Annotated in this window: 47 protein-coding genes (1 of these 47 running past the window's edge); 22 read left to right on the top strand and 25 right to left on the bottom strand. The window is 38.3% G+C overall.

Annotation, left to right across the window (positions count from 1 at the left end; translation table 11 throughout):
• From B5D46_RS01565 to B5D46_RS12450, 5 genes are all read right to left on the bottom strand, one after another.
• Positions 1-484, bottom strand: the 5' portion of a protein-coding gene (locus B5D46_RS01565) for an AbiH family protein (protein WP_159442991.1). 1052 nt of this gene lie to the left of the window's left edge; the window shows 484 of its 1536 coding nt (coding positions 1-484); its start codon is at positions 482-484; the stop codon falls past the left edge of the window.
• Positions 485-552: 68 nt separating this feature from the next.
• Positions 553-3741: a type I restriction endonuclease subunit R gene (locus tag B5D46_RS01560; protein WP_078927930.1), complete on the bottom strand. Its 3189-nt coding sequence runs from the start codon at positions 3739-3741 to the stop codon at positions 553-555.
• Between the two features lie 25 nt (positions 3742-3766).
• Complete coding sequence (locus B5D46_RS01555; protein ID WP_078927929.1) at positions 3767-5029, bottom strand: restriction endonuclease subunit S; 1263 nt, start codon at positions 5027-5029, stop codon at positions 3767-3769.
• Positions 5029-6630, bottom strand: a complete 1602-nt coding sequence (locus B5D46_RS01550) for a type I restriction-modification system subunit M (protein ID WP_078927928.1) — start codon at positions 6628-6630, stop codon at positions 5029-5031. Before B5D46_RS01550 ends, B5D46_RS01555 begins: the two co-directional genes overlap by 1 nt.
• A gap of 90 nt (positions 6631-6720) precedes the next feature.
• Positions 6721-6828 (bottom strand): helix-turn-helix domain-containing protein, encoded by a 108-nt coding sequence (locus tag B5D46_RS12450; protein ID WP_412556286.1) that lies wholly within the window; start codon positions 6826-6828, stop codon positions 6721-6723.
• Between the two features lie 485 nt (positions 6829-7313).
• On the opposite strand from B5D46_RS12450, the gene recC reads away from it, so the two are divergent.
• The 3 genes from recC to recD are packed head-to-tail and all read left to right on the top strand — an operon-like array spanning position 7314 to position 17406.
• Complete coding sequence (recC, locus tag B5D46_RS01540; protein ID WP_078927927.1) at positions 7314-11264, top strand: exodeoxyribonuclease V subunit gamma; 3951 nt, start codon at positions 7314-7316, stop codon at positions 11262-11264.
• 20 nt (positions 11265-11284) lie between these two features.
• The gene (locus tag B5D46_RS01535) at positions 11285-15301 is read left to right on the top strand and encodes a UvrD-helicase domain-containing protein (RefSeq protein ID WP_159442990.1); all 4017 of its coding nucleotides are present in this window, start codon (positions 11285-11287) and stop codon (positions 15299-15301) included.
• A gap of 23 nt (positions 15302-15324) precedes the next feature.
• On the top strand, positions 15325-17406 hold the full coding sequence (gene recD, locus B5D46_RS01530; RefSeq protein ID WP_078927925.1) for an exodeoxyribonuclease V subunit alpha: 2082 nt from the start codon (positions 15325-15327) through the stop codon (positions 17404-17406).
• 67 nt (positions 17407-17473) lie between these two features.
• Here recD and B5D46_RS12080 read toward each other — a convergent pair whose 3' ends face one another.
• The 6 genes from B5D46_RS12080 to B5D46_RS01505 form a co-directional block, all read right to left on the bottom strand.
• On the bottom strand, positions 17474-17614 hold the full coding sequence (locus tag B5D46_RS12080) for a helix-turn-helix transcriptional regulator (protein ID WP_159442989.1): 141 nt from the start codon (positions 17612-17614) through the stop codon (positions 17474-17476).
• Between the two features lie 331 nt (positions 17615-17945).
• On the bottom strand, positions 17946-18215 hold the full coding sequence (locus B5D46_RS01525) for a hypothetical protein (RefSeq protein WP_078927924.1): 270 nt from the start codon (positions 18213-18215) through the stop codon (positions 17946-17948).
• Between the two features lie 281 nt (positions 18216-18496).
• A complete protein-coding gene (locus B5D46_RS01520) occupies positions 18497-19294 on the bottom strand; it encodes an SDR family NAD(P)-dependent oxidoreductase (RefSeq protein ID WP_078927923.1) in 798 nt (265 codons plus the stop codon).
• Positions 19295-19544: 250 nt separating this feature from the next.
• Positions 19545-20834 carry an ATP-binding protein gene (locus tag B5D46_RS01515; protein WP_078927922.1) on the bottom strand — a complete coding sequence of 430 codons (1290 nt, stop codon included), beginning with the start codon at positions 20832-20834 and terminating at the stop codon, positions 19545-19547.
• Positions 20835-21200: 366 nt separating this feature from the next.
• A complete protein-coding gene (folP, locus tag B5D46_RS01510; RefSeq protein WP_078927921.1) occupies positions 21201-22034 on the bottom strand; it encodes a dihydropteroate synthase in 834 nt (277 codons plus the stop codon).
• 22 nt (positions 22035-22056) lie between these two features.
• Positions 22057-22713, bottom strand: a complete 657-nt coding sequence (locus B5D46_RS01505; protein WP_078927920.1) for a DnaT-like ssDNA-binding domain-containing protein — start codon at positions 22711-22713, stop codon at positions 22057-22059.
• Positions 22714-23368: 655 nt separating this feature from the next.
• Here B5D46_RS01505 and B5D46_RS01500 point away from each other — a divergent pair.
• The 7 genes from B5D46_RS01500 (at position 23369) to B5D46_RS01470 (ending at position 31109) form a co-directional block, all read left to right on the top strand.
• Positions 23369-24661 (top strand): ATP-binding protein, encoded by a 1293-nt coding sequence (locus tag B5D46_RS01500; RefSeq protein ID WP_078927919.1) that lies wholly within the window; start codon positions 23369-23371, stop codon positions 24659-24661.
• A 168-nt stretch (positions 24662-24829) separates the two neighbouring features.
• Positions 24830-26779, top strand: a complete 1950-nt coding sequence (locus tag B5D46_RS01495) for a TaqI-like C-terminal specificity domain-containing protein (protein ID WP_078927918.1) — start codon at positions 24830-24832, stop codon at positions 26777-26779.
• A gap of 77 nt (positions 26780-26856) precedes the next feature.
• The gene (locus B5D46_RS01490; RefSeq protein WP_031492838.1) at positions 26857-27177 is read left to right on the top strand and encodes a YbaB/EbfC family nucleoid-associated protein; all 321 of its coding nucleotides are present in this window, start codon (positions 26857-26859) and stop codon (positions 27175-27177) included.
• Between the two features lies 1 nt (position 27178).
• On the top strand, positions 27179-27784 hold the full coding sequence (gene recR, locus B5D46_RS01485; protein WP_078927917.1) for a recombination mediator RecR: 606 nt from the start codon (positions 27179-27181) through the stop codon (positions 27782-27784).
• A gap of 92 nt (positions 27785-27876) precedes the next feature.
• Positions 27877-29778: a molecular chaperone HtpG gene (htpG, locus tag B5D46_RS01480; protein ID WP_078927916.1), complete on the top strand. Its 1902-nt coding sequence runs from the start codon at positions 27877-27879 to the stop codon at positions 29776-29778.
• Positions 29779-29892: 114 nt separating this feature from the next.
• The gene (gene adk, locus B5D46_RS01475) at positions 29893-30540 is read left to right on the top strand and encodes an adenylate kinase (protein WP_031492841.1); all 648 of its coding nucleotides are present in this window, start codon (positions 29893-29895) and stop codon (positions 30538-30540) included.
• A 5-nt stretch (positions 30541-30545) separates the two neighbouring features.
• Positions 30546-31109: a hypothetical protein gene (locus B5D46_RS01470; protein WP_078927915.1), complete on the top strand. Its 564-nt coding sequence runs from the start codon at positions 30546-30548 to the stop codon at positions 31107-31109.
• A 131-nt stretch (positions 31110-31240) separates the two neighbouring features.
• On the opposite strand, the gene B5D46_RS01465 is transcribed toward B5D46_RS01470, so the two are convergent.
• Entirely contained in the window at positions 31241-33211 is a 1971-nt protein-coding gene (locus tag B5D46_RS01465; protein ID WP_159442988.1) for an LTA synthase family protein, read from the bottom strand.
• Between the two features lie 211 nt (positions 33212-33422).
• On the opposite strand from B5D46_RS01465, the gene B5D46_RS01460 reads away from it, so the two are divergent.
• A complete protein-coding gene (locus B5D46_RS01460) occupies positions 33423-34622 on the top strand; it encodes a uracil-xanthine permease family protein (protein ID WP_078927913.1) in 1200 nt (399 codons plus the stop codon).
• Between the two features lie 67 nt (positions 34623-34689).
• On the opposite strand, the gene rbr is transcribed toward B5D46_RS01460, so the two are convergent.
• From rbr to B5D46_RS01400, 12 genes are all read right to left on the bottom strand, one after another.
• Positions 34690-35343, bottom strand: a complete 654-nt coding sequence (rbr, locus tag B5D46_RS01455; RefSeq protein ID WP_078927912.1) for a rubrerythrin — start codon at positions 35341-35343, stop codon at positions 34690-34692.
• A gap of 100 nt (positions 35344-35443) precedes the next feature.
• The gene (locus B5D46_RS01450) at positions 35444-35839 is read right to left on the bottom strand and encodes a Fur family transcriptional regulator (RefSeq protein WP_078927911.1); all 396 of its coding nucleotides are present in this window, start codon (positions 35837-35839) and stop codon (positions 35444-35446) included.
• 212 nt (positions 35840-36051) lie between these two features.
• Entirely contained in the window at positions 36052-37251 is a 1200-nt protein-coding gene (locus tag B5D46_RS01445) for an MFS transporter (RefSeq protein WP_078927910.1), read from the bottom strand.
• Between the two features lie 11 nt (positions 37252-37262).
• Positions 37263-38495 carry an MFS transporter gene (locus B5D46_RS01440; RefSeq protein WP_078927909.1) on the bottom strand — a complete coding sequence of 411 codons (1233 nt, stop codon included), beginning with the start codon at positions 38493-38495 and terminating at the stop codon, positions 37263-37265.
• Positions 38496-38519: 24 nt separating this feature from the next.
• The gene (panF, locus tag B5D46_RS01435; protein WP_078927908.1) at positions 38520-40004 is read right to left on the bottom strand and encodes a sodium/pantothenate symporter; all 1485 of its coding nucleotides are present in this window, start codon (positions 40002-40004) and stop codon (positions 38520-38522) included.
• Entirely contained in the window at positions 40005-40262 is a 258-nt protein-coding gene (locus B5D46_RS01430) for a YhdT family protein (protein ID WP_143675578.1), read from the bottom strand.
• A 142-nt stretch (positions 40263-40404) separates the two neighbouring features.
• Positions 40405-41313, bottom strand: coding sequence for a UTP--glucose-1-phosphate uridylyltransferase GalU (galU, locus tag B5D46_RS01425; protein WP_078927906.1), 909 nt, complete (start codon positions 41311-41313; stop codon positions 40405-40407).
• A gap of 18 nt (positions 41314-41331) precedes the next feature.
• Positions 41332-41913 (bottom strand): septation protein IspZ, encoded by a 582-nt coding sequence (locus B5D46_RS01420; protein ID WP_031492852.1) that lies wholly within the window; start codon positions 41911-41913, stop codon positions 41332-41334.
• Positions 41914-41946: 33 nt separating this feature from the next.
• The gene (locus tag B5D46_RS01415; protein WP_078927905.1) at positions 41947-42768 is read right to left on the bottom strand and encodes a hypothetical protein; all 822 of its coding nucleotides are present in this window, start codon (positions 42766-42768) and stop codon (positions 41947-41949) included.
• A gap of 132 nt (positions 42769-42900) precedes the next feature.
• Positions 42901-43896: an alpha-L-glutamate ligase-like protein gene (locus tag B5D46_RS01410; RefSeq protein WP_031492854.1), complete on the bottom strand. Its 996-nt coding sequence runs from the start codon at positions 43894-43896 to the stop codon at positions 42901-42903.
• Complete coding sequence (locus B5D46_RS01405; RefSeq protein ID WP_078927904.1) at positions 43896-45572, bottom strand: inactive transglutaminase family protein; 1677 nt, start codon at positions 45570-45572, stop codon at positions 43896-43898. Before B5D46_RS01405 ends, B5D46_RS01410 begins: the two co-directional genes overlap by 1 nt.
• Before the next feature lie 24 nt (positions 45573-45596).
• Complete coding sequence (locus B5D46_RS01400) at positions 45597-46694, bottom strand: ATP-dependent zinc protease family protein (RefSeq protein WP_078927903.1); 1098 nt, start codon at positions 46692-46694, stop codon at positions 45597-45599.
• Between the two features lie 299 nt (positions 46695-46993).
• Here B5D46_RS01400 and nrdD point away from each other — a divergent pair, with 299 nt between their 5' ends.
• Both nrdD and B5D46_RS01390 read left to right on the top strand, forming a co-directional pair.
• Positions 46994-47173, top strand: coding sequence for an anaerobic ribonucleoside-triphosphate reductase (nrdD, locus tag B5D46_RS01395; RefSeq protein WP_078927902.1), 180 nt, complete (start codon positions 46994-46996; stop codon positions 47171-47173).
• Between the two features lie 101 nt (positions 47174-47274).
• Positions 47275-48078: a hypothetical protein gene (locus B5D46_RS01390; RefSeq protein WP_078927901.1), complete on the top strand. Its 804-nt coding sequence runs from the start codon at positions 47275-47277 to the stop codon at positions 48076-48078.
• A 56-nt stretch (positions 48079-48134) separates the two neighbouring features.
• Here B5D46_RS01390 and B5D46_RS01385 read toward each other — a convergent pair whose 3' ends face one another.
• On the bottom strand, positions 48135-49391 hold the full coding sequence (locus B5D46_RS01385; RefSeq protein ID WP_078927900.1) for a cation:proton antiporter: 1257 nt from the start codon (positions 49389-49391) through the stop codon (positions 48135-48137).
• A gap of 455 nt (positions 49392-49846) precedes the next feature.
• On the opposite strand from B5D46_RS01385, the gene accD reads away from it, so the two are divergent.
• The 9 genes from accD (at position 49847) to pgsA (ending at position 57439) form a co-directional block, all read left to right on the top strand.
• The gene (gene accD / locus B5D46_RS01380; protein WP_078927899.1) at positions 49847-50818 is read left to right on the top strand and encodes an acetyl-CoA carboxylase, carboxyltransferase subunit beta; all 972 of its coding nucleotides are present in this window, start codon (positions 49847-49849) and stop codon (positions 50816-50818) included.
• A 42-nt stretch (positions 50819-50860) separates the two neighbouring features.
• Positions 50861-52171, top strand: a complete 1311-nt coding sequence (locus B5D46_RS01375; RefSeq protein ID WP_078927898.1) for a bifunctional folylpolyglutamate synthase/dihydrofolate synthase — start codon at positions 50861-50863, stop codon at positions 52169-52171.
• 1 nt (position 52172) lies between these two features.
• Positions 52173-52973: an SPOR domain-containing protein gene (locus B5D46_RS01370; protein ID WP_078927897.1), complete on the top strand. Its 801-nt coding sequence runs from the start codon at positions 52173-52175 to the stop codon at positions 52971-52973.
• A gap of 53 nt (positions 52974-53026) precedes the next feature.
• Positions 53027-53818 (top strand): Nif3-like dinuclear metal center hexameric protein, encoded by a 792-nt coding sequence (locus tag B5D46_RS01365; protein ID WP_078927896.1) that lies wholly within the window; start codon positions 53027-53029, stop codon positions 53816-53818.
• Positions 53799-54464 carry a GTP cyclohydrolase I FolE gene (gene folE / locus B5D46_RS01360; protein ID WP_078927895.1) on the top strand — a complete coding sequence of 222 codons (666 nt, stop codon included), beginning with the start codon at positions 53799-53801 and terminating at the stop codon, positions 54462-54464. Before B5D46_RS01365 ends, folE begins: the two co-directional genes overlap by 20 nt.
• 12 nt (positions 54465-54476) lie before the next feature.
• Positions 54477-55529 carry a glycosyltransferase family 2 protein gene (locus tag B5D46_RS01355; protein WP_078927894.1) on the top strand — a complete coding sequence of 351 codons (1053 nt, stop codon included), beginning with the start codon at positions 54477-54479 and terminating at the stop codon, positions 55527-55529.
• A 126-nt stretch (positions 55530-55655) separates the two neighbouring features.
• The gene (locus tag B5D46_RS01350; RefSeq protein WP_031492866.1) at positions 55656-56027 is read left to right on the top strand and encodes a GtrA family protein; all 372 of its coding nucleotides are present in this window, start codon (positions 55656-55658) and stop codon (positions 56025-56027) included.
• 14 nt (positions 56028-56041) lie between these two features.
• Positions 56042-56827, top strand: coding sequence for a tRNA pseudouridine(38-40) synthase TruA (gene truA, locus B5D46_RS01345; RefSeq protein WP_078927893.1), 786 nt, complete (start codon positions 56042-56044; stop codon positions 56825-56827).
• Between the two features lie 33 nt (positions 56828-56860).
• Positions 56861-57439, top strand: a complete 579-nt coding sequence (gene pgsA / locus B5D46_RS01340) for a CDP-diacylglycerol--glycerol-3-phosphate 3-phosphatidyltransferase (RefSeq protein ID WP_078927892.1) — start codon at positions 56861-56863, stop codon at positions 57437-57439.
• Positions 57440-57671: the final 232 nt, after the last annotated feature.

The raw sequence follows: 57671 nt of genomic DNA, 5'->3' as shown, positions 1-57671 counted from the left end.
CTATTATGTAATCATACAAACGTGGAATGATTCCCTTTTTAAGCAAGACCTCTCCTAAATGTGAGCTTGCAAACTTATGACATAATTTCCAAATGGTATGATTTGATTGATACTGTTTCTTAAGAGCATATTCAATTACATTGTTTTCAGAGGAGATATATTCTCTGAAGATTCCCTTATTGAAGTTCTCTATCAAATTCTCATATTGATAAAAAACGCAACCATAAATAATGTAAAGGATGAAATCTCTAAAACTTGATTTAAGGCCGGCCTCCAAATCAAAACCGTTTCCTATTAATAATATGTTTTTGGGATATATTGAAGAGAATAGAGCATAAGGATAGTTCTTTTTATTTTGATTTTGTATGCGGTCATTAAAGTCCGCTTGTTTTTTGGTTTCTTGTGTATAGTCAAGCATACCTTTGTTATTTGTTTTTACTTTTGTTTTTTCTTCGTTTATTACTTCTTTTGTCTGTTCTGGCATATATATCCTGTTTAAAGATGTCGATTGTAAAAATATATCAGGGAAATAATCCATTGTAACAGATGTAATTAACTCTCAAATTTCGAGCCAATACCCATATATTTTTCAAAGAATATTTTTATTTTTTCTATAATATTTTTCTTCTTTTCTTCTCTATTTTCTTTGCCAAAACGACTTATCGGAGGCATTATCATTTCAATATCTGTTCCAATCGTTTTAACTTCTCCCTCTCTAAATGAGAGTTCAATGAAATTACGAGTTTCCTGTGGCTTTAACCTTTCTTCTTCTATAAGTTTTAATAGATCGTCTTCTCTTTGTTTTTTGACATAATCATTCCATTCTGTCATGACATCATCAACTTCATTAACACTGTTAATGAAAGCTTCAATAAGCTCTTTTTTGCTTCGAAGTTCCGGACTCGAATCAACGGCTTTCTGTATTGAAACAAGAATCTCTTTATTTTCACAGTGTTCGTCATGATATTTTTTTACCAACATTAGAATGTAATCAATGTTAATTTCAATTTGTTTTATAAGCTCTATTTCAAAAACAATATTGTCTTCAATATTGGCTTTATCTGTTCGATTTTTCCATTCGTCACGAAGGTCCTGATATCTTCCAAGATAATCTTGAAGATCTATTTCAGAGATTAGTCCTTTATCTTTAAAGTCATCAAAAGAGGCTAATAAATTACGCATTCTCAGGATTGCTCCAAAAAGAACGATAAAATCCTTTTGATTCATTTCTCCGACAATCCTTGGCTCTGACAGAGGAAACTTCGTTGTTAGGTTATTTATGAGCTCTGTATAACCAGTAACCTTTTTCCCGTCATCATTTGTATATCCATAATAGTAATCATTAAAACTGCGCATAAGAATAATGCCACCTGCATTTTTATCTCCAAACAACGAAATGGCATCATCAACCCTTTTTTGTAGGTTCCTGAAACACACAATATTTCCAAAAGTCTTTACGCTGTTTAAAATGCGGTTGGTTCGACTAAAGGCCTGAATTAGACCATGTAATTTAAGGTTTTTATCTACCCAGAGAGTATTGAGTGTTGTTGCATCAAATCCTGTTAAAAACATATTAACAACGATCAGAAGGTCTAACTCTTTGTTTTTCATGCGAAGAGAAACATCTTTATAATAATTTTCGAACTTATCTGAAGATGTATCGTAGTTAGTTTTAAACATCTCGTTATAGTCTTGAATTGCTGATTCAAGAAAATCTCTTGATGATTTATCTAGATTGGAAGTATCTGCAGAATCTTCTTCTCCTAGGATTCCTTCTATTTCGTCCTCACTCTCATTTGCTGCATAACTGTAAATAAGAGCAACCTTTAAAGACTTTGCAGGATTATTCTTTATAACTTTCTTAAATTCTTCGTAATAAAGTTTTGCCATTGGAACAGAAGAAACAGCGAAAATAGAGTTAAAACCACTTATACGCTGTTTTTCTTTTATTTCTTCAATTGTGTTCCTTTTGGATGAAGCAACTTCTTTGATATTTTTTAGGACATTAAAAGAGTACGTTTTATCTCCTCGATAAGTTTTCTGGTCAAAGTGATCCAAAATATAATTTGTTATCAAAGAGATTCTTTGAGGGGACTCAAATGCTTTCTTTCTGTCAATGTCGGCAACTTTTTCATCTTCTATATCAGGATCGACATCCATTGTTTTTATGTAATCAACCCTAAAAGGAAGAACGTTCTTATCATTGATCGCATCAACTATTGTGTATGTGTGAAGTTGATCGCCAAAGGTTTGTTCTGTGGTAAAGAACTTATGTGCATTTTCATTTGACTTTATGTTCTTACTATCAATTCTGACACTTGCATTTTGAGCAAAAATAGGTGTTCCTGTAAATCCGAAAATGTAATATTGATTGAAATGATTTTTTATTGCCTGATGCATATCGCCAAATTGACTGCGATGGCATTCATCAAAGATAATGACAATTTGCTTGTTATAGATAGGATGATCTTTATATTTTTTTATAAAATTAGATAATTTTTGTATTGTTGTAATAATAATTTTAACATCAGAATCATCCTTATAATTTCCCGGAGTGGTATCTGTGTCCAGTTGCTTTTCTAAGATCCTTGTTGACGTATTGCTATTGGCAGCCCCTTTCTCGAATTTGTCATATTCCTTCATCGTTTGGTAATCAAGATCTTTTCTATCCACGACAAAAAGGACTTTATCGATAAAAGAAAGCTGAGAAGCTAATCTTGCTGTTTTAAAAGAAGTTAAGGTTTTTCCAGAACCGGTTGTGTGCCAAATATAACCGCCACCTGCAATATCTCCAAATTTTTTATAATTATGGGCAATTTCTATTCTATTTAGGATTCGTTCTGTTGCCGTGATCTGATAAGGACGCATTACCATTAACATATCTTCTGAGGTAAAGATGCAATACCTTGTTAGAATATTTAATAGGGTATGTTTAGCGAAGAATGTTTTTGCAAAATCCACTAGATCTGGAATTATTCGATTATTTGCATCAGCCCAAAATGATGTAAATTCAAAGCTATTGCTTGTCTTTTTCTTAAGCGTTTTTTGAGAATTGGATTTATGTTCTTGAATTGCATTAATTCGTGTGCTATTTGAGTAATACTTGGTATGAGTTCCATTAGAGATTATGAATAATTGTACATATTCATATAGACCTGATGAAGCCCAAAAAGAGTCTCTTTGATAACGCTCTATTTGGTTGAATGCTTCTCGGATGGCAACCCCTCTTCTTTTCAGTTCAACGTGAACTAAAGGCAAACCATTTACCAATATTGTCACATCATATCTATTATCTTGTGACGCGCCGTCTTCTTTTCCTACAGTATATTGGTTGATAACCTGTAATCTGTTATTGTGGATATTTTTCTTGTCAATAAGAATTATATTTTTGGTTGTTGAGTCTTCTCTAGTTAGTAATTGAATATAGTCATCTTGGATTTTACGAGATTTTTCTTTTATTTCTTCATTTTGATTGGCAATTGATGTTATAAAGAAATGCTCCCATTCTGAATCTGTAAATTTACATTTATTAAGTGATTCTAGTTGCTCTCTTAGATTCTTTATTAAATCTTTTTCCTCATGAATTGAAAGATATGTATATCCTTGCTCACATAGAAGCCTTATGAACTCAGATTCTAATTTAGACTCTGACTCAAACGATTCTGATCTTTTTTTTTCAGGTTTAAATTCAGTTATTACTGTGTTTTTATTTGTTTCTGCAACCACGTTGAAATATGTCATACCTTTCCTCAATATTCTCATTCATTTAGAAGTCGAGAACCCTGTTCCTGTAATATTCAAATTGCATTCTTCTTGCATTGATTTCTTCAGAAATTCTTTCAAGTAGGCTCTTTGAAAGAACTTCTAATTTATCTAGAACAGAAACAATTTCATCTTGTTTTTTTAATGATGGAATGGGTATTAGTGATTTTCCTATACCTTCAGCTGATATTGAACATATCTTTCCACTGGAAATATACCTTTTGATTTGTTCATGATACATATGAGTTCTGAGATAATACGATATATATCTCGAATTTTGGTTATGAGTAAGTGTATAACATGCATCATGGACAGCAACATCTTCATTTCCCTCCCAGGATACGCCAACGCCAATATCTTGGTTGTTCTCTCCAGCACCAACAATAATGACATCCCCCTTATGCGCATATCTCATATTATTTCTTAAATCTTCTCGAATGTGAGACTTTACTGCTTTTGCATGGATTCCATAGTAAGTGTAAAGCTCTCCATAGTGGATGCAAGGAACACCACATTCAACAGCATCCGCATGAACAAATCTTTTGCCTCTCTTTAAATTTCCTATATCGTCTAACTTAACTAAATTATCTGTTTGTTCATCAAAATATCGATTCAAATAGTATAAATATTGTTTTCGTCTGGCGTTAAGTTCTTCTGTAAGCTCACTTATAAGATCTTTTGTAATTTTCTCAAATTTATCTAGTTTCCCAACTAGTTCATGTTGAACATCTATACAAGGGAGGGGAATAACTAATTCTTTAAAATTTGTTTTATTAAACTTTGAGTGACCAGTTTTAGTTGTTATTTTTGATAACTGCTTTTGAAACTTGTTAGTTTGAAATAAATGGAATAGAAAGCGATTGTCTACAGTTTCACTTCGTACGAATATAGAATTTGGACCGAGTACATTGTATTTGGAAGGAAAAATTCCAGGAGAAACATAGTAGATTTCACCACAATTACCTACATTTGGAAGAATTAATCCTTCTTTATTTAAGTTTACTCGCCATAAATAGTCATACGCATGTTTATCAACATATATAAACTTATTACTTTTTGAAAAGTTGTTTTTTATGTCGGTTGTTCTAATAAGCTGAGCAAAACCTTTTGTTTCGTCACTTATATATTTGACATTTTTAGCGATATCAGCAAAAGATCCTGCAGCTGTATAATCTGTTACTATTTCACATATTTCTTTAATCTTTTTTAATTGAATCAATTTTTTTGAAGAATCTTTTGCTAAAGGAACCTTACTGTTTTTCATCATTATCTTTCTCCAGCTACTTCTTTTATTATTTTTGAAATTTCAGTGCGTAGTTCCTGCTCATGGTTAACAATCTTTTCAATTTCTTCGTTTAATTTAAAAATATCTATCTGTTCTCTAGTATCTTCCGGCTCGACATAAGTATTTACAGAAAGGTTATATTTCTGGTTTTTAACTTCTTCGTAGTCGACTAATTTTGAGATATTGTTAATTGTTTCTCTATTCGTAAAAATGCTAACAATTCTTTCAATATGCTCTGGAAGTAATTTATTATTGTTAGTTATTTTTACACATTGTTTGGAAGCATCAATAAATAACAACTTATTATCTTTTTTCCCTTTTTTCATTACCATAATGCAAGTAGCAATAGTAGTACCAAAGAATAAGTTGTCTGGTAGCTGGATTATGCAATCAATAAAATTATTATCTACAAGATATTTTCTGATTTTCTGTTCAGCTCCGCCTCTGTACATTACTCCAGGGAAGCAAACAATAGCAGCAGTACCATTCGTCGCTAACCATGAGAGAGAATGCATAATAAAAGCAAGGTCAGCTTTCCCTTTTGGAGCAAGAACTCCCGCCGGAGAGTAACGAGGGTCATTAATTAAAAGAGGATTACTATCACCAGCCCATTTGATAGAGTATGGAGGATTGGAAACAATCAATTCGAACGGCTCATCATCCCAATGTTGAGGATTAGTTAAAGTATCTTCACATGCAATGTCAAATTTATCAAAACCTATATCATGTAAGAACATATTGATTCGGCATAGATTGTATGTAGTTATATTAATTTCCTGTCCAAAAAATCCACTTTGTACAGCACTCTTACCTAGAATCTTTTCGACCTTTAACAACAAAGAGCCAGAACCACAGGCCGGGTCATATACTTTATTGATTTTTGTTTTTCCAACTGTTCCAAGTTTAGTAAGTAAAACTGAAACATCAGCTGGAGTATAGAACTCTCCTCCAGATTTACCTGCATTTGAAGCATACATTGTCATTAGATATTCGTAAGCATCACCAAAAGCGTCAATTTCATGGGACCTTACATCTCCTAAATTCATGGATGCAATTCCGTTCAGTAGTTTTAGGAGTCTTTCATTTCTTTTAATAACAGTACTTCCTAATTTATTGCTATTTACATCAAAATCGTCAAACAGACCAGAGAAACTTTTTTCAGAAAGATAACCCTTTGCAGAATCTTGTATATTAAAAAAAACTGTTTTAAGTTTTTCGTTCAAATAAATGACGTTTCCTTCTTTATCTTTCCAGTCATCACCTTTATTTGCATTTGATCTAACATTGCAGAATAACTCACTTGGCAAAATGAAATATCCTTTTTCTTCAACAAGACCTCTTCTAGCTGATTCGGCTTCATCGTCAGAGATTCTTGTATAGTCAAAATCTTTGTTTCCTGCTTCATGTTCTCCTCGATTTATATATGACGTTAAATTCTCGGAGATATATCGATAAAACATTGTTCCAAGCACATAATTTTTGAAATCCCATCCATCTACAGCGCCTCTAAGCTCATCTGCAATTGCCCATATAGCACGATGAAGCTCTTCTCTTTCTTGTTCTTTTTTTGTGTCAATTGCCATAAATAGCGCTCCTAACATAATATGTATGGTTTTAATCTTAAATATAATTTTTCAATAAATTCAAAGAGAATTCCTATGAAAAGTTTTTTACTAGCCTTTTGCTCTTTTTAATTTTCTATAGACTGTCATTCTGGATACTCCAAGATCTTTTGCAATCCTAGTCATAGGTACACCTGCATCGTATTTATCATGACAGATTATCTTTTTCTCATCTGTCGTAACAACAGGCCTTCCTGATTTATATGTTCCTCTGGCTTTAGCAACTGCTATTCATTCTGAAACTCTAGATCTGATAAGAGCAGCTTCAAACTAATCTCCTGTAGCATATTTTGGACGGTCTAATCGTTATCATCGTTAGAGAATTCTAAATGCTAATGAACAATGTGAATTGTACAACTTTTATCCGTTATTTCTTCTTTCTGGTCAATAAGCACTCTTAAATTATGTGTCAGATGACCATTAGATTGCTTATAAATTATGATCAATTTCAAGACAGTAGGTAATAATATTTTTTTTGTAAACCTAGCATATGGGATTTATATACTAATTAACAAATAGTATTCAGTATTGAGCCAAAACTCACCTTATCATATTGTTTTTAATTGTTATAATTAAAGTATTCGCTGGTTGTTTTCTTTTTAACAACCAGATAAATCCAAAACAAATAATAAGGAATTTATTCCATGTCTGTTTACTCACATTCATTCACTGTAAAAAACTCAAACTACATTGAAGCTCTCGGATACATGTGTACCGAGCAGATGAAGATCCCACTCAAGGATCCGTTTGCCAAAGAGCATGTGATTGTGATGAATACTGGAATGAAATCCTATCTGCAGCAGTTTATCGCCAGACAGAACGGTATATGTTCCAACGTCAGCTTTGATCAGCTCTGGACTTTTATCTGGAACATCTACAAAAAGATTACCCCGAATCTTGGTGATGTCCATTATTTTGATCATGATTATATTATCTGGACGTTGTATCAGATGCTTCATGAGGAGCACTGTGCCGATTCAGTAGAGGCCCTGTCGTTAGTCAGAAATTACATTGAAGATGATACCGACGGTACCAGAACTTATGAGCTCTGTGTTGCTATTGCTGATACCTTTGACCAGTACCTTATGTACCGAAATGACTGGATTTTAATGTGGGATGCCATAGCTCAGTATAAGGGTGATCAGAAACTTCTGATAGAGGAGTGGCAGAAGGCGGTAACTCATCCAAAAGGTTCATCAGCCAACAAAACCAAAAAAGATAATCTTCTGGCAAATGTTTTAAGTGACAATACCTGGCAGCCAGTTCTCTGGATTATGCTTTTTAACCGTCTTACCTTAAATTCAAAGGTAGATGACCATTCAAGATATGACAGATCAATGGTTATTGAAGAGCTGTGTGCAAAGCTGAACTCCATGGATGATGAAGCTGCTTTGGAGGCAAATCTTCCTCAGAGAGTATTTTTATTTGGAGTGTCGTCTCTTCAGCCTCAGGTAATACGTTTTCTGCGCGCTCTTGCCAAGCATGTAGATGTCAATGTGATGCTTTTAAATCCATGCCGTGAATACTGGGGCGATATTGACAGTCAGTGGAACCAGCTTTTCAGAAGTTTTAAAGATTCATTAAATGCATTAAAGCAGAAGCTGAAAGCCAGAGATGTATCTGGGGCAATGAAGCCTGATTCCAAACTTGAAGATTTTACCGGTATGAGTCTTAAAGAAGCTGACGCCGTGTATCAGGGCAAGGAGCTTTCAACCACTGAGGATAGCTATGATGAACAGGGAGAGCTCGTAGAAGGAAACTCTCTGCTTTTAGCTTTAGGCAAGCAGGGTAAGGATAATCTTTCCTTAATGCTCGATTCCAATCCAGGCGAGGACAGACTCTATATCAAGACCAATGAGCTTCTGCGTAATGCCTATAACAGCGTTCCATTCAATCAGGAAATAAAGAGACTTTATGATAATGCCTCTGAGCCAATGGAGCCTAATTTTGACAATCTGTTTATCGATCCGATAGCAGCTGGTGGTGACAGCCTGCTTCACCGTATTCAGTCACAGATGCTGAATCTTGAGCAGCCATCAGAGCGTATTGTAATCTCTCCTGATGATCATTCCTTTGAAATTCACTCCTGCTATACGGAGCAGCGAGAAGTTGAGGTTTTACGTGATGCTATTCTAGCCAGATTTAAAGAGAGTATCGGCGAGGATGGGCAGCCTGCACTAAAGCCTCGTGACTGTCTTGTGATGATGCCTAAGATTGAAAAATACGCTCCATATATTGAAGCTGTTTTCGGAAGTGTTGATCCTTCAGATAAAAACTACATCCCTTATGCCTTATCAGACAGAAGCTCACGTGACAGCAGTCAGATTGCGGATGCTGTTTTAAAGCTTCTGGATATCGGTGTTAAAAGAATCACCTTAAGTCTTATCATCGACCTTTTAACTGTTCCATCCATTGCAGCACGATACAGCTTCACTGCTGATGACGTTGAATCCATCAACATGTGGTGTCAGGAGGCCAATATTCACTGGGGACTTGATGCCGAGGATTCTCTTAAGGATTCAGGGGTATCGTCCTTGCCATGGACCTTTGAACAGGGCTTATTCCGCATGGTTCAGGGCTATCTTCTTGGAGATACTGATGAGGACTTGCCTGTCTATACAGAAATTGAAGGCTTTGACGCTCAGGTTTTAGGCAGATTCTTTAAGTTTATTGAGAATATCAAGCACCTGAGAGATGAGTTTATTCTGCCTGAGGAGCGAGACCCATCTGTAAAAGGAAATGGGGAGATAAGCAGAAATCTTAAAGAGTGGAGTGAGACTCTTGAGACTGAAATCTTTGAGCGTTTCTTCTATGACGGAGACGATCCTCTGGCTCTTGAGTCTGATACCTATAGAGAATGCAGTGAAATCAAGAGACTCTGTGACGATGTAAGTGATGTTGTTGAAAGATTAAGACTGGATAATCAGAGTGATGATCATGAAGCAAAAGACCTTAAGATAGCTCTTCCTGTTTTCAGAAGCATGCTTAAGGATAAGCTTTCAAAGTCAAATGAGGCCAACACCTTCAAGGGCAGTAAGGTTATTTTCTGCTCCATGATCCCAATGCGAGCCATTCCGTTTAAGCATATCTTTATCCTTGGAATGGATGATATCAGTTTCCCAAGACAGGATAAGATCCCTGCTTTTAATCTTGTTGGTGTTAAAGGTCTATTCAGACGAGGTGACCGTTCTCGAAGCATTGATGATCGCTACTGTTTTATGGAGGCGATTTTATCTGCAAGAGAATCTCTCTATATCTCCTACATAGGTAAAAGTCCTATTGATAACAAGGAGAGAAATCGTTCAACTGTACTTGAGGATCTTTTTGACTATATCTGTGACGTTTTCACTGTAAAAGGTGTTGGTGACAGTCTGGACGAGGATAGGAGCGAGGAAAAGGTTGAAAAGGAGATTACAGAGGCACTAAAGAGCAGACTGATAAGACAGGAGACCTTAACCTCATTTAATCCTGATAACTATACCGATGAGTTGGGCAGTGATCTTGTAATCAGGCATATTCCTTCCTTTGACTCTCACAGCTATGTTCCTGAATTCTATGATTCAGATTTGAATGCGGTTAAAACACGAGAATACCTCGGAAACAGGGGGGTAGATTACTTTGGTGTTTCAATTGAGGATAAGCTTACCCTTGATATATGTGCATTGAAAAAGTGGTTCGTAAAGCCTTGCGAATCATTCTTAAAGAGTAATCTTGAGGTAAGACTTCCTGCTACTGATTCTTCTGAGCTCTCTGACGATGAGAATTTTTCTATGGGGGATTTTCAAAGGAATAATCTTCTACAGGAACTAGATGGATTCTCTTTTGATTCTGCAGAGAAATATCTTGAAACACAGTCTGAGAAGGGAAGACTTCCTTATGGAGTTTTATCTGATGGCATTAAGATAGGACTTATGGCTCAGCATAAAGGACTTTCAGCTGCATTAGATAATTCCTTAGGTCAGAGAAATATAAGCGAGCATAAGTATCAGAGAACCTTTGAGGTGTCTCTCTCTGAGTTTTCAGAGGTATTAAATGAGCCTTCCTTTATGAACAGAAAATTCACAGTAGAGTTTTCTGGAACAGTTTCATTCCCTAATATTCTGATTGATTATTATTCTAAAGATAATATTGGATCAAAACGTGTTATTGAGGCAGTTTTAAAGTCATTTGCCCTTCACTATGCATCTCTTCCTTCCCTTGTAAGTATCATCAGTAAGGAAGGCAAAATCGTAAACTACGACGTGAAGCTTTTAGGTGATAATGATTTTATCGACAGCGTCTTCAAAAATCTTCTCGCGATTGTGCTGATTGCTATGCTAAGACCTCTTCCTGTTACTTCGGATATGCTGACTGTTGTGGGAGATCATAAATCTCAGGACAAATTCTTTAAATACACACCTGAAGCAAAATACTTATTTGGGGATTTTGAGCTTCTCTCAGATATTCTTAAGAATTTTATATATCTTGGCCGTTCCGAGGATGCGATTGCTTCTGTTAATGGACCAATAGAGCTTTATGACATTCTGAGATCCTGTTCTGATAGAGAAGATAAATCCTCAGATAAGAAAACAAATAAAAGAGATACAGCTAAATAAGGTTAATGGTGGAGATAAAAATGAATAACAATGAATTAAAAATCGGAACCTTTAATCTTGGACATTCCTCTCTGATTGAGGCAAGTGCCGGCACCGGTAAGACCTACACCATAACCTATCTTGTACTGCGTCTGCTTCTAGGTTCAAAAGGCTCTGATGAAAAAGGAGCTGAAGTTAAAGAAGATTACGGCTATCACTCAGGTCCTCTTGAGCTTAAGAATATTCTGGTTGTAACCTTCACCAATGCTGCAACCTCTGATCTTAGAGCGAGAATCCGTGAAAAGATTGTTGCCGCCAGGATCGCCTTTGAAAAGGTTGCCAAAAAGGGAATGGAGATTCTTGATACCCTTGAAATTGAAGATCAGCTAAAAGCTCTGATTCATGAAATGATTGATATTCGAGAGGCTGAAGCCAGAACCTGTGCCTTGCTTCTTTTAAATGCTGAGCGTTCCATTGATGATGCTCCAATCTGTACTATTCACTCATTCTGTACCAGTGCTCTTCACAAGGTCTATACCTTTGAGGCAGGGGAGCCTTTTGATGTTGAGCTGTGTCAGGATATCTCTGATCAGACTGAAGAGGCAAGAAATACGGTATGGCGTGAGCTTTTCTATAAGGGAGATTCAAACTCAGAAAAGCTTGCAGCGATTCTATCCGTAGATTCAGATAAAGAGCTTTTTGATACCCTAAAAAAGTATCAGGACAAACTTGGTAGAGTCAGAAATACTGACAGCAAAGAGGGCTTTTTCGGTTATAACCTGTTAAATAATAAGGTTAAAGCCAGTTCTGATATAAGAAAAACCTTATCTAAGGTAATTGAATTCATAGACAGTTATCTTGATGAGTTTTCACTCTTAGCTGACAGATGCAGGTCAATATTTGATGAATATAAAGGGAAAGTTATTACAGATGATAATCAGCCTGGAGAACTGTTTACTAAAACTAGAGGCGTTACTCCAAAATTTACGAAAAATTCACTTTCAGCTTATATGCTCTTAAGAGACATCTGTAATACTCATGATGATATGGAACGCAGACTTACCTTTATAAGAGGAAATTTTGTTATTGAGAAAGGTTTTACCTCCATATATAAGATAACACGTTCAATGTATGATATTTTTAAATATCCTGAAAAGATAATTGAGATCGAAGAGCTCTTTATGCAGCTATCAGCTCTTCATAACAAGGTTATTTCTTTTAAGGATGAGATCCTCTTTGATATTGCGATTATGGTTGAGCAGAAGCTCGATGAGATTTTAGAGCGAGATCATTTAATCGGCCTTGATGGCATCATAAGACGACTTGATTATGTCTTAAATTACAAGGAAGGCTCAAAGGATATTCTGCCAGGACTTATTCGAGCAGCTTATCCCGTGGCTATGATTGATGAGTTTCAGGATACCGATCCGGTACAGTTTTCAATCTTCTCAAAGCTTTATTTAAATAAGTCTGCAAAAAAAACAGGAGCCTGCTGTTATCTGATCGGTGATCCTAAACAGTCAATCTATGGTTTCAGAAGGGCAGATATTCACTCCTACCTTAAAGCCCGCGCTCTGATTGAAAGTCTGTATGGAAGTGATTCTATATATACTCTTTCTACCAATTTCCGTTCACAGGAACAGATTGTTGAAGGTGTGAATAATGTTTTCTCATTAAGAGAGGAGCCTTTCTTCTTTGATAAGAACTCAAAAGACAATATTGAATTTTCTGAAGTAAAGGCAAAAGTAAAGTCTCTTGGAAATTCTGGTAAGTGCAGCTTCAGATTCTGTAATGTCGAAAGTCCTGTCGATAATTTTTCTGCAGCAAGTAATTATGTAGAGTTTCTCTCAGAAGCTGAGATTATGAATGCTTTCCCTGGCTCTAAATCGGTTGGCAAGACTAATTCAAGAGAGTTTATTTCCAAAAAGCTTGCCCGTGCGGTTCAGCACTGTCTTTCTCATGGAGTATTAGACAGTGTAAGTGGGGATAAGATTGTCTCACGTGCTGTTAAGCCTTCAGATATTGCTATTCTTGTAAGTATGGGAGAAGAAGCTAAGCTTCTGCAGTCAGCCCTAAAAGAGCTGAATATTTCTTCCGTTTATTACTCCGATAAGTCTAGGGTTTTTGATGAGTCAAGCTCAGATAATTCATTTGCTGAATACGAGCTTCTTCTTTACCTGATTGATGCCATGGATGATTACGCAAATCGAGGCAAGGTAAAAACTCTTCTTTTAAGTCAGTTATGTTCTGCATCAGAGAATGAGAATCTTGAAGCTTTAGGTGATGCTATTGAGCTTGAGGTTTCACTCCTAAAAGAATGTCGTCTAATCTGGGAGAAAAATGGTTTCTTTCCAGCTTTCTCAAAATGGGCGTCAGATGAAAGACATCAGTGTCTTAAGGATAATCTGAGGTTCACAGGTGGTGAACGCATGGTTACTAATCTGTGGCATTTAGCTGAACTTTTACAGTCTGCAAGAGCTCATGAACAGGGCATTCAGGCACAGAAACGCTGGTATTTTGAGTTAAGAACAAATACTTCACTGAATACAGATGCAGATATGTTTAAAAAGCGTCTTGAATCAGAAGCCTCTCAGGTTGCAATTTATACAATATTCAAGTCTAAAGGTCTGGAGTTTCCTTTAGTATTTATGCCTTATTTGTGGAGTGATATGAGGGCGATAAATAAAGTAGAACCGTACTATTATGATGATGCTAAAGGAAAGCTCTATTTTGACATTCAAGGCTTAAAGTCCACCTTAGAGCAGAAGGCACTAAGTGATCTGCAGGAGGATGCCCGTCTTTTATATGTTGCTCTAACCCGTGCCTGTGCTGCTAACTTTATCTACATTCCTCAGTGGAATATGGATAATCCTAATGCTCTTGTCAGTGAGTTTATCGATCCTGATAATTCTTCAGCAAGTGCATACTCAATGGCAGAGCTTGTTATTAAAGGTGAAGCATTATCCTCAGATGAAAAGACACCAGATATTGATAGTTCCTGTTTGAAAGGCAGTCCATTCAAGCTTGTTGATGAAGACTTTTATGCTGAGGTTTTAAAGTCAGATCCTGTTCTAAAGGATTCTATTCATAAATCCAGGATATCCGGTCCATCGGAGTTTTCAGAGTCCTTTAAGGGAATTCGTCAGGATTACAGAATCTCATCCTACAGTGGAATCGTTGCCAGAAGCGAGGATGGCGGCGTAGTTCATAAAAACGATGAACTTGTAATTCCAAAGGATTGCTTTACCCGCTTTAACTTCCCAAGAAATGCCATAGCAGGTACCTATCTGCACAGCATTATGGAGTATTGTGATTTTTCTAACTGTACTGAAGAGTCTGTCATCTCATCTGCTGTAGAAAGGGCTTCTCATACAAATGAGGCCGGCATTTTAAAGCGCTGGTATATAAATCATATGAGCCCTGATAAAGATGAGCTTTTAGAGCAGAAACATAAGGCGTTAAACGGCTGGCTCGCTGATATTGTGGGGGCCCAAATGCCTTGTGCGGATTCAAAGACAGTAAGACTTTGTGATCTTAAGAAAGGCGACTGGCTAAGTGAGCTTGGATTCCTGTTTCCGTCTGATAGATTCTCATCTGATAAACTCGAAGAGCTGAGAAAAGAGAATGCAGAGGCATTTGCCAGAGAAAAAGGCATATCTCTTGATAACATAAACTTTTCTCTTGCACAAAGTGAGCTTTCAGGCTTTGTTAAAGGCTTTATAGACCTTGCCATCAAAGTAGGAGATGGGGCTGATTCCAAGTTCTACATTATCGATTATAAGAGTAACTTTATGGGAATCTCCTATGAGGATTACGATGAAAAGTCGGTTTCTCTGAATATGCTTGAGCACTGCTATGATGTTCAGTACCTGTTTTATTCTCTTGCAATGCATCGTTTCCTTCAGAACAGAATAGAGAATTATGACTATGACAGACACTTTGGCGGCATTATCTACCTTTATCTTAGAGGTATGCAGAGGGGCAGCTCAAACTCAATTGTATATACCAGACCAAAGTATGAGCTTATAGAAAAGCTAAGTCGTATCTTCAGTGAATAACAGACAGCAAAAGTGAGATAAAAATGAGTAAATATGAAAAATTATCTGATGTATTGGAAGTGTATTCAGAGCTTAGAAATCCTCTTTTAGATGCTGTAATAAAAACTCTGTCGGTTATGCATGGAAAGAATTTACCTTTTGCTCTTGAGCTGATGCTATCTGAACTCTTTTATAAGCAGAATGCTGGCGATACCTGTATTAGGGCTGAAGCTGAAAGTATAAACAGATTCTATGAGGATTTATTTAATCAGCATCGGACGCTTTCAGAGGATGGCTATTATGATACAGAGCCATTTTCTCCTCTTATAAGTAAAACGGATATTGAATTATCTTTTGATGACTGCTTTGATCTTATTGGATCTGATGAATCATCCAATAAACCACTGATTCTTGATTTAGACAGACTTTATATTCGTCGTAATCTTTGTTACGAAAAACAGATTGCTGATTTCATAAAAAAAGCCTCAGGAGATTGCTCTGAACAGAAACTTGGTGAAGATGATATAAATTCAATCAAGTCTCTTTTAGATGTGCTTTTTGAAAGAGCGGATGATGATAAAAGCAGGAATCAGGAATTTGATATGCAGAAGATTGCTGCTGCCATGGCTGCTGTTTCACATTTCTGTATTATCACCGGTGGTCCTGGAACAGGTAAAACTACAACCGTAGCTAAGCTGTTGCTGCTTTTACAGAAGCTAAATCCATCAAAGAACAATATTCTTTTGTGTGCGCCAACAGGCAAGGCTGCAGGCCGCATGACAGAGTCAATTAAAAAACAGTTTTCGAATAATGAACCTTCACCTAAGATTGGCTCCGTCGCATATAGTTTTCCGAAGGTGTTTGCTGATGAAAATGAACGAGAGGATATCAAAAACAGAATCTGTAAAACTGCTGTAACCGTGGATAAGCTTTTAGGCTCAATACCTCATAAGGCTCACAAGATTCGTAATGCAGACAACAAGATTGACTGCGATATTCTGATTGTGGATGAAGTCTCAATGGTTGATGCTGCCAACTTTGCAAAACTGTGTGCTGCTATCCGTGAGGATACCAAAGTCATAATGCTAGGCGATAAGGATCAGCTGGCATCTGTTGAGGCTGGTTCTGTTCTAAACGATCTGTGTGTTGATTTATCAGACTCTACCCGTGTATTTGATGATGAGAAGCTGTCAGTCATCTCCTCTCTAACCGGCTACAGTGTAGACAGGCTAAAAACTACTGATATTTCAAATAATACAGTGCAGCTCAATTTCAGTTATCGTTTCTCTGACTATAAGGGAATCGGTGATATTGCAGGCGCTGTTAATGAAGTGTACAGAGAATCCTATACTAATCTTATCGAGGATAGACTTAATAAGCCATTTTTGGATTATAAAGATCAGGTTGAGCTTAAAGAGATAAAGTCTTCTAAATCATGGAGAGAGAATAATTCAAATCTTGTGTCTTTATGTTCTGCTATAGTGAGTGATTATGGTGAATTCTGGAAAAGTCTTGATGCTTCACATTATGAAGGCGACAGATTTACAGGTATCACAGAAGAGCTGGCTAAGAAGATTTTTAAAGAGCTTGATAAATACCGAATTCTCTGTTCAAACCGAGGTGGTTTGTATGGTATTCAAAGTATAAATGAGCAGATTGAAAAAAAGGCCAGAAATGAGCTTAACACTTTGAATGCTAAAGCTTCTTCTATTGATTCTGAATGGTTTATTGGCAAGGTTATTCTTGTAACAAAGAATAATTACGCCTTGAGAATCTCAAATGGTGATGTTGGTTTTGTAGCTGCTGAAAGGAAAAAAGACGGTAGCGCAGGTCCTCTTAAGGTCTGGTTTGGCGATGAAAACTCAGTTTTTAACGTAAGTCCTGTATTTCTTACTGATTATGAAAGTGGTTATGCCATGACTATTCATAAGTCTCAGGGAAGCGAGTATGACAAAGTCTGTATGATCCTTTCGACTGATTTAAATCCGGTAATGACCAAAGAGCTTGTTTATACCGGCATTACCCGTGCTAAAAAACATGTGTGTATTTATTCTGACAGACAGGTTTTTCTTGATTCCTGCAAGAGAAGAGTTACTCGTGAGAGTGGATTGAGTGATAGACTATAACTGTCTGAATTATAAGCTTTTATAGCTTCGATTTCTTGTTCTATTCACCGGTAATCCCGCCGGTGAGTTAAATTTTGAGTAAAGCTTTCTTTTCGTCATAAGCCTTCTGAAGGCTAAGCCAGTACTCTTCGGTTCCGCCTGAAAGTTTTGCTATTTTCTCTGCTGTTTCTAATGTTACGTTGTCTTCTCCCTGTAGAAGCAAATTCATTTTCTGTGGAGTTGTTCCTAATCTTAAGGCATACTCTTTTCTGATAATCCTCTTTCCTCAAGCATTTCTTTTAGATAGTAGCCTGGGTGAAAAGCGGTAATGCCATCTGATTCAATGAAAGTACTCATAATATGCCTCATTTGTTTTGCTTTAATCATAAAGACTTTCGTTTTAAGCTAGCAGTTTTTCCTAATATTATATGGCTGCCTATTGTTTGTATTGCAATATATTTGAGGAAAATTTAAATAAAATCAGAGAAATAGCGAGAAAAAAAAGCCCTGATACATCGATCAGGGCCTTTTCCATGCTCAAACAATAATTCGATTAACTATTACCAGCGGTTGTATTTAGATGCCATTACGCCAGATGCTTTTTCATTTTCAGCAATCTGATTCTGAATGATTTCAATACGCTGTTTTTCTTCCTGTGAAGCCATGAAATTAAGTGTCTTTAAGGCGATATTCAAGGTCTGGTTTTCAGCTTTTTTGCAAATCTCTACAAGCTGTGCCAGTGGTGTTTTTAGCAGATCATTGGCATTTGCAGATAAACGTTCAATCTCTTTTCTACTGTAGATAGCAATATCGTTCTCTAGAACTGTCATGATTATCTCCCTAAAATGATACACATAAACTACGTAAAATAAGGTATACGTGGATTATATTCTTATCAGCTTTGTGAATTTTAAAAGAAAGATAAAGAGTCACTTATAGTGCATTGATGTAGTTTTATTGTGCAAGATATTACCTTTTGGTGGATTTGATTTTTCTTCTTATTTATTAAATAGTTTTGCTTAAAAATAGGATTTTTAATTTAGAATCTAAAAAATGGATATGAAAGGTTATTCTTAAAAATCTGATAGTTAATATGCTGTGAGCATTGCACTCACAGCATGCTGTTTGTCTCTAATTTTTTTTGATTCAGATCAAGATTTCTGACTACACTTAATCCACCGTAGGTCTGACAGACAGGCATTATCTCCATATCGTTAACATTCATGTGAGGAGGGGTACTTAAAAGCCAAAGGACAGTATTTGCAATATCCTCAGGACTGATTGAAACTGTATCCTGATATACTGCTGCAGCTTTTTTATCATCACCATGGAATCTAACATTTGAAAACTCTGTATTACCGCAAAGACCTGGTTTTATTACAGTTGCTTTAACAGCTGTACCGCTGAGATCTGTACGTAGGTTTCTGGTGAACTGTTCTACGAAGGCCTTTGTTGCGCCATAGACATTACCGCCACGATATGGCCAGCATCCAGCAGTTGAGCCTAGGTTAATGATATAACCATGGTTTCTTTTAACCATTGATGGAAGAATGGCATTGGTCATATTCAGTATACCGTTGATGTTGGTATCAACCATGGTTTTCCATTCGTTAAGTTTACAGTTGTAGGCAGGATCTGTTCCTAAAGCTAAACCTGCATTGTTGATAAGAACATCGATATTCTTAAGATCATCAGGCAGGTCATTTAGGAGAGTAGATACTGATTTCTCATCAGTAACATCCAGTTCAATCGGATAGATATTGGAATTTGAGGCGGTTAACTCTTCTAATTTGCTTCTGCGTCTGGCTCCGGCTATTACCTTATAACCGTTCTGGGCCAAAAGTTTTGCGATTGCTGCTCCAAATCCGGCAGAAGCGCCGGTAACAAAAACAGTTTTGTACTGATTCATGCAAACTCCTTCTGTTTTACTTTTTCATTTAATTCGTTTTTAATTAGGCGAATATTCATCAGATTTAGTATTATTCACTGTATACGAAGCCTGTTAATAGCTTTTAATAAGATGATATTCCTTATATGGAAAGCTGACAATAGCAGTAGAGCTTCTTTTGAAATAGGAATAGTAAAAATTTCATAATAATCAAAAGAAGGTCTTTTCAACAATAACAGATACAAGCGGAACTTTTAAAAGTTGAAGTTAATTAAATATTACATACAGCATAAAGAGGAATATTAACCATCCATTCCTGTTCTTTATATTTCAAAAGAGATAATCTGATAGACAACTCTGGATGATATTTATCAAAGAATGCTTTAAGACTTTGAGATCTGGTATTAGTTTCTGCTTTCACTTCAATAGGCACTGCATTCATACCTTTTTGAATGAGAAAATCCTGTTCAAAGGTTGCAGATTCTGTTCCATAGAAATAAGGAGTATATTCTGTATCACTTATAATCTGCTGAAGAACATACTGTTCCGTAAAAGCTCCTTTAAATTCAATAAATAAACTATTTCCTTCAATAATAGCATGCAAATCAAGCTCACTCATTGCACCTAATAAACCTATATCTAAAAAAAACAGTTTAAAAAAAGATAGTTCTTTGTAAGCTGAAAGCGGAATGTGTGGAGCATTTACTTTATGAACACGATAAACTAGACCACTATCTGTCAGCCACTGTATCGCCTTTTCAAAATCAGAGCTGCGTGCTCCTTTTTTTATCTGTCCAAAGAAAAATTTTTTGTTTTCTTTTGCCAGTTGCATGGGAATAGAGTCCCACACCATATTAATTCGAGGTAATTCACCCGCAGAAATATGCTTTCCAAAATCTCCTTTATATTGAAGAACAATTTCTTTCTGAACTTCTCTAGCAGCATAGTAATCACTATTATTTAGAAAAGACTTAACTGCCTCTGGCATTCCTCCAACATACATATAGTTCTTTAGGTGGTATATATATTTATCTGAAAAAGAATCTATTAATCCGTAATCTTTTGATTTAAGAGCATCTGCCAATTCAGTTTCGCCGACTGCATACAAAAACTCTCTAAAATTAAGAGGATAGAGATTTAGAGTTGAAACTTTTCCAACAGGATAAGAGATGCCTTCATGTAAAGCTACACCAAGTAGCGATCCAGCGACGATGATATGATATTCAGGTGCATCTTCATTAAAATACTTTAATGATTCAAATGCTTTTGGGGCATTTTGGATCTCATCAAAAATAATAAGGGTATCATCTGCGGAAACAGTAAATCCTACTTCAATATTAATGGCAGAAATGATTCTTTTAATATCGTAGTCTTGCTCAAATACTTGTTTCATTCGAACGTTATTATAAAAAGAAATATATGCAACTTTATTGTAATAATTCTTGCCAAATTCCCTCATAAGCCAGGTTTTTCCCACCTGACGAGCCCCCATTATGACAAGAGGTTTTCTATTTTTTTTATATTTCCACTCAACAAGTTTTTCCATTGCAAATCGTTGCATTTACATGTACCTCAGAAACTTTATTTTATGACCTCTCTTAATAGTATACTACATTTTTTAAGACCTAAATTTGACTGAATACTACATTTTTTAAGACCTAAATTTGACTGAATACTACATTTTTTAAGACATAAATTTGAGTGAATACCACATTTTTTAAGACCTAATTTTGAGTGAATGCTACATTTTTTAAGACCTGATTTTGACTGAATACCACATTTTTTAAGACCTGATTATGACTAGTTGGAGAAATAGAGATAAGGGGGTATCACTAAAGACTATGGGACTTTTGTTTTCAGAGTATCAAAAGTCCCCGATTATTCGTGAGTGCGTTAAGAGCGCTTCACTGTTTTTGATGATAAGAATTTAAGCGGTAGCCTTCATTGCCATATAGACATCAAGAGCCTGCTTTGTCTCTTTTACATCATGAACTCTGACAATAGCAGCACCTCTTTCAACACTTAAGAGTGCTCCTGCAACTGAGCCGATTACTCTCTGAGCTGGCTCTTTAATACCGCATGCACTTCCGATCATGGTTTTCCTTGATAGTGCGGAAAGTACTGGGTAGCCCAGATTTACAAAGTCCTGCATATGATTTAGAAGGGTGAAATTGTGCTCAGCTGTTTTACCAAAGCCAAATCCAAGATCAAAGATGATCTTGCTTCTGTCAATTCCATGAGCAACAGCGAACTCAGCCTTATCTAAAAGGAATTTTTTTACCTGCTCAACAACATTGTTGTAGTTAGGATCATTCTGCATATCCTGAGGTGTACCCTGCATATGCATTAAGATTACAGGAATATCCAGCTCCTTTGCTGTCTCTACAGCATTTTCACGGCTTAGAGCTCTGATATCATTCCAGATATGAGCACCTGCCTTACAGGCTTCTCTCATCACTACTGGTGAAGAGGTATCAACTGAAATAATCGCATCTGTTTCTTTAGCAATTCTTTCAACTGCAGGAATAACTCTTGAAAGCTCCTCATCTTCACTTACGGTTGGAGCTCCAGGACGAGTTGATTCTCCTCCGATATCAATGATACTTGCACCTTCATTTAACATGGTTACAGCGTGGCCCAGGGCTTTATCGGCACTGTTCCATAGTCCGCCGTCAGAGAATGAATCTGGAGTTACATTTAGAATTCCCATGATCTGTGGGGTAGATAAATCAAGTACTTTTGATTTACATGTGATTTGCATTCTTAATCCTTAGTTGGTTTTGTTATTTGCCGAATAGATTCTGGAAATCTTCCATAGACTGTTTTTGAAGTCTTTCTAATTCCTCTGAACTTGGCTGCTGTGGTTTCATCTGCTGAGCCGGTGTCTCAAGGGCATTATGAGTTTCTGTATTGAACTTTACTTCAACCCTCTGCTGTCTTGCCTTTAATAGTCTCTGTGCAAAGGCTCTCTCCCAGCCAACCTGGTTTCTGCTTTCGTTCTTGCTGCACCAGTAATGTCTGAATCCGTTCAGATCGGTGAGTGTATAGCTTGAATCTTCAAGACCGCAGAGAATGGCAATTTTGTGGAAGGCTGGACCTGGTTCCCATTTTGTGGTCATTGCAAATGGTGCCTTAGGGACTTCTGTCTCCATCTTTACATAAAGAGGAAGTTCAAAAACACATCCCTGCCAGCTTTCAGAGTCACTAAGCTTTCTGATTAGACCTGCATTCTCAAGCTCATCAAGGCACATTGATGCTATCTGATAGTTTGGAACAGTAGGAAAGTACTGACTCTGTGAATACAGATAGTTGGCAACGGCTGTAAGGTCGATAATGCACTGATCCTGTGTTGCAAGGTCCCTTAGATAAAAGGCATAAAGAGACTTTGCTATATGACTCAGTCTAGGTGATTTTAGGTAGTTTAACTCTGTAGCGTTCATGGATTTTTCCTTTGCTGTTATTTTAACAACATTGGATTGTTTTTTTACTTCTTTGAGTTAGGTTGCTTCAAAAAAAGACATTAATAACTTGTAATTGAAATAGTTAAGTCTTTAAAGATTATTTTCTTTTTGGAATGGTATAAGACAAAAATGCGGTTATCCGCAAATTAATACTTGTACAAGTATAATGAAACGTCTTCATCTATGTAATGATATAAGGTAAAAGTGCGGATATCCGCAAATTAATCTTGTATAAGTATAATAAAATGTCTTCATCTATGTAATGATATAAGGTAAAAGTGCGGATATCCGCAAATTAATCTTGTATAAGTATAATGAAATGTCTTCATCTATGTAATGATATAAGGTAAAAGTGCGGATATCCGCAAATTAATCTTGTATATGTATAATGAAACTATTTCATCCATGTAATGATATAAGGTAAAAGTGCGGATATCCGCAAATTAATCTTGTATATGTATAATGAAACTATTTTATCTATGTAATGATATAAGGTAAAAATGCGGGTATCCGCAAATTAATCTTATACATTTAAAAATGTTTTGCTATACTTTTATATATAGAAGATAAAAATGCGGTTATCCGCAAATAATCCTTATTCAACACAATTAGGGGATTAGTAAAGGTAATTGATATGTATCCAAGACAACAGTATTTAGAACAACTTATTTCAAAAAAAGATAATGGTAGGATCAAGATTATTACAGGTCTTAGACGCTCTGGAAAATCTGTACTGCTGTTTAATCTATACAGAAATTACCTTTTAGAGAAAGGAATAAATCAGGAACAAATATTAACTTTATCTTTAGATGTATTTGAAAACGTCAGATACAGAAATCCATTTGAACTTGACAAGTACTTTCGTGATCGAATGACAGACAGTTCAAAAAAATACTACATCTTTATTGATGAAATCCAGTTTGTTGCGCAGGTAAAGAATCCTTATGTAGAAGATTCAAATGAAAAGATAACATTTGTAGATGTTATCCTTGGTCTAATGAAGCTGAGTAATACTGATATTTACATAACTGGCAGTAACTCGAAAATGCTTTCCTCAGATATCCTCACACAATTTCGTGACAGAGGTGATGAAATAAGAGTTTATCCACTTTCTTATGCGGAATTCTATATTGAGTCTGAAGATAAAAGATCTGCATGGCAGGAATACTATACATATGGAGGAATGCCTTTTCTCTCAACAAAAGAATCTCATGAAGAAAAAAGCCTTTATTTAAGAGAGTTGTTTTCTCGAACTTATATTAAAGACATTCTTGAACGTCATAATATTAAGGGCAATACGGAAATTTTGGACATTCTACTCGATGTTCTGGCATCAGGAATTGGCGCATTAACAAATCCAACCAGACTTTCTAACACCTTTAAGAGCGAGAGAAATATAAAGGTAACATCTGACACAATAGATAAATATCTTGGCTATTTTGAAGATTCTTTCCTGATAAGGAAGGCCAAACGTTACGATGTTAAAGGAAAAAAATATATAGGAAGTCCTGTTAAATACTATTTTTTAGATACCGGATTACGTAATGCCAGACTTGGTTTCAGACAACTTGAAGAAACACACCTGATGGAGAACATTCTATACATTGATCTGATCAGAAGAGGTCTTGATGTTGATGTTGGTGTTGTTGAATATAATACGATAGATGATTCTGGAAAAAAAATTCGTAAACAACTGGAAGTAGATTTTGTTGTTAACAGAGGTAACTCCAGATACTATATTCAGTCCGCACTAAGTATTTCTGATCCTCAGAAAAAAGAGCAGGAAATCGCATCATTAACAAGAATTCCTGACTCGTTTTCAAAAATTGTTGTGGTCAAAGACTATATGAAACCATGGTATGACGATCACGGCATACTATATGTTGGAATTGAGCAGTTTCTGTTAGACGAAAGAATTCTGAAGTAATAAGCTAATAAAGACATTAATCGTCTGTAATAAAAATATTAATGTCGTTAAAAATTACTTAATATTCTGAAATTAAAAAACAAATTATTTAACTGAAAGTTTTTTATTATTATTTTTTTATAAACATGCTATTATTTCAGAAAACAGATTTCAGAATACGGTTTATATATGGCAGAACAGCATAAGACAGATTTTCTTTCATTAGGTCAGACTTGTGATCTGCTGGATGTTTCCTTGTCTACAATCAAGAACTGGCTTAAAACCGGAAAGATAAAGGATGATTCTGCCGACGGTTCTCTTAAGTTTTCAAAAACTCAGATTGACTCCATCATCAGCAGCAGAAACTCTCTTAAGAGAAGACGTGCTGCTGCTAATTCCAGACAGTCAGTCAGAGCTCAGGAACTGTATATAAACTACATTTCAAAGAATTCACCCAATCATATAGCTCTGTCCATTCTGGTTGAGGATTTTTCAAGCACTCTAACCTATATCAGAGCTCTTCTGTGTGAATCCTTTCTGCAGCTTTTAGTTGAGGCCAAAAAGCTTGATACCTATGTCAGTTCCCATTTTTTCAAGGCATATCTTGAGGGAAGACTGGATATCGGCAGATATGAATGGCTGCTTTTAGAGCTTATTGACAAGACTCCAAAGAATTCACTTTTAAAATCCTGCAGAAATCTTCCTGAGTTTGAACTTCACTATGTTCCTTATGAGGATACCCTAGGTCTTATATATCTTTCTTTAATGGAGCTTTCATCCCGTCGTCAGGAGGGAAGATACTATACTCCACAGGAGCTGACTGATACAGCTTTAGAGACCATCTCCATCAGATCAGGCCGTGTGTTTTTAGATCCATGCTGCGGCTCTGGCAACTTCCTTTTAAGACTTCTGAAAAGAGGTGCTGATGTAAATGATCTGTACGGCTGTGATCTTGATTCCTTATCGGTATCACTTGCAAGAATCAATTTTGCGCTGGCAGAGGATGATTTGACAGAGGAATTTCTCTGCACTCATCTTTTAAAGGCAGACACTCTTATCTCTAAGAATCTGCCTAAGGCAGATGTGATTGTGGGCAATCCTCCTTTTGGAAGCTGTGATGATCCTGCAGCAATCAAACGCTACGCAAAAACTTTAGAAGAGGCTAAAAAGAACAGACCTTACTTTGCAGACTTATTCGTTGAGAGATCCCTAAATCTTCTGGATGAAGGCGGTATTGTGCAGTTTGTTCTGCCAGAGGCAATCCTGAATGTTGCATCTCATGATTTAATCAGAACCTTCATTTCTATGCATGCGCGTGTAAAGTCTGTGAGATATCTTGATGAGGTTTTCCATGCGGTACAGTGTCAGAGTGTGGTTCTGACCTTAGAAAAAACCTCATACTCAGGTGCAGTCGGAGAGGTTATTGTTAATACCAATGAGTCAACCTACATTGTAAGACGTGAGAGATCCTCTCTTGATTTCAATTTCAGAATCACCGATCAGGAAGCTAAGGTTCTATCCAAGATGGATGATTTTGAACACTGCGTAAAGCTTCGCGGTCATGCTCAGTTTGCACTTGGTATTGTGACCGGTTCAAACAGCGGAATGGTTCACAGTGAGCCTCTCTCTGGTGATGAACCTGTTTTAAGAGGTGTGGATATTGAGCCTTTCAAGATTGGAGCCCCTAAGAGTTTTGTTAATCTTAAGGAGAGTAAGTTCCAGCAGATTGCTCCTATTGAGTACTATCGCTCTCCTGTAAAAATTGTTTACCGCTTTATTGCAAAGTATCCGATTGTAGCTCTTGATAAAAAAGGCAGACTGACATTAAACAGCTGTAATTTTCTGATTCCGCGTTTTGATAATCTTTCACCTGTTTATCTGTGTGCTGTTCTAAATTCCAGTGCGGTACGTTTTTACTTTGAGAGAAAATTCCACACCATCAAGATTCTGCGTTCTCTTTTAGAGGAAGTGCCAATTCCAATTGCCTCTGCCGATGATCAGCTGCAGATTGAATTCATGGTTAATGATCTGAAGGAAGCCTCCGGTGCTGAGGCCGAGAAAATCAGGCATCAGATCGACAGAAAAATTGCTGAAATCTATGGACTTGGCAAGCGTGCCTTAAAGTTGATATCAGCTTAATTATTTATTTGTTCAAATTGCAAATCCTTTCACTTTCAATTAAAATTTTCTGAGTTTTTTTTAACGGAGAATACACAATGTTTAACATGGGCAATATGATGAAGCAGGCTCAGCTGATGCAGGAGCGTCTTCAGAAGGCACAGGATGAGATTGCAAGAATGGAAGTAACCGGCGAGTCAGGTGCTGGTATGGTTAAGATCACCATCACCGGTAACCACGAAGTTCGTCGTGTTGAGATTGATGATTCTATTTTCGGTGATGACAAGGAAATCTGTGAGGATTTACTTGCAGCTGCATACAATGATGCTCACCGTCGTATTGAAGAGCAGTCAAAAGAGAAGTTATCAGCAGTTACCGGCGGTATGCAGTTACCTCCAGGCATGAAGCTTCCTTTCTAATATGTCCTCAAGTTCTCTGCTCGATTCAATGGTTGAAGCTCTGCAGGTTATGCCTGGAATAGGCCCTGTAAGTGCTACCCGTATTGCGTACTATCTTTTAGACAGAAAACGCAGTGAAGGTCTTGCCATGGCCAAAGTGATAGAGCAGGGATTAAATAACATTTCTATATGTCCACGCTGCAGAAACTATACTGATGAGAAAGATCAGGAATGCGAGCTGTGTTCATCCTCAAAGCGTCGTAATTCAGGAAGTATCTGTATTGTTGAATCACCATCAGATGTAATGGCGATTGAATCTTCTTCCTCCTACAGCGGCAGTTACTTTGTTCTTCACGGACACCTAAGTCCAATCGACGGAATCGGACCTGAAGAGCTGGGCTTTGATGTTCTGACTAAAAGACTTAAGGAAGAGAATATCACTGAGGTTATTCTGGCATTAGGTCAGACAGCCGAAGGCGAGGTTACAGCATCCTATATTGCAGCGATTGCCAAAAAGCTTAATATCAGCGTCTCAAAGATTGCCACCGGTGTTCCTGTTGGAGGAGAGCTTGCCTCTGTTGACGGTAATACTCTGGCTCTGTCTTTTAATTTCCGCAGAAAAATTTAAAAAAATTTCTTGAAATAATAAAAATCATCCCCATTTGTATTTCTAGACGACAGTGTTAATACACTTTTAAACAAATGGAGAGTTTTTAAAAAATGACAGCTACTGTTCATGGCTTTCAAACACAAGTAACCAAACTACTAGATCTACTTGCAAATTCACTATATTCAAACAAGGAAGTATTTCTTCGTGAGTTAATTTCAAACGCATCTGATGCGATTGATAAACTTCACTTCATGTCTTTAACCAATCAGGATTTAATCAAGGATGATCCAAACTTCAAGATTCAGATCCGTCCTGATAAGGATGCAAAGACCCTGACCATTACCGATAATGGTATCGGTATGACCTTAGATGAGGCAAACAGCCACCTAGGTACTATTGCCGAGTCAGGTACTGAAGCTTTCATGAAGAATCTAACCGGTGATGCAAAGAGAGATTCTCAGTTAATCGGTCAGTTCGGTGTTGGTTTCTATTCTTCATTTATTGTTGCCAAGAAAGTAACCGTAATTACCCGTTCAGTTAACGCTTCAGAGGATGAGGGTGTTAAGTGGGAGTCAGAGGGTAACGGTACCTTCACTTCAGAGAACATCAAGGTTCCATTCCGCGGAACCCAGATTATCCTTTCTCTAAAGGATGATGAGACAGAATTCACTGATACCTGGAAGCTGCGTGAGTGCATCACCAAGTATTCAGATCATATTTCTACTCCTGTAGAGTTATATGAGGAGAAATATGAGCAGCCTAAGGAAGGCGAAGATAAGAAAGAGCCTGAGAAGAAGTTTGAGTACACTCAGATCAACAATGCTCAGGCATTATGGACCCGTACTCCAAAGGATGTTAAGGATGAGGAGTACACCGAGTTCTATAAGCACCTAAGCCATGACTATCAGGATCCTCTAACCTGGGCACACAACAAGGTTGAAGGTGATCTTGAGTATACATCTTTACTGTATGTTCCTAAGATGGCTCCATGGGATCTGTACAACCGTCAGAACGAGCATGGTCTGAAGCTGTATGTTCAGCGTGTATTCATCATGGATAAGGCTGAGGCATTCCTTCCAAACTACCTGCGTTTTGTTAAGGGCCTTGTAGATACCAATGCTCTTCCACTGAATGTTTCACGTGAGCTTCTGCAGGAAACTGCTGTAACCCGCAAGCTAAAGAAGGCACTAACCAAGCGTGTTCTTGGCATGCTTGAGAAACTGTCAAAGGATTCAGCTAAGTACACCGAGTTCTACAAGCAGTTTGGTAACGTTTTAAAGGAAGGTCCAGTTGAGGATTATGACAACAAGGATGCAATCCTGAAACTGTTACGCTTCGCTTCAACCAACAATGACAGCGCTGAGACCAATGTAAGCTTCGAAGACTACATCTCACGTATGAAGGAAGGTCAGGACAAGATTTACTACATCACTGCCGAGAGCTATGAGGCTGCTAAGAATTCACCATACTTAGAGCAGCTGAAGACCAAGGGTATTGAAGTTCTTCTGATGTGGGAGCGTGTTGATGAGTGGCTGATGGGCAACATCAGTGAGTTCAACGGTAAAGAGTTCGTAAGTGCAAATTCTCAGGATCTGAAGCTTGGCAATCTTGCAGATGAGGAAGATAAGAAGAAGCAGGAGACTGCTGCAACCGAGAACAAGGATCTGATTGAGCGTTTCAAGAAAGCTTTAGGTGATAAGGTTAAGGATGTTGTTGTTTCAACCCGTCTGATTGACTCTCCATCATGTGTAATCTCTGATACCAACAGAATGATGACCATGCAGATGCGTCGTCTTTTAGAGGCAAGCGGTCAGACTCTACCTGATGAGAAGTACACTCTTGAGTTAAATCCTGAGCACAAGCTGGTTCAGAAGGCTTATGCCGAGATGGAAGAGAACCGTTTCAACCAGTGGGCTGATCTGATTTTCGAGCAGGCTCTGCTGGCTGATCAGGGTGCGTTAAAAGATCCAAGCACCTTCGTAAAATCAATGAACGCCTTACTGTTAGGTTAATTTAAGTGCAAAAGCTCCGCTGGTCGGAGCTTTTTTGTGTGTGCTGTAATGATTACAGTGCATACATGCTATAATTGAAAACACTTTTTATTTTTTATTGAGGATTAAAAACAAATGCGTATTATCCTATTAGGACCTCCAGGAGCAGGTAAAGGAACACAGGCTCAGAATCTTACCAAGGCTTTCAACATTCCACAGATTTCAACCGGTGACATGTTAAGAGCTGCTATCAAGGCTGGTACAGAGTTAGGTCTTAAGGCTAAGGCTGTTATGGATAAAGGCCAGTTAGTTTCAGACGATATCATTCTAGGTCTTGTTAAAGAGCGTATTGCTCAGGATGACTGCAAGAACGGTTTCCTTTTTGACGGTTTCCCTCGTACCATTCCACAGGCTCAGGCTCTGGTTGATAACGGTATTGTTATTGATGCTGTTGTTGAGCTACAGGTACCAGATGAGAAGATTGTTAACCGTATGTCAGGCAGACGTGTTCATTTAGCTTCAGGCAGAACCTATCACATCGTTTACAACCCACCTAAGGTTGAGGGCAAGGATGATGTTACCGGTGAGCCTCTGGTTATCCGTCCAGATGATGAAGAAAGCACTGTTCGCAGCCGTCTTGAGGTATATCACGCACAGACCGAGCCTTTAGTAGCTTTCTACAAGGATCTTTCAAAGACTGCTCCTACCAAGTATGTAGCAGTTGACGGTAACCGTGATGTTCAAGTAATCTCTGACGAGATTATCTCAACTTTAAAAAACTAGGATTTATGACAAAGAGCATTTTAACAAAAAGTATCATCGCAGGCTGCTGTCTTGTTCCATTCATGATGGCAAACGCGGCTACCGAAATCAACGATACTGTTACATCTCGCACTGTTGAGAATGTTACTACCTACAAGGTGGTAAAGAATCAGTCAGGTAAGGATCAGTTCTCTAATACTTATCATGTAGCTGCAGGTGAGGCAGAGAACGTTTATCCTTGTCCTTTCGGCTGGACTGTAAAGCCAAATCCAAGCGTAGATAACTCTTTAAGTTACCTGAGCTCAGATTCAAAACTTGCCATAAGTGTAACCAATCTGGAGAAGACTCGCGGTGTTGATTCAACTGCTGAGGCTTATGCAAGAGTTGCCGCTTTACAGATGAACTGTGCGTTGCCAGTACATTCTAATCTTATAGAAGGTGCCTGGAGTTTTGAATGCTCTGAAGAGAATCTGGAAACTATTATCTATGGTGAGCCAGGTGCTTTGGCTATGCTTGTTATTTCAGGCAGAAATGCTGATACCGAGGCTTCTTTAGAAGAGTTTATCAAATTCCTTGATTCTCAGTCTTAATTATTTCTTTATGTTCAAAAGGGACTCTTCGGAGTCCTTTTTTGATCCTGTCTGTTTTTCTTAAGTCTTATCTTTAGTCAGTACTACGACAGAATACATAAAAAAGGGAGCTTTGGGCTCCCTGATTTGTGTTACTTATTCTGCTCGAGATGCTTTACGCACTTAATGCTTCCGTAATCCTTCTCAAAGATTGTTATGGCTGTATTGAGGTAACTTATCTCCTTACTGTAGTCATTTCCTTCTCGCTTAACAGGTGCTCCCAGGGCATTCAGCTCGAGAACAGGATATTCTCGAAGTCTTGAAGGCTCTAAAAGAGTAAGTGTTTTACCGTTGTAGTATCCGAAAATCTCGTTATAGGCGATAATAGCTCTCTGAGTGATTTCATCCTTTGTAAGATCCTGACCTACGATTGGAAACTCTCCTGAAACTCCGGTTAATGACAGCAGGGTTGGGAAGATATCAATCTGACTTACAACCCTCTTATCCTTGACTGGTTTTACATCAGGACTGATGATGAGAGCTGGAATAGAGAAGTTTGTAAACGGGAAGGTATCTGTTCCTCTGACTCGTGAGTCATGATCTGCAATCACGATAAATACAGTATCCTTGTAGTAATCCTCTTTTTTAGCCGTCTCAAAGAATTTACCTAAGGCATAGTCTGCATACATGGCAGCGGAAAGTCTCTTTGGATCATCAGTTTTTACAGACTCAGGCAGTTTAACCTTACCCTCAGGAATATCAAAAGGATCGTGGAAGGAACTTGTGAAAACAAGAGAGCAGAATGGCTCATCATTCTTTGACTTGTTAACAAAGAACTCGTTTGCCTTTTTGAACAGATCCTCATCTGAAACACCCCATGAGGCAACATATTGTGGATTATCATAATCCTTCTGCTCAATGATTTCCTGAACACCATTGTTGAAGAAATAGGTTCTCATGCCGTCAAAATGACTCTCTCCACCGTAGATGAATGAAGTTGAGTATCCAAGCTTTGCGTAAACATTGGCAATGGTTGTAAGTCCGTTAGGGTGATCAAGCTTAACCTGACTTGCAAGTGGTCCTGATGGAAAGCTTGCGGTAACAGCCTCAATACCTCTTACTGATCTGTGTCCGGTTGCGTACATTCTCTCAAACCACCAGCCTTCTTCCTTGAGCTTTTCAAGGTTTGGTGAAACCGGCTCGCCTCCCAGTGATTCTACATATCTGGCACCCAGACTTTCCTCAAGAATGATTACAACATTTCTTTTCTTATCCTGTCTGTAGGTAGGGGTAATTACCTGATTGATAGGGCATTTATCATCAGTGACTTCAGGAAGCTCTCTTGTTGAGAGGTACTTAAGGTTATTCAGTACATTCTCTACAGTATCAAATGAATAGATCTGGGAACGGTTAACTTCATCAATATTCATATGTCTGATGGCATAGAATGCTGTAAAGCTTGAATTTGGAGGAATAGTATTAACTAAAGGTGTATTGCTGAAGCTTGCATTTGATGGATTTAATGGCTTATGAGTCAGAGTACCTCTTAATCCTAAAGGTACCAGAATCATTGTAACTAAAAAGATTAGTGCATTAAGTTTTCGGGATACATTTGTATACCCCTCATGCAGCTTTGATGAAAGCTTAAAGAGGAAATAGAATCCTACTGCTGTAAGAAGTACGCATACTATGGACTCAACAATATGTCCGTTTAAAAGCATGCTCATAACTTCTTTTGGATAAATCAGATATTCAATATACAGTCTGTTAGGTCTTACACCGTATTCAAGAATAAATGGGATAGTGGTCAGCTCAACAAACAGCTGTATGGAAACAACTACAGGCAGGTAATATTTCTGAAGTACGACTATTGCCCTTGGGGTTTTACCTGCAAAAGCGCACAGAAGACTTATTAGAAAAATAGGTGCGAACATTGAGCAGTTTATGGAGATGTCATATCTTAATCCATAAAAAAAGATGTGACCTAAAGAATCCTGGCAGTCTGAGAATTTCCAGATTACAAGTCCTGCTCTGAACAGTGTAAAGATAACAATGGAAATTGCGATGAATACCAGAATTGGAAGAATACTGCAGTTGAGTTTTAGTTTATTGATAATGTGCATGATAATCAGTATGTTATTTATCTTTTCTTGAGTAATTTTTGACGCACTTATTTTACACTTTTTTATGTCTAAATGTGTGCTTATATACATTCTTGAGAATCGTGTAAAGTCTGTGCTGTCATAAAACGAAAATTATTCTTCAAAACTAATGTGATTTCTGACATAATATGCAAAAATTTTTTTCACTTAACTAACAGAGACGACTCAAATTATGGATGAGATACAACTCTCTGCGGCCAAAAAAACAGTGATTGGAATTCAATTTCTGTTTGTTGCTTTTGGCTCGACAGTATTAGTCCCACTTCTCGTTGGACTTGATCCCGCAACGGCGCTGTTTACAGCTGGAATAGGTACTTTACTCTTTCACTTGGTGACTGGTGGTAAAGTACCTATTTTTTTGGGCTCTAGTTTTGCATTTATTGCTCCTATCATTGCTGCCACAAAGGAGTGGGGCATGCCAGGAACTATTGCCGGTATATCAGCTGTAGCCTGTGTTTACTTTGGCATTTCATTTTTAATCAAGTGGCAGGGTAAACGTGTTCTGACCCGTATTTTCCCTCCTGTTGTAATTGGCCCTATCATTATCCTTATTGGTTTATCCCTAAGTGGTGCCGGTGTGGATATGGCTAAGACCAACTGGACTCTGGCAATTATTTCACTTGCCACTGCAATCGTGGTTTTAACCTACTGCCGCGGTATGCTTCAGTTATTCCCTGTAATCTGCGGAATCATTGTTGGCTATGCATGTGCTGTCTATATGGGAGTTGTTGATTTTACTGCTGTAAAAGAGGCTCCTTGGTTTGCGCTTCCTGGCAGTATCTCTAATTTCCATCTGCCTGAGTTTGCCTGGGAACCATTTGTCTTTATGATTCCTGTAGCTATCGCTCCTGTTATCGAGCATATCGGTGACGTATATGTAATCAGTGCTGTGGCTAAAAAGGATTTTATTGCTGATCCAGGTCTGCACCGTACCATGTTCGGTGACGGTCTTGCCTGTCTGGTTGCTTCATTCTTAGGCGGCCCTCCAGTTACCACCTACTCAGAGGTTACCGGTGCAATTCAGATTACAAGAGTAAGTCATCCTCAGGTTATCCGTATTGCAGCTGTTACCGCTCTGGTATTCTCAGTATTCGGCAAGCTCTCAGCTGTGCTGCAGAGTATCCCACCTGCAGTTTTAGGCGGAATCATGCTGCTTCTGTTCGGAAGCATCGCATCTGTTGGTATTCAGAGCATGGTTCAGAAGAGTGTTGATATGAACAAGACTCGTAATCTTATTATTGTCAGTGTTACCTTAACCATGGGTATCGGTGGCGCAGCTTTAGGTTACGGTTCATTTATGTTCACCGGAATCGGTTTATCATCAATTGTTGCCGTAGTTCTGAATCTTGTGCTGCCAAGAGGCAGAAACTAGGATTGAATTCAGAAAACGAAGAAGGGAGCCCTGAGGCTCCCTTTTTATTAGTGCTTAAATTTTGAAACTAGAAATTATCTGTGTGAACTTCAAAGTAGCTCTGTGGATGATTACATACAGGGCATAGCTCTGGAGCCTTGGTGCCAACCACAATATGACCGCAGTTACGGCATTCCCATACAGTAACACCTGATTTCTCGAATACTTCTTTTGCCTTTACGTTCTGTAAAAGCTTGCGGTATCTTTCCTCGTGACGCTTTTCAATTGCAGCAACACCGCGGAATTTTGCAGCAAGCTCAGGGAAGCCTTCTGACTCTGCATCCTTTGCCATCTGATCGTACATATCGGTCCACTCGTAGTTTTCACCTTCTGCAGCTGCAAGCAGGTTTTCCTCGGTTGAACCGATACCGCCTAACTCTTTGAACCACATCTTAGCGTGTTCTTTCTCGTTGTCAGCAGTCTTTAGGAATAACTCTGCAATCTGCTCGTATCCTGCCTTCTTGGCAACAGATGCAAAATAGGTATACTTGTTGCGAGCCTGTGATTCACCTGCAAAAGCATCCTGAAGGTTCTTTTCTGTCTTTGTTCCAGCGTATTTATTGCCTTTTTTAGTGTTATCCTTCTGCTCTACAAAAACATTTTTAGCGTGGCAGATTGGGCACTCTTCTGGAGCCTCTGGACCATCGTGTACATAGCCGCATTTTGTGCAAACAAATGACATAGTATTCTCCTTAGTCGAAAATGAATAAGTTAAGCATGTGTGTGGAGTTATTTATATATCTGTATTTACACTCCGTTTCTATAAATACAGAGCTGAATTCTTATGCGTCAGTCTTATTTTTGCAAAGTTCGCATACGCCTTCTAAAAAGACATTGCACTTTTCTATTTCGTTATTTGTCTGATTTGCAAATATAGACATAACTTTATTGTAGTCTTCAATGAAAATATCGCTAACCTGTTTACACTTTTTACAGTAGAAATGTGCATGAGGTTGAGGATTTGGATCAAAGTGTGTGATTCCGTCTCCAACTTCAATCGCCTGGATTTCTCCGATCTCGTTTAAGAACATCAGATTACGGTAAACTGTACCCAAAGACATCTTTGGATATTCTTCTTTAATTTCGTTATATAGCTTTTCTGCGGTAGGATGATCAATTCGTCCGCAAAGATATTCTCTTATCACGTTACGCTGTTTACTGTTTCTTCGCTGTAGCATAAATGGTGAATCCTATCTGTATTATTTTCATCTTTTGTCTTTACTTAGTATAAAGACATATTTTTGTTAATAAAGTAAATAAACGTAATTTTGTTAAGTTGGTATTGTTAAAAATAATAAACATAACTGTTCTTTTTAATGCAAAAATTTGTTTATATACAATATGTTTATTATTGAGACTATCTTAATAGTAGTAATTTCTATTAAGAAAATCAAGAAGATTTTTTATCATTTTTTCTAATGTGATAAACCATAAATAAATAAGAAAAAATGATAAATAATAGTGCAGAGGCAAGCCCGAAAACCTGCCTTGGTCCAAATATCGTCACAACAGCTGTACTGATAACAGGACCTAGGATGTTTCCACATTGAGATGCACTGTATAGAACAGAGAATGCCTTGGTCTGACTAGTGTGACTGATGTGTTTTGCAGTAATGGAATTTGCTGCCGGAATGGTGGCACAGATACATAAACCGAAAACAAACTGCATCATACTGAACATCAGAATGCTGCTCATGTGATACTGAAGCAGATAGGCGATGGAAGCTCCCAGAGAGCTTAACATCAGGACCTTTAAAAATCCTTTCTCAGAGCCAAACTTTGACCATAAAGGAGATGCCAGAACTCCGGCTATTCCGCTTAGAGAGAAGATTAAGCCTGATAGAGCCAGCGGTTCTTCAAAGGTGGTCATACTTTCTACATAATCTGCAAGAATAGGAACAACCATCATGATTACCGCTGAATTGATCACAATACAGCTGCATAGTGAAACTATAATCGGATCCTTTAATATGCCAAAGATTGGAATAATCTCACTGTCCTCACTATGCTGAATATGCTTTGGAGGCTCACTTAATAACACTATATTGATGACACAGATCAAAGCCACCAGTATAAAAATGCACAGATAGCTGTCTCTTACACCCATAAATTCAGCCATGATACCGCCAAAGGCTGGACCAATAATGGTTCCTAAAAGATTGATACTCTGTACATAGCCGATTCTTATCTGTGTCTTTTTATGATCTGAGGTTAAAGAGCTTGTAAAAGCCATAATTGCGGGCATCATACCACAGGCAAAGCCCTGCACGGCTCGAGCAAGACACAGCATTAGAGGTGTGGTTGCAAGATATGCGCACAGGTAGGATAGAAAAAGAATGAATGATACTCTAATCAGCATCTTTTTCTTTCCGAATTTATCAGCAAAATGTCCCCAGACAGGAGAAATAAAGATATTGACCACAAAGGTTACTGAATAGCACAGAGTAGTATATAAAGCCAGATCAGAGCTTACACAGTTTAAATCCTGCTTGAGATATACAGGTAGAAATGGCAGAACAAAGGTATTTGAGCTGCTTATTATAAATACATTCAGATAAAGCAGAATTAAGGTAAAAACTGAACTTTGCATGGTTATAAGCCCTAATCCTGTTTTGCCGTAATATCAGTAACCTTGACCTGATTGGCTGCCTTTTTGAAGGATTCAGGAGCAAAAAACAGTATATATAATCCCATGCACAGCATAAGAATTCCTGAAAATACATAGACATAGCTGTATGAGGTTAAAGTTACGATAATACTGCCTATAATTGGGCCTAAAGCGCCTCCCAGCATCTGAGCAGATGCCATAAGACCAAAGCCGATACCTCTTGATGAGGCTGGGGTAATCAGTACTAATATTGAGTTTGCTGATGGGAATATACCTGAGAAGCCAAGACCACAGATAAACTGAATTGCACCGAAGATAATAAGATTATCGGGTATACCCTGCATAGTCAGCATGAAACCTGCGAAAAGAAAGGCAACTGTTATGGTTTTTGCAAAGCCTTTTTTCTGTCCGGTTTTTCCCCAGAATGGAGATGCTATTGCACCAGCCAGACCTCCAGATGAGAGGATCAGACCTGATAGCAGGACTGCGTTTTCTGCATTTTCTGCCATACTCTGTACGTACAGAGCCATGATTGGCTGAATCTCCATAATGGCAAAATTAGTAAGACAGACACATAAAAGCAGAATGATGATGTTGATGTTCTTTAGACAGTCCATGGCTGAAACTGTCTTTCTGTCGGTTTTCTTAATCTCTTTGTCTGCAGGTGGCTCTTTTAGAATAAAGATACTTAGAAGGCATATGGCTAAGAGGGCAGTTGAACCGATAAAAAAGGAATTTCTCATGCCAAAGGAAGTGGCAAGAATTCCTCCGAACAGAGGTCCTAAAATACCGCCGCAGATGTTTGCACTCTGCATAAGACCCATGCTTAAACCAAGCTTATTCTTTGGAGTGTAGGCAGAGATCATTACAAGACATGCCGGCCATAATCCTGCTGCAATACCCTGAAAGGCTCTTACTAAAAACAGTTCAAATGGATTGGTAACGATACCGCCGAGAAAATAGGTAATGGATAAAAGAATACTTGATCTGATAATCATAGGTTTTTTGCCCATCTTATCAGACAGCTTTCCCCAGATTGGAGACATGAACGCACTTACGGCAAACGTAATGGAGAAGGTAAAGCCAGACCACATGGCGATTTCATCGCTGGTGGCATTAAGCTCATTCTGCATATACAGAGGAAGAAACGGTATCAGCATGGTATAACTTGAGCTCATCATTAAAGCAAAAGTTACCATCAGAGCTAATACAACTTTCCAGTTCATGTTTTATCCTAATTTATTATTATTTTAAATCTTGTGTGGGAAGAATACTTTTAATCTTTCTTTTGCGGTATCAGGGAAGATATAGCTTCCAATAATACTGAATACAAGTCCGCAGGCTGTTCCAATTACAATATTATGGAATGACATGAATTTAAAGCCGGTTGCCATACACATTGTATAAATTCCCAGACCGAATATGATTCCAAGCAGAGCTCCGCCGGCATTCATTTTCTTCCAGAATAGTCCAAGAACCAGAGGCCAGAGGAATGCAGATTCAAGTCCGCCGAAGGCAAACAGGTTAACCCACACTACAATATCCTGTGGATACATTGCTAATAGGATAGCAATAAAACCGATGAATGAAGTAATAAAAATTGTCACAAACTTATTGTTTGCACTAATTTTATCCTTCTTGTCCTCTTTTTTATCATTAAGCTGAGAGTAGATGTCAGAAACTACTGCTGATGATGCTGAAATCAGAAGTGAGCTTACTGTACTCATGGTTGCAGCTAGCGGTCCGATAATGGTTATTCCAGCCAGAATCGGATGCATATGAGTAGCTATCAGAACAGGAATAACCGCATCAGTACCATTTTCAGGCAGCTGCTGAATAACACCTCGTGACAGTACTCCTAACAAGGTCATACCGATCATAAGTGCACCGCAGACAACTGTTGCAACAAACATTGCCATGTGCAGATCACCGGTAGTTTTATAGGATAAGGCTCTTACAGCTGACTGAGGCAGGGCAACTGTGTAGAATCCAACCAAAAGCCATGCGGAGAACAGCAGTGAATATGGAAGAGCTCCGTTAGCTGTAACCTTAAGATTTGCTGAGATCCCATCTTCGCCGACGTTGGTATTTCTTATAACCTCCATGATGTTGGCAAGTCCGCCGCCATCCTTGATGATTACATATCCAAGAGTAATCATACCGGTTATCATCAGGAATGCACACAGTGTATCCGTAAGAACAACAGCCTTGAATCCGGATGAGGTGTAGATTACGGTTACTGAGGCAAAGATCAGAAGACCCAGCTTATAATCAAGACCTGTAATAGCTGTGAAAATCTGGGCACCGCCGATAAACTGTCCTACAACCATGGCAGTGAAGAAAATCAGTAATACGATGGACAGGAGCAGTGTTAATGATTTGTTTGCATAACGGTAGTGAATCACATCAATAATAGTGTATGCTTCAATCTTTCTGCCGATGCATGCAAGTCTTTTTCCAATCAGACCTAAAAGCAGAAAGCCTGTAATAATCTGAGGTGCTGCAAATACAACCCAGCCAAAACCAAGATTCCAGGCAACACCAGGACCAGAGATGAAAGAGCTTACAGAACCATAGGTTGCAACCAGTGTCATTGCCAGAACAATACCGCCTAGTGAACGGTTGGCAACAAAATACTCTTTTTTGAAATTTTCAGCCTTATTCAGATCTTTTTTGGCGTAGACGCCAATCATAATCATCAGAGCTAGAAAAACGAGAACTGGAACTAGTGTCATTTATTTATCTTCCAAATCAAAGTCTTTCATAAAGTATTTAATCAGTACAGCTACTCCTACAACAGAAAGCAGGTAGCCCCCGATGCAGGAGATTACAAACCATAAAGGCATCTGCCATAGTGTTGCCTGACAGTTCTGCAGTAAAAAAATAGCTCCCCAGAAAAATACGAATATCACCAGAGAAAGGATCAGCGTATATAGTGCTTCCTTATCCATCTGAACAAATTTCTTTGCATAATGATTGTGTTTACTGTTCATAGTCAAACTCGATTTCAAACAAAAAAATTGTGAATAATCCTTAGTCTGTGCGTTACCTGACTTTTACTGAAAGTTTAGGTGATTTTAAATGAAAAAAGCAGCTAATTTGTTTAGTTAGCTGCTTTCTACAATAAATACTGTTTTATTTAAGCAGTTTTTTTACAAAATCCTTTAATGAAGGTGCTAAATCAGGATTTCTCATAGCATATTCAATAAAGGTTTCAACATAACCCAGCTTATTACCGCAGTCATGTGATTTACCGACGATATTATAAGCCTCGATATCCATCATCTGCATCAGAATTTCGATGGTATCTGTCAGCTGGAACTCTCCACCTGCACCAATAGGTGTCTTCTTGAACAGTGACCAGATTTCTGCTGGCAGTACATAACGACCTACAACAGCTAGATCAGAAGGAGCCTCTTCAAGCTTTGGTTTTTCAACCATATCCTTGATCTTGCAGGATTCACCTGGCTTTAATACCTTGCCCTCAATGTTTACAATACCGTAGCTTGAAACACTCTCGTGAGGAACCTTCTCAACCATAATCTGAGGTGCACCGGTTGATTCAAATTTTCTAACCATGGCAGACAGGTTGTCTTTCTTAAGATCAGATGCCATGTCATCAATGATTACATCTGGAAGAATAACTGCAAAAGGATTCTTTCCTACGATAGGGAAGGCACATGAGATTGCGTGAGCCAAGCCCTTTGATTCACCCTGACGTACATTCAGAATTGAAACATCATTTGGAATAATGTTCTGAATCTCTGCTAAAAGCTGTCTTTTAACACGCTTTTCCAATGTTGCTTCCAACTCGAAAGAGGTATCGAAATGGTTTTCAATGGCATTCTTTGAAGCATGAGTTACCAGAACGATGTTTTTAATGTTTGCCTCAATTGCCTCGTTTACAACATACTGAATAAGAGGCTTGTCAACCAGAGGAATCATCTCCTTTGGAATGGCCTTGGTTGCAGGTAATAAACGGGTACCCAGTCCTGCGACAGGGATAACAGCATATTTAATGTTTCCGTAATTCTGATCTGGCATTTTTATACTCCAAATATTCTATTTTTCAATGTTTTTAATTATGTCTGGGTATTTTTTTAACAGCACAAAACCGCAGATTAACGCAAAAATACCATTTAAAATTGCGTTACCGAAGGTTTTGTAATCAACCCAAATTTCTTCTGCCTCTACCTCGGTTACACCGATAAGTGCAGGTAGATAGAATGCGATAACGATATTTAAAAGACCTGCTGCTACAAAGAAAACCATCCACCATACACTTAGTGTGTTATAGGCTTCCTGTGGCAGTGGCAGCTCCTTCTCAAACAGGAAGGCAAATGGATTTTTCTTCAGGATAAACTGGAACACAAAAATAGTAGCGGCGAACAGAAAGTTCACTACTGTAACCTTCCACTTGATAATTGATGGATCATTCAAGAGAACTGTTGGCAGACCGAACAGCAGAACAGCTGCAACTAAAAAAATCTGCATTCTTGAAAGCTGTTTGGTCATTGCATATTCAACTGCTGTCGCAATAACGCAGGCTACAACAATTACAGCTGTAGATAAAATCAGATTAGATGTCATTTTGTAGGTTATAAACCATAAAATGACAGGTAGAAACTGTAATACTTTTAACATGTTATTCCCAATTTATGTTGTGATTTCCGTTTCTTACTGAACGGTATTCTGTAACTCGGAGCTTTGTGGGGGTTCATCCTCATTCTGAGGAGCTCCGGTTTCATTTTGTGTAGGAACTATTTTATCATCAGTGGAGGCTGTTTTGTTATTCTGTTTCTGACTAAGTTCCTGTTCAAGCTGTTCTTTTGTCAGTAAATCATTTACCTTTAGTACTGGAGGCTCCATTCTTGAGTAGAAGATACCCTTGTTGTCTGCCTTGATGATTTTAATCTGCTCATCTAAAAATCTGATTTCATCTCCAAGGCTCAGATCGTAGCTTAAAGTTGGTTTTGAAATTGAGGTGCAGTCATTTACAGCAAACTTTAATGTATTACCGTCGCGTCCGAAGTAAACCAGCGATGGGGCACACAGCCCTTCAGTTGTATGGCTTTTCTTGGTTACAACATAGCTTATGGCATCATCGACTGCACATGAATTTACCTTCAGAGCCGACTTTACGCACAGTGTCTTTGGTGTCTTTTTTCTTATGACAAGATAATCAATCGGATCACAGACAGGGCAGCTTTTAACTTTCTGACCAGCTCCGTTGTCAGTTGAAAATAGAACCTCTTCCTCATCGAGCTGAAGTGCTCTGTATTCTCCCTGAGGGATGGTAATTGCGTTTGATACTGTATCAAATGGAATTATCAGGTAATGATTGGTGCAGGTTTCATCAGCAATTTTCAGAGATGAGCCTACCGCAGCAAATGCGGTTTCATTTGTTTTAGGTCTGTAGGAAAGATTGCATACGCTTATCTCTGATGCGTCTGCAACTTCCCAGCAGGATAATGCTAACGGTATAAGTAATAAAGACACTATTTTCATATGACTGTAGTATACCAAACTTACCTGTAACAAAAATGAAACGCAGATTAAAGAAAATCAATAATTTTTTGATTCTTAGAGAAAAATCAAGAAAACCACGGTATTGCTCCGTGGTTTTGGGGATTATTCGTTGAAAACACCAAAGTGTTCCATTGAGAATGCGACTCTCTCCTTGATTGAGAGTCGATGTTTTTTGGTAATTGCCTCTATCAGACGCAGTCTTGGCAGAAGTCCAGCGTTGTTACAGATCTGAATTGCAAGACCTGGACGGGCATTAAGCTCAAGAAGCATTGGACCTCTGTCTCTATCAAGAACGATATCTGTTCCGATATATCCAAGTCCAGACATGTCATAGCAGGATGAGGCCAGCTCTAAAACCTGATGCCAGTGAGGCACCTTAAGCTGACTTAAATCCTTGTCGGTATCAGGATGAATAGAGACCGGTTCATTGAACTGTACAGCACGAACTGCACGTCCTGTTCTCAGACAGATACCAACACCTACGGCACCCTGATGCAGATTTGCCTTTCCATCTGATGCAGCAGTTGAAAGTCTCATCATACTCATGATAGGGAAGCCCTGGAACACAATCACACGTGTATCAGGAACACCATCATAGCTGTAGCCTGAAAAAACATTATCAAAGTGAATCAGATCCTCAATTAAGGCGATATCCTGTTTTCCTCCTAATGAGAATAGACCAGCCAGAATATTGGTGATATGTCTTTTCAGCTCATGAGTAGGAATTTCCTGACCTGAAGCCTTAATAAAGTTTCCTGAGGTCTTTGATCTGTCCTTGATAACCAGAATTCCCTTACCGCCTGAACCGTGAGCAGGCTTGATACAGAACTCTGTATGCTCACCGATAATATTGAAGATATCCTCAACCTGATGCTGGTTCTCAACTGAACCAATCAGTACAGGTGTATTTACATGGTTTTCAAGTGCAATCTTTTTGGTTAAAAGCTTGTTATCAACCAGAGGAAACAGGGAACGCTTGTTGTATCTGCCAATGTAATTGACATTACGCTGGTTCATTCCCATGATACCGTCGTCTCTCATTTCAAATGGAGACGCATAACGGTTTTTAAAATCTTTTAACTTTTTAAGAAGATCCATTATTCATGATCCTTCTTTGTTTCTTCCTCTTCAACCATGTGCTGAGCCTGTTTCTTCCAGGTTCTGTAGGTGTTATGAGGATCAGCCTTAATCTCTTTTAATTCTTCTTTTAATCTTACAGCCTCAAGCTCGGTCTCATCACCGTTTCTATAGTTCTTGATCTGTACAGCAAGAGGCTTGAATCTCTTCATTTCAGACAGTCTGAAGCCGGTATAGTTACCCATAATAAGAACTAAAGCCAGAAGAATCAGCTGCAGACCTAAGAAGTTGAAGCTTAGGTGCTGGATGAAGAAGCTGCTCATTGTCAGGTATGCACATACTGCAACAAACAGTGAGCCGCCACCCTGCTTGATAACTTCCTTATAGCCTTCCTCTTCCCACAGAATACTCATTCTCTCAATTGTCCATGACAGAATAATCATAGGGAAGAATGTAATCTTAACACCCTCGGTAAGACCGATCTTGTAGGTAAAGAATGATATAAATCCAATCAGCGCAATAACTGTGATAATAACAGCCGAAATTCTGGCTACAAGCAGCAGATTAAGATGCGACAGCCAGGAGCGCACAATCAGACCTACGCCTACAATTGATACGAAGCCAATCAGACCAATCCATAATGAAGTCTGAAGGAATGACATTGCAATCAGAACAGGCATGAAGGTACCAGAGGTCTTGATACCAACGATAACACGAAGGAATACAACGATAACCACACCGATAGGAAGCAGTAGCAGAGTCTTGAACAGAGACTGCTCTTCAACAGGAAGTGCCTGAAGAGAGAATGGAATCAGCTCTTCACCTGCAACCATATCGATATTTGCCTTTCTGTTACCTGCTTCAATAGCACTTACAGAGTTGCTGATAGTTGTGAAGCTTACAGATGCATGCTTACCGCCTGCAACATCAAGAAGAGAAGTACCGTTATCTGTCCAGATAATCTGGTTTTTCTTCAGACCGCTGTGACCGTTATTTGGATCAAAAATCTTGTATTCTGTCTTGTCAAAAACTGCTACATAATTGTGTAGTCTCTGATTTCTTCTTCCATCTTTAAGATCAAGCACACCCACGGTTCTTGCGTGAACATGACCTAGATTCAGAATGTGAACCAGAAGCTCAGGCTTTGAGTATTTTGATAAAAGCAGAGAAGTGATTTCATTATCAAGTGAAAGCTCGTGAATAATCTGATTTGCAAATGAGTATGGATTTGAACTTCTTGAACTTGCGGTTGAGGCAATCTCTCTCATTGCTGTTGCATATGGTTCAGATTCAACGTTCTCAATTAAAGCTGGAACAATCATTGAGCTTTCCTGTGATTTCTCATCAACAAGAATATCAGCTGTATAGTAAAGGATCTGTAATCCCTGAGGATTTCTCTTGGTCCATTCTACAAAGGTGGTTCCGTCTTTTTTTACATAGTTAACACCGTAACCAAGAGAAGCGGTGTTCTGCTGTAGCTGTGTGAATCCTGGCTGAACTGCTGGCAGTGAAAGCTTAACCTCACTGGCCTCGCCAATGTTTGGCTCAAATTCAACCTTAGCCTCTACAGTCCAGATTTCTCTGGCCAGATTAGGAACGAATGGAACATTGAAGGTGATTCTCTGATAGGCAATCAGCAAAATACCTGCAAGAAAAAGAATTGCTGTAACAAAATAAAATATTCCGCGGGAAACCATTTTTTATCCTTGATAATCAGTATATTATGAACGACTCTTTTTAGAATTCTTAGATAGCTCTAAAGCTGCCTTTTCTTTCTCAGTCAGTTCTTTTTTCTTCTCATCTTTTTTCTTTTCGTCATTAGTCTTCTTTACAGGATCTTTCTTAATGGTAGGCTTGCTTCCATTTTCTGTTTCAATCTTATCTCTGACAGATGGTAAAGCCTTATCAGGATTGGTTCCAAGACTCTGTGCCTTGTCTGCTGACAGGGTAGCAATCTGACCGCCTGCATTTTCTTTCTGCATCTCGTCATATTTCTGATTTACATCGATACCTTTCTTTTTGTTATCTACGTAATCATCAATAGAGATAATCAGCAGTCCATCCTTGTCTGCACGTTTCTGAACATTGTTTCTTGATACATCAACTACAGCAATGTCTGTCAGAAGGTTTCTGCCGATCAGCAGGGCAAACTGCATCTGAGTTCTGTCAATCAGGTTGAACTCAGCTTCGGTTGAATAGTCGCCGATTTTGATATTCAGTTTAACAACTGAACGGTAGCTGTAACCGTCAATTGAAGACTGTCTTAATCTGGTCTGTTTTACATATGGTGCTTCAACATTGATAGTACGGTCATTGTGAACAATATTAAAACGAAGCCACTTCTTTCCGTTTCGTTCAAATTCAACAACATCTGAGGCGCTGATGGAAGACTGGGATGCACCGGTATCGATACGGGCATCGATGGTTGCGTTTGCTTCCTTTACATAAACATATTCTTTCTGACCTAAAATCATCTTTCCGTCAGGAGTCTGCAGATTATAGTTGCGCAGAGGTTTAATCATCTTTCCTCCAAGGCTTTCGCGTTCTGCAAGAATAGCATCGTATACATACTGATTCTGTCTCTGTACTGATTTTAGTTCTTCTAAAACCTGTCTGTGCAGCTTTAAATTAGCATTCTCAATTTCAGATTTGAGTCCGCTTAAAGTAGCTCTCTGAGAATTTAACTCCCCATTGATGCTGTCAATGGTTCCATTAAGTTTGGTGAATTTATCATTTAAATCTTCATCTGAAGATGTTGCCAAAGCAGACTGGCAAACAAAAAAAACGGCAGTGGCTAGTAATTTTGCATTAAGACGCATTTTTATTGTCCATACTATTATGTGGAAATTTCCAACCGTGAAATATAGCACAAATCACAGATGGCGATTAAGCATTGGCCAAAATTATTTAAAATAATTTAGTTGATTTTTTCTATTTTTTTGCTTGTTTGATTGTTTGGGATTCTCATTGTAATTTTGTTGACTTAGATCTCGATTAGCTGTAAATGATAATAATAATTATTACTAATAATTGAAAACTGTTTTTCTTTTAATTAATATATAGATAGGTTATTTCCAAAATGTTGTGAACTTTATCTCTATATTAATAAGGTGTCTTTATGAGAAATCAGATGAACATAAGTCGTTTAAGACCAGATCACTCAGGATGTGTCGGTACAGGAGTTCCTTTCCAGAGAATAAGACGAGTAACAGGTTATCTTGTCGGTACTCTGGACCGATTCAATGACGGTAAAAGAGCAGAGGAGTCTCAGAGAGTAAAGCATCTGCACCTATCCTAAGTATCCTGCTCTAATATAGGACCTTGTTTTTTCCTATTGAAATTGTGATCTTTGCTCATATAATAGGGAAAAATTTTCTTGTTTATTAAGGTCCTAGTATTATGAAAAAATTATCTCTCCTATTTTTAGGTGTTGCTCTTTCCTTAAATGCATCTGCTGCATGGCAGATTACTCCATACGGCTATTTCTCATCTAAGGCTGATGTAAAAGGCTCTTCAAACAAGGCTTCATATTCTGTTTACGGTTTTGATGCCAAGAATGAACATTTCGGCTTTGGTTACAAGAGAACCTCATATGACTTCGACAGAAAAGAAGGTTTTGATGATCTTAACCTGATCTATGGTTCTGTTAACTATGCAGACCAGCTTGTTGGTAACCTAGGTTATGCCGTAGGTACCTACCTGTCATTTGGTTTTGAAGATGAAATCAAGGTTTCAAAGAGCTATGATCTGGTTCCAACTGCAGCATTAACCTATGATTTTGAAAACGACTGGTCAATGATTGCTGGTGCTGGTGTTTCTTTCAACAAGGCTAACAATTTCGGATTTGGTATTATCGGTCTTAAGTACAGAGAACCATCAGATATGGGCTTATCAGCATCAATTGCATATCCAAGAACCATGGTTAACTACAGATTTACCGAGGTATTTGCTGTAGGCGCTGATGCCGGTGCTATCCGTGGCGGCCATTACTATCTTGATAACTCAAGAACCTACGCTTTTGAGAAGGGATATGAGGCTAATCTGTATGCTCTGATTACCCCAATCAGCCAGTTATCAATCAAGGCTGGTGTTGGCTACAATATCGACAGACAGATTAAGTTCTATGAGAACAGAACCTATGTTGGCAAGATGAAGTTTGAAAACGAAACCAACTTCTTTGTTAACGGTTCTCTATCATTCTAAAGTCTGATTATTTTTTTATTACGCAGTTACAGTAAAAAGCTGTAACTGCATCTTTGCTAATCCTTTCTTATAAATCCGTATACTTTTTTCAGAGTCAGTCCCTGTATAACAGTGGTGAAGAACACTATTGCATAGGTTGCTCCCATTATGTACTGGAAATGCTCTTCGCTGACCATATTCTGTGTACTCATAGCAAGAGCAATGCACAGTCCTCCTCTGAGTCCACCCCAGGTCATAAGTGTAGTAAATCCGTTTCTTGAGAAGTTGTCTGGTATTTCCTTTATAAAGAAGGTGCAGAAATAGACGCTTGCTCCTCTGCCAATAAGATTACTGAAGATAGTTGCAAGACAGATTACCAGCACGGCATTCATGTTCATGATGAGAAGTACAGATAGGCCCATGATGACATAGAGTACTGAATTTAGAAAATGATCAATGGCCTCCCAGCAGACATCAAAATTGCCAAATGATGCCTGAACATCCTCAGTCTGTTTTTCTCTCCAGCTGGAGAACATGATTCCGCAGACAACACAGGCAATAGCTCCTGAACAGTTAAAGTACTGACAGAGTATGTATGAGAGTGAAACACAGAGAAGACTTATATATATTCTCTGTTTGAAATCATCTTCCTTGCTTAGAAGATTAAAGCAGACAAAGCTTACAAGGGCACCTATGACCATGGCTCCTGCCAGCTGGTGAATAAGCACTGAAAAGACTGTGCTGTCAGGAGTTGCATTGGCAATTACAAGACCAGAGAAGCAGACAAATACCGCAACACCTACACCGTCATTAAGAAGAGATTCTGCCTCGATTAAAAAACCGGTTTTCTGTGGCAGACCGAATTTGTTAAGAATACTTGTTGCTGCAATAGGATCGGTTGGTGAGATGATACTTCCTAGCATCAGACATTCGGCAAAGGACATACCGATTGAAAAGACTCGGACAAAGGCGTAGAAAATCAGACCGTAGATTACAGCACCGAGAAATGTTGCCAGAAATGAATATATGCCGACTGATCTGGCCTGTTTTAAAAAGTCTGATATTTTCAGATGACAGGCTCCTGCAAAAAGCATAAAGCACAGAGCTCCGTCCATCAGGAATGATTCTATGTTGATTGGCTGTAATTTATCCAGAACTTTACCTATAGAGGTATCCAGAAAAAAGTTGCTCAGTCCGATAAAGACGGTTCCTAATACTGTTGCAAAAAGCATTAGAGCTATTTCATAGGAAAAATGAAAGAATTTTCTGTTAATGAAGTTAAATACTATAACCAAAAACAGCAGGGTAATTATAAGAGGAAGAAAATCAGTCATTACATGTATCCTAAATGCCTAACATACATGGTTATTATAGGTTGCGGCATATATAAGCTTGAGCGTGGATTGTGCTGTTTGAGACATTGTCTACAAAAAAGCATAATCCCTGTGCCTGTATTTTTTGAGGAAGATGAAGTGGTTGATTCAAAATACGAACAGCATCATATTTTTTCGGCACATGTTTTTTATTGATTTTTTTTGTTAAAATACACAACACTTAAAAATCAATACAGTAAAGAGTAGTATAATTTGTCCTGTTCTTGAATTTACTGATTATTGTAACAGGTCAGATACGTCGATTGTTTTGACTGCTGTTTGCGGTTTTATGTAACACATTTGTTGATGGGATCGCAGATTTAAAGGATTTCATAAATAAACTTTCACGGAATTCTTTTTATCGGGAATTTTGTGGAGAAGTTTTTTTAAATTTTATTTATTAAGGTACAGTTAATATGAGTTGGCTTGAGAATCTTTTACACAAAGCAACACCATCAATTATTGGTGGAACCAAACACGAGATCCCTGAAGGTGTTTGGACAAAATGTTCAGCTTGTGATCAGGTTTTATATAGAGCAGAGTTAGAAAGAAATCTAAATGTCTGCCCTAAGTGCGGTCATCATATGCACATCAAGGCAAGAGTTCGTCTTGATTCATTCCTGGATAAGGATGGCAGAGAGGAGCTTGCTGAGGATTTAGAGCCAAAGGATATTCTAAAATTCAAGGATCTTAAGAAGTACAAGGATAGATTCACCGCAGCTCAGAAAAAGTCTGGCGAAAAGGATGCTATTGTTGTAATCAAAGGTTCTCTAAAAGGCCTTCCTGTTGTTGCCTGTGCTTTTGAGTTTGATTTCATGGCTGGTTCCATGGGCTCAGTTGTTGGTGCAAGATTCTGTGCCGCTGTTGAGGAATGTCTACGTACCCACCGTGCTTTAATCTGCTTTGCAACCTCAGGTGGTGCACGTATGCAGGAGTCATTATTCTCACTTATGCAGATGGCTAAGACCTCTGCTGCTCTTGCTAAGCTATCAAAGGCTCATCTTCCATTTATCAGTGTTCTGACCGACCCAACCATGGGTGGTGTTAGTGCTTCACTTGCAATGCTTGGTGATGTTAATATCGCAGAGCCAAATGCTCTGATTGGTTTCGCTGGTCCTCGTGTTATTGAGCAGACTGTTAGAGAGAAACTTCCAGAGGGCTTCCAGAGAGCTGAGTTCCTGGTTGAAAAGGGTGCTATCGATATGATCGTAACCAGAGCTCGCATGAGAGATGAGGTCGCAGATCTTGTTGCACTTCTTTTAGGTTCTCAGAATCCAGACACTCCTCTGATTGAGGTAAAGACTGCAGCTAAACACCGTAAGAAAGCTCAGAAGACCCAGAATTCTGTTGACGCTCAGGTAGTTGAATCTTCAGATGTTAAGATTTAGGACATTATTCTCTGCTTAGGCAGAGAATTTTGTTGATATAGGATGACTAATAAAAATAATAGTGATAAGCCTGGCTCTCTTGATGCCTGGCTTGATTATATAGAAGGCCTAAATCCAACTAAGATGGAGCTGGGCCTTTCTCGTGTTCAGAAAGTTATTTCCAGACTTTCTTTAGATTCTCTTAAACAAGCATTAAAAATCGAAATCGCAGGAACAAACGGTAAGGGCTCAACTGCTGCTCTTGTTTCTTCTGCACTTTCTTTCAGCGGTATTTCTACCGGCCTGTATACCTCTCCTCACTTACTAAAGTTCAATGAACGAATTATGATTGACGGGACTCCTGTCAGTGATGAACTTTTATGTGAAGCTTTTTCTCTGGTATATGACAATTCTAAGGATGTTCCGTTAACCTATTTTGAGTTCACAACATTAGCCGGCTTTGTATGTTTTGACAGAGCCAAGGTTAAAGTTGCTGTTATGGAAATAGGTCTTGGCGGCCGACTTGATGCTGTTAATGCTCTTGATTCCGACATAAGTGTGATTACCTCAATTGGTCTTGATCATACTCATATCCTTGGAGATACTCTTGAGAAGATTGCTGAGGAAAAGGCCGGTATCATCAAAGATAATTCTGTTGTGGTTGTTGGCAGGATGAAGCCAGAACCTTTATATAGAATTTCTCAGATCTGCAAGGAACGCAATGCCTCTCTACATGTTGAAGGTGTTGATTTTAGCGGTGTATTTGATACAAAATTCAGATATGTGCAGAAGGGAAGTTCGATTGTTACTTCATTTGAATATCCTAAGCCACGAATTCCAGAGATTTGTGCTCCTGTTGCTCTGAAAGTTATTCATCTGCTTTTGGAAAAAGGGTATAAAATCTCAGGTAGTGCTATAGTTAAAGCCATAACAGAGGTGTCACTGCCTGGTCGTATGCAGTGTGTGCATCACAGTCCTTCGATTTATCTGGATGTTGCACATAATCCTCCTGCAGCAGAGCATTTAAGAGATGTTCTTAATAAAAAGACCAAGTTAGCTAAAAGACGTGCTGTTATTGGTATGCTAAAGGATAAGGATATAGAATCAGTTCTAAAGATCCTTAAAGACTCCTTTGATAATTTTTATGTATCTTCTCTGCCTACAGAGCGAGGAGAAAAAGCCCAAAGACTGTATAATGCTCTAATTGCAGATGGTGTTGATAAAGATTTGGTAAAATCATATTCAACAGTTGAAGAGTCTTTGAATGACTGTTTGGCTGATGCAGAAATCAATGATGAAATTTATGTAATCGGCTCATTTGTTACTGTAACCGAAGCTGTTAAGGCTTTAAAGACAACAAATATCGGGAACTAATATGACTGAGAATAACGAAACAACTAAAAAAGAAGGAAAGACTATTTCTAAAAGCCTGAGAAACAGAATTGTGGGCTTTCTGGTTTTATTATCAGTTATTCTGATTTTTATGCCATTCCTGATGAAGGATGATGTTGTTGCAAAGAAGAATACAGATGCAATTGCAATCACACCTGAAGGCGCTGTAACTGACAATAACGGTCAGCTGGTATCTGCAGGTGAGCATGACTATTCTGATCTGCTTGAGCCTATTGATGATTCTGTTTCCAAGACTCAGGTTCAGCCAAAGGCAGATTCTCCTTTTGATGCCTTAAAGACAAAGCAGTCTGATACAGCAAGTTCTAATACTGTTGATGTTGCAGAAATTCCAGATGACAACATGTTTGCATCATCTGAGCTTGAGGTTGCAACTCCAACCAATTCATCTCAGAGTGCCACTCTTCCAAGTGTTTCTAATCAGACTGTAAAGAGTGAAACCTTAAAATCAAGCCACTCAGCAGCTGCTGCCGCTCCAAAGGCAAATACTCAGACGACTGCAGCTCCAAAGGCAGAAGCAAATGCTTTAGCTTCTGGAAACTATGCTGCTCAGGTTGGAGTGTTCTCTAAGAAGGCTGGCGCTCAGCAGGTTATCTCTCAGTTAAAGAGTGCTGGTTTTTCTCCTGTTACTCAGAATGTTAATATCAATGGAAAGCCTTTAATTAAGGTTTACGCCGGAACCTCAAAGAATAGAGCTTCAGTACAGGGTATCTGTCAGAGAGTTCAGGCAAAGACCAAGATTAAATGTATGGTTCAGACTTTATAAAACGGCTTGAAATCCTACGATACTAAATCGTAGTCATTACAGAAGGTGACCAAATGCAGATTGATGAACTAACAGCCTACCTTTCATCTTATCTTGATGTTGGAGCATTTCATGATGCTTCACTGAACGGACTGCAGATCGAAGGTTTTAAGAACTGCACTAAAATCGCAACCGCGGTTACAGCTTCTCTTGAGGCAATTGATGCAGCAATTGAAGAAGGTGCAGATACACTTCTGGTTCATCATGGTCTTCTCTGGAAGGGGCAGATGTCTCCTATCTGCGGAACCTTAAAGGAAAGATATTCCGCAATTCTGGAGTCAAATATCAATCTTCTGGCATATCACCTTCCTCTTGATGCCAACATGGAAGTTGGTAACAACAGCTATCTGTGCCATCTTCTGGATTTAAAGAATATTGATTATGTAAGCCCTGGCGACCCATCTTCAATTGCCATGAAGGGCTCTTTTTCAAAGAAACAATCAATAAGTGAAATAGCATCTTTACTTGCAGATTCTCTTCAGACTTCAGTTTCGGTCTTAGGTCACTGCGATAGAGATACTCTTATCTCAGATGTAACCGTATGTTCAGGTTCAGGCTCGTTCCTGATTGACTCAAATTATGTTCCTGGCTTTCAGGCTTTGATTACAGGTGATGTGAATGAGCAGACCTATCATATGTCCAAGGAAACAGGTACTCCTGTTTTTGTTTTAGGACATGACGCCTCAGAACAGGGCGGCATCAAACTTTTAGGCGATCATATTGCCCGCAGGTTTGATATTGAACATATTCATCTGCATTTTAATGTCGAAAACGAAGTAAGTATCTATGACTACTCAGACAAATAATTCAGAACTGTCTCCTGAAGCAATATTAGTAAGAGATGCCTTAATAAGGCACGGACTGGAATCTCCTTGGGTGGATAACGGACTGACATCTGAAGAGAAGAAGGATATCATCCGTTCTCATATGTCATCCATTATGACTACCTTAGGTCTTGATCTGTCAGATGACTCTCTTTCAGAAACTCCATCCCGTGTTGCAAGAATGTTTGTAGATGAAGTCTTTTCAGGACTTGATTACAGAAATTTTCCAAAAGTTAGTGTATTTGAAAACAAGATGCATTTTGATGAAATGGTAAAGGTATGCAATATTACCGTTACATCAACCTGCGAACATCATTTTGTTGTTATGGATGGTGTGGCTAAAGTGGCCTATATGCCATCGGATAAAATTATTGGTTTATCCAAGGTTAACCGTATAGTTCAGTTTTTTGGTCACAGACCTCAGGTGCAGGAAAGACTTACACAGCAGATAAAAGTAGCTCTACAGACTCTACTGGATACTAAAAATGTTGCTGTAACCATCACTGCTACACATTACTGTGTAAAATCCAGAGGGGTTAAGGATCAGACTTCTGAGACCACAACAACAGCCTTAGGTGGTCTTTTCAAGACCAACCCATCATCAAGACATGAGTTTTTAACTGATTAAAGAAGGTTTTTTATGAGAAATCCTGATTATAAGGTTGCTTTGATTGTTCCTGTTTATAACGAACATGAAACAGTTGAAACTTTTGTTAAAACAGTTAATGAAAAGTTAGCTGCAGAGATTGAGCATATTGAAATTGTATTTATTGATGACGGCTCATCAGATAATACTGTAGAACTTATTGAAAAACTTCAGAAAAATGACAAGAAGATCAGCTTAATCAGACTATCAAGAAATTTCGGTAAGGAAGCAGCTATGTCTGCTGCCCTTGATCTTGTTCAGTCAGATGCAATTGTTCCTATTGATGTTGATCTGCAGGATCCTCCTGAGCTGGTTCTGGAATTCATCAGAATCTGGCGTGACGAGGGAATCGATACTGTATACGGTGTAAGAGAGGACCGTTCAAGTGATACCAACACTAAGCGTGTATCATCAGAGGGCTTCTATTATGTATTCAACAAGATGTCAGGAAAGGTCAAGATCCCTTCAAATGTTGGTGATTTCAGACTGATTGATAGAAAGATTATTGATATTCTGAAGACTTTGAAGGAACGTAATCGTTTCATGAAGGCTCTTTATGCATGGCCAGGCTTCAGCTCAAAGGGGGTTGGCTATACAAGACCAGAAAGAGTTGCAGGTGAGACCAAGTGGAATTACTGGAAGCTCTGGAACTTTGCATTGGACGGTATTTTTGCCTTCTCATCACTGCCTTTAAAGGTATGGTCATATATTGGTGGCTTTATTGGACTTCTGTCTCTGATCTACATGACCTGGAATATTTTTAAGACCATGATTTTCGGTAACCCAACCGCCGGTTATACAACCTTGATCTGTGTGATCCTGTTTTTAGGTGCAGTTCAGCTGATATCAATCGGTATTCTTGGTGAATATGTGGGCAGATTATCTCAGGAAGTTAAAGGGAGACCTGTGTATGTTGCTCAGTCAATTACTGGTCCTCTTGCAAAGAAGATTCCTCAGGGAATCTCATCTACCGAGGTTGGTATTGCCTACAACTCAAATGAGAACAGTGTAAAAAAGCTTACTTCTAAAGAAGAAGTTAAAGCCTAATATAGTCTCAGCATGGTCAGTGTCTGTTAATAGAGCGGATACTGACCTTATGTATTTAAGTAGAATTAACTTTTGCGCTTTTGCGCTCTGTTCCACTTTCATAAGTGGATTTTGTTTGTAGAGAATATGGATTCTAAGAAAAGTTTTTACGAGCTTGTAAGGTTTGTTATAGTTGGTGGAGCTGCAACTCTGGTAGATCTTGCTGTTACTACTGCTCTGGTTTTTGCAACATCATTACATGAGAATATTATTACAAGTGTTGCTTTTATAACTGCATTCTGGGTTTCTTATTTTGGTCATAAGAATTTTACTTTCAAAAAAGACGGCAGTGCTGTATCTTTTTTCATTCTGGCAGTTTCAACTCTTGTAATCCGTAATATCATTGTATGGGGACTGGTACTCTGCAATATAAGAGGTTTACCAGCTCTGATTACTGCAATGGTTGCTGTAACTGCTATTACTTATTTTGTTGCTAAGTTTAAGATTTTCAAAGGCTGATTCAAGGAGTTTTTGTGCGCATTGCCTTAGGTATTGAATACGAGGGAAGTAATTACGCTGGATTTCAACGCCAGAGTACTTTAAAGACAGTACAGGGCGAGTTGGAAAGAGCTCTTTCTATTATTGCCGATGAGGAGATACAGCTTCAGTGTGCTGGCAGAACCGATGCCGGTGTAAACGCCACAGGTCAGGTTGTTCATTTTGATGTGACAAAGGAGAGACCTGACAGAGGCTGGATTATGGGTACTAACAATAATCTTCCAAATGATATTGCTGTAACCTGGGCTAAACACGTGGATGATTCTTTTCATGCCCGTTTTTCTGCCAGAGCAAGACGTTACAGATATATCATTCAGAATACTCTTTACAGACCTGGTATTCTGAATAAAGGTGTTTCTGTATATCAGGGAGATTATGATGTTGATCTGATGCAGGAAGCTGCCGACTATATTCTTGGCGAGCATGATTTCAGTTCATTCAGAGCATCCGAAGATGAGTCACGATCATCAAACCGCTGTGTTCATTTCTGCAAGGTATACAGATATGGTCAGTATATCGTTTTTGATATTGCTGCCAATGCATTTCTGATGCACATGGTAAGAAATATTGTGGGCTCTCTTTTAACTGTAGGCAATAAGACCAATTCAGTTCAGTGGTTCAGAGACATGTTTGATGCCAAGGATCGAAATCTTGCAGGCCCAACAGCTAAGCCACATGGTCTTTATCTTGTGGATGTAAGTTACCCGGCAGAATTTAATTTACCTAAAAGACAATGTATTGGTCCAATCTGGATGCCATAGCATGTTACAATACTAAAAAAATTAGGACACGTTATGTTTAATATTCCAAATATTCTTACTTTGATCAGACTAGGCCTGATTCCAGTATTCATTATGCTGTTTTATATGCCTTCTGATATGTCGAATTTCTATGCGGCAATTGTCTTTGTAATAGCAGCGCTGACTGACCTGCTTGACGGTTACCTTGCAAGAAGAATGAAGCTTACCACTAAGTTTGGAGCTTTCCTTGATCCTGTGGCAGACAAGATCATTGTGTGTACAGCTCTGGTTCTGATTGTTGAGCATTATTCTCTTTACAGGGATGTTCTGTATCCTCATTTAGGTAAGTTTATTACAATCCCTGCCATGATTATTATTGCAAGAGAAATTACTGTCTCTGCACTAAGAGAGTGGATGGCTGAGCTTGGCAAGAGAGCCAATGTGGCTGTTAGCTGGATCGGCAAGTGGAAGACTACTATTCAGCTGATTGCTATTTCCGGATTAATCTGGCGTTATAACGAGGTTATGATTTATGCCGGTGTGGTTGCACTTATCATTGCAACTGTTCTTACTATCTGGTCAATGATGATTTATCTGAAGGCTGGATGGGTATACATGAAAGAAGAAAAATAGAATTAATTTCTTTGTTTAATAGATTATTCTATTTTTATTTTACAAAAGTTTTAATAAAGTCGATTTATAAGGCTTTCTTTAGAAAAAACACTAAGTTAATTACGAAAAAATAATAAAAATTTAATAAAAAAAGGCTTTATTTTTTCAAAAAAACTCCTTATAATGCATTCCGTTTTCAACGGATGGATGGCAGAGCGGTTGAATGCAACGGTCTTGAAAACCGTCGAGGGTT

Origin of the sequence: Succinivibrio dextrinosolvens DSM 3072 (assembly GCF_900167015.1) — a bacterium.
GTDB classification, from domain to species: domain Bacteria; phylum Pseudomonadota; class Gammaproteobacteria; order Enterobacterales; family Succinivibrionaceae; genus Succinivibrio; species Succinivibrio dextrinosolvens.
This window is presented reverse-complemented; position numbering and strand designations above follow the sequence as displayed.

Bases quoted from the DNA above. Each gene is read 5' to 3' on its own strand.
- B5D46_RS01560 (WP_078927930.1), bottom strand. From the start codon at position 3,741: ATGACATATTTCAACGTGGTTGCAGAAACAAATAAAAACACAGTAATA.
- B5D46_RS01555 (WP_078927929.1), bottom strand. From the start codon at position 5,029: ATGATGAAAAACAGTAAGGTTCCTTTAGCAAAAGATTCTTCAAAAAAA.
- B5D46_RS01550 (WP_078927928.1), bottom strand. From the start codon at position 6,630: ATGGCAATTGACACAAAAAAAGAACAAGAAAGAGAAGAGCTTCATCGT.
- recC (WP_078927927.1), top strand. From the start codon at position 7,314: ATGTCTGTTTACTCACATTCATTCACTGTAAAAAACTCAAACTACATT.
- B5D46_RS01535 (WP_159442990.1), top strand. From the start codon at position 11,285: ATGAATAACAATGAATTAAAAATCGGAACCTTTAATCTTGGACATTCC.
- recD (WP_078927925.1), top strand. From the start codon at position 15,325: ATGAGTAAATATGAAAAATTATCTGATGTATTGGAAGTGTATTCAGAG.
- B5D46_RS12080 (WP_159442989.1), bottom strand. From the start codon at position 17,614: ATGAATTTGCTTCTACAGGGAGAAGACAACGTAACATTAGAAACAGCA.
- B5D46_RS01525 (WP_078927924.1), bottom strand. From the start codon at position 18,215: ATGACAGTTCTAGAGAACGATATTGCTATCTACAGTAGAAAAGAGATT.
- B5D46_RS01520 (WP_078927923.1), bottom strand. From the start codon at position 19,294: ATGAATCAGTACAAAACTGTTTTTGTTACCGGCGCTTCTGCCGGATTT.
- B5D46_RS01515 (WP_078927922.1), bottom strand. From the start codon at position 20,834: ATGCAACGATTTGCAATGGAAAAACTTGTTGAGTGGAAATATAAAAAA.
- folP (WP_078927921.1), bottom strand. From the start codon at position 22,034: ATGCAAATCACATGTAAATCAAAAGTACTTGATTTATCTACCCCACAG.
- B5D46_RS01505 (WP_078927920.1), bottom strand. From the start codon at position 22,713: ATGAACGCTACAGAGTTAAACTACCTAAAATCACCTAGACTGAGTCAT.
- B5D46_RS01500 (WP_078927919.1), top strand. From the start codon at position 23,369: ATGTATCCAAGACAACAGTATTTAGAACAACTTATTTCAAAAAAAGAT.
- B5D46_RS01495 (WP_078927918.1), top strand. From the start codon at position 24,830: ATGGCAGAACAGCATAAGACAGATTTTCTTTCATTAGGTCAGACTTGT.
- B5D46_RS01490 (WP_031492838.1), top strand. From the start codon at position 26,857: ATGTTTAACATGGGCAATATGATGAAGCAGGCTCAGCTGATGCAGGAG.
- recR (WP_078927917.1), top strand. From the start codon at position 27,179: ATGTCCTCAAGTTCTCTGCTCGATTCAATGGTTGAAGCTCTGCAGGTT.
- htpG (WP_078927916.1), top strand. From the start codon at position 27,877: ATGACAGCTACTGTTCATGGCTTTCAAACACAAGTAACCAAACTACTA.
- adk (WP_031492841.1), top strand. From the start codon at position 29,893: ATGCGTATTATCCTATTAGGACCTCCAGGAGCAGGTAAAGGAACACAG.
- B5D46_RS01470 (WP_078927915.1), top strand. From the start codon at position 30,546: ATGACAAAGAGCATTTTAACAAAAAGTATCATCGCAGGCTGCTGTCTT.
- B5D46_RS01465 (WP_159442988.1), bottom strand. From the start codon at position 33,211: ATGCACATTATCAATAAACTAAAACTCAACTGCAGTATTCTTCCAATT.
- B5D46_RS01460 (WP_078927913.1), top strand. From the start codon at position 33,423: ATGGATGAGATACAACTCTCTGCGGCCAAAAAAACAGTGATTGGAATT.
- rbr (WP_078927912.1), bottom strand. From the start codon at position 35,343: ATGTCATTTGTTTGCACAAAATGCGGCTATGTACACGATGGTCCAGAG.
- B5D46_RS01450 (WP_078927911.1), bottom strand. From the start codon at position 35,839: ATGCTACAGCGAAGAAACAGTAAACAGCGTAACGTGATAAGAGAATAT.
- B5D46_RS01445 (WP_078927910.1), bottom strand. From the start codon at position 37,251: ATGCAAAGTTCAGTTTTTACCTTAATTCTGCTTTATCTGAATGTATTT.
- B5D46_RS01440 (WP_078927909.1), bottom strand. From the start codon at position 38,495: ATGAACTGGAAAGTTGTATTAGCTCTGATGGTAACTTTTGCTTTAATG.
- panF (WP_078927908.1), bottom strand. From the start codon at position 40,004: ATGACACTAGTTCCAGTTCTCGTTTTTCTAGCTCTGATGATTATGATT.
- B5D46_RS01430 (WP_143675578.1), bottom strand. From the start codon at position 40,262: ATGAACAGTAAACACAATCATTATGCAAAGAAATTTGTTCAGATGGAT.
- galU (WP_078927906.1), bottom strand. From the start codon at position 41,313: ATGCCAGATCAGAATTACGGAAACATTAAATATGCTGTTATCCCTGTC.
- B5D46_RS01420 (WP_031492852.1), bottom strand. From the start codon at position 41,913: ATGTTAAAAGTATTACAGTTTCTACCTGTCATTTTATGGTTTATAACC.
- B5D46_RS01410 (WP_031492854.1), bottom strand. From the start codon at position 43,896: ATGGATCTTCTTAAAAAGTTAAAAGATTTTAAAAACCGTTATGCGTCT.
- B5D46_RS01405 (WP_078927904.1), bottom strand. From the start codon at position 45,572: ATGGTTTCCCGCGGAATATTTTATTTTGTTACAGCAATTCTTTTTCTT.
- B5D46_RS01400 (WP_078927903.1), bottom strand. From the start codon at position 46,694: ATGCGTCTTAATGCAAAATTACTAGCCACTGCCGTTTTTTTTGTTTGC.
- nrdD (WP_078927902.1), top strand. From the start codon at position 46,994: ATGAGAAATCAGATGAACATAAGTCGTTTAAGACCAGATCACTCAGGA.
- B5D46_RS01390 (WP_078927901.1), top strand. From the start codon at position 47,275: ATGAAAAAATTATCTCTCCTATTTTTAGGTGTTGCTCTTTCCTTAAAT.
- B5D46_RS01385 (WP_078927900.1), bottom strand. From the start codon at position 49,391: ATGACTGATTTTCTTCCTCTTATAATTACCCTGCTGTTTTTGGTTATA.
- accD (WP_078927899.1), top strand. From the start codon at position 49,847: ATGAGTTGGCTTGAGAATCTTTTACACAAAGCAACACCATCAATTATT.
- B5D46_RS01375 (WP_078927898.1), top strand. From the start codon at position 50,861: ATGACTAATAAAAATAATAGTGATAAGCCTGGCTCTCTTGATGCCTGG.
- B5D46_RS01370 (WP_078927897.1), top strand. From the start codon at position 52,173: ATGACTGAGAATAACGAAACAACTAAAAAAGAAGGAAAGACTATTTCT.
- B5D46_RS01365 (WP_078927896.1), top strand. From the start codon at position 53,027: ATGCAGATTGATGAACTAACAGCCTACCTTTCATCTTATCTTGATGTT.
- folE (WP_078927895.1), top strand. From the start codon at position 53,799: ATGACTACTCAGACAAATAATTCAGAACTGTCTCCTGAAGCAATATTA.
- B5D46_RS01355 (WP_078927894.1), top strand. From the start codon at position 54,477: ATGAGAAATCCTGATTATAAGGTTGCTTTGATTGTTCCTGTTTATAAC.
- B5D46_RS01350 (WP_031492866.1), top strand. From the start codon at position 55,656: ATGGATTCTAAGAAAAGTTTTTACGAGCTTGTAAGGTTTGTTATAGTT.
- pgsA (WP_078927892.1), top strand. From the start codon at position 56,861: ATGTTTAATATTCCAAATATTCTTACTTTGATCAGACTAGGCCTGATT.